Source organism: Mesorhizobium sp. LCM 4576, assembly GCF_001854815.1.
GTDB classification, from domain to species: Bacteria; Pseudomonadota; Alphaproteobacteria; order Rhizobiales; family Rhizobiaceae; genus Mesorhizobium; species Mesorhizobium plurifarium.
In genome coordinates, this window is record NZ_MDDT01000022.1 from 1 (window position 1) to 57,671 (window position 57,671).

At 65.1% G+C, this 57,671-nt stretch carries 56 protein-coding genes and 1 tRNA gene (1 of these 57 running past the window's edge); 27 read left to right on the forward strand and 30 right to left on the reverse strand.

Annotated elements, in window-relative coordinates; translation table 11 throughout:
* Positions 1-261 precede the first annotated feature (261 nt).
* Complete coding sequence (locus LCM4576_RS12280) at positions 262-1,296, reverse strand: aspartate-semialdehyde dehydrogenase (RefSeq protein WP_071032339.1); 1,035 nt, start codon at positions 1,294-1,296, stop codon at positions 262-264.
* Between the two features lie 107 nt (positions 1,297-1,403).
* On the reverse strand, positions 1,404-1,589 hold the full coding sequence (locus LCM4576_RS36285) for a hypothetical protein (RefSeq protein WP_127236894.1): 186 nt from the start codon (positions 1,587-1,589) through the stop codon (positions 1,404-1,406).
* A gap of 292 nt (positions 1,590-1,881) precedes the next feature.
* Between LCM4576_RS36285 and LCM4576_RS12285 the strand changes: the two genes are divergently transcribed.
* Positions 1,882-3,738, forward strand: a complete 1,857-nt coding sequence (locus LCM4576_RS12285; protein WP_071032340.1) for a DEAD/DEAH box helicase — start codon at positions 1,882-1,884, stop codon at positions 3,736-3,738.
* Positions 3,739-3,772: 34 nt separating this feature from the next.
* Here LCM4576_RS12285 and LCM4576_RS12290 read toward each other — a convergent pair whose 3' ends face one another.
* The 6 genes from LCM4576_RS12290 to leuD form a co-directional block, all read right to left on the reverse strand.
* Positions 3,773-5,155: a glycosyltransferase gene (locus LCM4576_RS12290; RefSeq protein WP_206744874.1), complete on the reverse strand. Its 1,383-nt coding sequence runs from the start codon at positions 5,153-5,155 to the stop codon at positions 3,773-3,775.
* A gap of 113 nt (positions 5,156-5,268) precedes the next feature.
* Positions 5,269-6,372 carry a 3-isopropylmalate dehydrogenase gene (gene leuB / locus LCM4576_RS12295; protein ID WP_071032342.1) on the reverse strand — a complete coding sequence of 368 codons (1,104 nt, stop codon included), beginning with the start codon at positions 6,370-6,372 and terminating at the stop codon, positions 5,269-5,271.
* Positions 6,373-6,602: 230 nt separating this feature from the next.
* On the reverse strand, positions 6,603-6,953 hold the full coding sequence (locus tag LCM4576_RS12300) for a VOC family protein (protein ID WP_071032409.1): 351 nt from the start codon (positions 6,951-6,953) through the stop codon (positions 6,603-6,605).
* Positions 6,954-6,966: 13 nt separating this feature from the next.
* Positions 6,967-7,350 (reverse strand): RidA family protein, encoded by a 384-nt coding sequence (locus LCM4576_RS12305; RefSeq protein WP_071032343.1) that lies wholly within the window; start codon positions 7,348-7,350, stop codon positions 6,967-6,969.
* Positions 7,351-7,690: 340 nt separating this feature from the next.
* The gene (locus LCM4576_RS12310; protein ID WP_071032344.1) at positions 7,691-8,605 is read right to left on the reverse strand and encodes a hypothetical protein; all 915 of its coding nucleotides are present in this window, start codon (positions 8,603-8,605) and stop codon (positions 7,691-7,693) included.
* 212 nt (positions 8,606-8,817) lie between these two features.
* Entirely contained in the window at positions 8,818-9,423 is a 606-nt protein-coding gene (gene leuD, locus LCM4576_RS12315) for a 3-isopropylmalate dehydratase small subunit (RefSeq protein WP_071032345.1), read from the reverse strand.
* A 185-nt stretch (positions 9,424-9,608) separates the two neighbouring features.
* Between leuD and LCM4576_RS12320 the strand changes: the two genes are divergently transcribed.
* The 4 genes from LCM4576_RS12320 to LCM4576_RS12335 all read left to right on the forward strand — a co-directional run bounded on the left by LCM4576_RS12320 (position 9,609) and on the right by LCM4576_RS12335 (position 11,464).
* A complete protein-coding gene (locus LCM4576_RS12320; protein WP_041009888.1) occupies positions 9,609-10,034 on the forward strand; it encodes a GNAT family N-acetyltransferase in 426 nt (141 codons plus the stop codon).
* Between the two features lie 76 nt (positions 10,035-10,110).
* Positions 10,111-10,431, forward strand: a complete 321-nt coding sequence (locus LCM4576_RS12325; protein ID WP_071032346.1) for a helix-turn-helix transcriptional regulator — start codon at positions 10,111-10,113, stop codon at positions 10,429-10,431.
* Entirely contained in the window at positions 10,428-10,877 is a 450-nt protein-coding gene (locus LCM4576_RS12330; protein ID WP_071032347.1) for an SRPBCC family protein, read from the forward strand. The genes LCM4576_RS12325 and LCM4576_RS12330 overlap by 4 nt, the downstream gene beginning before the upstream one ends.
* 116 nt (positions 10,878-10,993) lie before the next feature.
* Complete coding sequence (locus LCM4576_RS12335) at positions 10,994-11,464, forward strand: SRPBCC domain-containing protein (RefSeq protein ID WP_071032348.1); 471 nt, start codon at positions 10,994-10,996, stop codon at positions 11,462-11,464.
* 185 nt (positions 11,465-11,649) lie between these two features.
* Here LCM4576_RS12335 and LCM4576_RS12340 read toward each other — a convergent pair whose 3' ends face one another.
* Genes LCM4576_RS12340 through LCM4576_RS12350 form a run of 3 tightly spaced genes read right to left on the reverse strand, consistent with a single transcriptional unit; the run spans position 11,650 to position 15,133 of the window.
* Positions 11,650-12,816 (reverse strand): FAD-binding oxidoreductase, encoded by a 1,167-nt coding sequence (locus LCM4576_RS12340; protein WP_071032410.1) that lies wholly within the window; start codon positions 12,814-12,816, stop codon positions 11,650-11,652.
* A gap of 59 nt (positions 12,817-12,875) precedes the next feature.
* Entirely contained in the window at positions 12,876-14,375 is a 1,500-nt protein-coding gene (locus tag LCM4576_RS12345) for a HAMP domain-containing sensor histidine kinase (RefSeq protein WP_083361386.1), read from the reverse strand.
* Between the two features lie 59 nt (positions 14,376-14,434).
* Positions 14,435-15,133: a response regulator transcription factor gene (locus LCM4576_RS12350; RefSeq protein ID WP_071032350.1), complete on the reverse strand. Its 699-nt coding sequence runs from the start codon at positions 15,131-15,133 to the stop codon at positions 14,435-14,437.
* 638 nt (positions 15,134-15,771) lie between these two features.
* Between LCM4576_RS12350 and LCM4576_RS12355 the strand changes: the two genes are divergently transcribed.
* Together LCM4576_RS12355 and LCM4576_RS12360 are read left to right on the forward strand one after the other, a co-directional pair.
* Positions 15,772-16,647, forward strand: coding sequence for a CoA ester lyase (locus LCM4576_RS12355; protein WP_071032351.1), 876 nt, complete (start codon positions 15,772-15,774; stop codon positions 16,645-16,647).
* A 70-nt stretch (positions 16,648-16,717) separates the two neighbouring features.
* The gene (locus LCM4576_RS12360; protein WP_040987961.1) at positions 16,718-16,924 is read left to right on the forward strand and encodes a DUF1737 domain-containing protein; all 207 of its coding nucleotides are present in this window, start codon (positions 16,718-16,720) and stop codon (positions 16,922-16,924) included.
* Positions 16,925-17,091: 167 nt separating this feature from the next.
* Here the strand turns inward: LCM4576_RS12360 and LCM4576_RS12365 are convergent, their stop codons facing one another.
* The gene (locus LCM4576_RS12365) at positions 17,092-17,529 is read right to left on the reverse strand and encodes a metallopeptidase family protein (protein ID WP_071032352.1); all 438 of its coding nucleotides are present in this window, start codon (positions 17,527-17,529) and stop codon (positions 17,092-17,094) included.
* A gap of 182 nt (positions 17,530-17,711) precedes the next feature.
* Here LCM4576_RS12365 and LCM4576_RS37170 point away from each other — a divergent pair, with 182 nt between their 5' ends.
* From LCM4576_RS37170 to LCM4576_RS12380, 3 genes are read left to right on the forward strand one after another with little or no spacing between them, the layout of a single operon-like run.
* On the forward strand, positions 17,712-18,704 hold the full coding sequence (locus LCM4576_RS37170; protein WP_071032353.1) for an ImuA family protein: 993 nt from the start codon (positions 17,712-17,714) through the stop codon (positions 18,702-18,704).
* Positions 18,646-20,121, forward strand: a complete 1,476-nt coding sequence (locus tag LCM4576_RS12375; RefSeq protein ID WP_071032354.1) for a DUF6504 family protein — start codon at positions 18,646-18,648, stop codon at positions 20,119-20,121. Before LCM4576_RS37170 ends, LCM4576_RS12375 begins: the two co-directional genes overlap by 59 nt.
* Positions 20,118-23,450, forward strand: coding sequence for an error-prone DNA polymerase (locus tag LCM4576_RS12380; protein WP_071032355.1), 3,333 nt, complete (start codon positions 20,118-20,120; stop codon positions 23,448-23,450). Before LCM4576_RS12375 ends, LCM4576_RS12380 begins: the two co-directional genes overlap by 4 nt.
* Before the next feature lie 274 nt (positions 23,451-23,724).
* On the opposite strand, the gene LCM4576_RS12385 is transcribed toward LCM4576_RS12380, so the two are convergent.
* The 4 genes from LCM4576_RS12385 to LCM4576_RS12400 form a co-directional block, all read right to left on the reverse strand.
* On the reverse strand, positions 23,725-23,970 hold the full coding sequence (locus LCM4576_RS12385) for a Trm112 family protein (protein WP_040987952.1): 246 nt from the start codon (positions 23,968-23,970) through the stop codon (positions 23,725-23,727).
* A gap of 14 nt (positions 23,971-23,984) precedes the next feature.
* The gene (locus tag LCM4576_RS12390; protein ID WP_071032356.1) at positions 23,985-24,656 is read right to left on the reverse strand and encodes an LON peptidase substrate-binding domain-containing protein; all 672 of its coding nucleotides are present in this window, start codon (positions 24,654-24,656) and stop codon (positions 23,985-23,987) included.
* Positions 24,657-24,925: 269 nt separating this feature from the next.
* A complete protein-coding gene (gene trxA / locus LCM4576_RS12395; protein ID WP_071032411.1) occupies positions 24,926-25,918 on the reverse strand; it encodes a thioredoxin in 993 nt (330 codons plus the stop codon).
* A 103-nt stretch (positions 25,919-26,021) separates the two neighbouring features.
* On the reverse strand, positions 26,022-26,516 hold the full coding sequence (locus LCM4576_RS12400; RefSeq protein WP_071032357.1) for a prolyl-tRNA synthetase associated domain-containing protein: 495 nt from the start codon (positions 26,514-26,516) through the stop codon (positions 26,022-26,024).
* A gap of 278 nt (positions 26,517-26,794) precedes the next feature.
* Between LCM4576_RS12400 and LCM4576_RS12405 the strand changes: the two genes are divergently transcribed.
* Positions 26,795-26,869: transfer RNA gene (locus tag LCM4576_RS12405), tRNA-Gly, on the forward strand.
* 1,073 nt (positions 26,870-27,942) lie between these two features.
* On the forward strand, positions 27,943-28,326 hold the full coding sequence (locus LCM4576_RS12410) for a hypothetical protein (RefSeq protein ID WP_071032358.1): 384 nt from the start codon (positions 27,943-27,945) through the stop codon (positions 28,324-28,326).
* A 96-nt stretch (positions 28,327-28,422) separates the two neighbouring features.
* Here LCM4576_RS12410 and LCM4576_RS12415 read toward each other — a convergent pair whose 3' ends face one another.
* Both LCM4576_RS12415 and LCM4576_RS12420 read right to left on the reverse strand, forming a co-directional pair.
* Positions 28,423-28,719: an adenylate cyclase gene (locus LCM4576_RS12415; RefSeq protein WP_244508185.1), complete on the reverse strand. Its 297-nt coding sequence runs from the start codon at positions 28,717-28,719 to the stop codon at positions 28,423-28,425.
* Between the two features lie 166 nt (positions 28,720-28,885).
* Complete coding sequence (locus tag LCM4576_RS12420; RefSeq protein WP_071032360.1) at positions 28,886-29,326, reverse strand: Lrp/AsnC family transcriptional regulator; 441 nt, start codon at positions 29,324-29,326, stop codon at positions 28,886-28,888.
* A 131-nt stretch (positions 29,327-29,457) separates the two neighbouring features.
* Here LCM4576_RS12420 and rocF point away from each other — a divergent pair, with 131 nt between their 5' ends.
* Positions 29,458-30,390: an arginase gene (gene rocF, locus LCM4576_RS12425; RefSeq protein ID WP_071032412.1), complete on the forward strand. Its 933-nt coding sequence runs from the start codon at positions 29,458-29,460 to the stop codon at positions 30,388-30,390.
* Between the two features lie 2 nt (positions 30,391-30,392).
* On the forward strand, positions 30,393-31,451 hold the full coding sequence (locus LCM4576_RS12430; RefSeq protein ID WP_071032361.1) for an ornithine cyclodeaminase: 1,059 nt from the start codon (positions 30,393-30,395) through the stop codon (positions 31,449-31,451).
* Between the two features lie 206 nt (positions 31,452-31,657).
* Here LCM4576_RS12430 and LCM4576_RS12435 read toward each other — a convergent pair whose 3' ends face one another.
* From LCM4576_RS12435 to LCM4576_RS12455, 5 genes are all read right to left on the reverse strand, one after another.
* Entirely contained in the window at positions 31,658-32,656 is a 999-nt protein-coding gene (locus LCM4576_RS12435; RefSeq protein ID WP_071032362.1) for a LacI family DNA-binding transcriptional regulator, read from the reverse strand.
* 22 nt (positions 32,657-32,678) lie between these two features.
* Positions 32,679-33,695 (reverse strand): ABC transporter permease, encoded by a 1,017-nt coding sequence (locus tag LCM4576_RS12440; protein WP_071032363.1) that lies wholly within the window; start codon positions 33,693-33,695, stop codon positions 32,679-32,681.
* Complete coding sequence (locus LCM4576_RS12445; RefSeq protein ID WP_116397931.1) at positions 33,692-35,191, reverse strand: sugar ABC transporter ATP-binding protein; 1,500 nt, start codon at positions 35,189-35,191, stop codon at positions 33,692-33,694. Before LCM4576_RS12445 ends, LCM4576_RS12440 begins: the two co-directional genes overlap by 4 nt.
* 132 nt (positions 35,192-35,323) lie before the next feature.
* Positions 35,324-36,289: a sugar ABC transporter substrate-binding protein gene (locus LCM4576_RS12450; RefSeq protein WP_083361384.1), complete on the reverse strand. Its 966-nt coding sequence runs from the start codon at positions 36,287-36,289 to the stop codon at positions 35,324-35,326.
* 85 nt (positions 36,290-36,374) lie between these two features.
* Positions 36,375-37,235, reverse strand: a complete 861-nt coding sequence (locus tag LCM4576_RS12455; protein WP_198540240.1) for a LysR family transcriptional regulator — start codon at positions 37,233-37,235, stop codon at positions 36,375-36,377.
* A 104-nt stretch (positions 37,236-37,339) separates the two neighbouring features.
* Between LCM4576_RS12455 and LCM4576_RS12460 the strand changes: the two genes are divergently transcribed.
* Both LCM4576_RS12460 and LCM4576_RS12465 read left to right on the forward strand, forming a co-directional pair.
* Positions 37,340-37,984, forward strand: a complete 645-nt coding sequence (locus LCM4576_RS12460) for an FMN-dependent NADH-azoreductase (protein ID WP_071032366.1) — start codon at positions 37,340-37,342, stop codon at positions 37,982-37,984.
* Entirely contained in the window at positions 37,981-38,307 is a 327-nt protein-coding gene (locus LCM4576_RS12465; protein ID WP_071032367.1) for a multidrug efflux SMR transporter, read from the forward strand. The genes LCM4576_RS12460 and LCM4576_RS12465 overlap by 4 nt, the downstream gene beginning before the upstream one ends.
* A 34-nt stretch (positions 38,308-38,341) precedes the next feature.
* Here LCM4576_RS12465 and LCM4576_RS12470 read toward each other — a convergent pair whose 3' ends face one another.
* Complete coding sequence (locus tag LCM4576_RS12470) at positions 38,342-39,361, reverse strand: LLM class flavin-dependent oxidoreductase (RefSeq protein WP_071032414.1); 1,020 nt, start codon at positions 39,359-39,361, stop codon at positions 38,342-38,344.
* 244 nt (positions 39,362-39,605) lie between these two features.
* Here LCM4576_RS12470 and LCM4576_RS12475 point away from each other — a divergent pair, with 244 nt between their 5' ends.
* Positions 39,606-40,361, forward strand: coding sequence for a COG4280 domain-containing protein (locus LCM4576_RS12475; protein WP_071032368.1), 756 nt, complete (start codon positions 39,606-39,608; stop codon positions 40,359-40,361).
* Complete coding sequence (locus tag LCM4576_RS12480) at positions 40,358-40,573, forward strand: hypothetical protein (RefSeq protein ID WP_071032369.1); 216 nt, start codon at positions 40,358-40,360, stop codon at positions 40,571-40,573. The genes LCM4576_RS12475 and LCM4576_RS12480 overlap by 4 nt, the downstream gene beginning before the upstream one ends.
* A gap of 389 nt (positions 40,574-40,962) precedes the next feature.
* Here LCM4576_RS12480 and LCM4576_RS12485 read toward each other — a convergent pair whose 3' ends face one another.
* Positions 40,963-41,595 carry an isoprenylcysteine carboxylmethyltransferase family protein gene (locus tag LCM4576_RS12485; protein WP_041009961.1) on the reverse strand — a complete coding sequence of 211 codons (633 nt, stop codon included), beginning with the start codon at positions 41,593-41,595 and terminating at the stop codon, positions 40,963-40,965.
* A gap of 216 nt (positions 41,596-41,811) precedes the next feature.
* Here LCM4576_RS12485 and LCM4576_RS12490 point away from each other — a divergent pair, with 216 nt between their 5' ends.
* The 3 genes from LCM4576_RS12490 to LCM4576_RS12500 all read left to right on the forward strand — a co-directional run bounded on the left by LCM4576_RS12490 (position 41,812) and on the right by LCM4576_RS12500 (position 45,186).
* Positions 41,812-42,597 carry a hypothetical protein gene (locus LCM4576_RS12490; RefSeq protein WP_071032370.1) on the forward strand — a complete coding sequence of 262 codons (786 nt, stop codon included), beginning with the start codon at positions 41,812-41,814 and terminating at the stop codon, positions 42,595-42,597.
* A 379-nt stretch (positions 42,598-42,976) separates the two neighbouring features.
* Positions 42,977-43,654 carry a winged helix-turn-helix domain-containing protein gene (locus LCM4576_RS12495; RefSeq protein ID WP_071032371.1) on the forward strand — a complete coding sequence of 226 codons (678 nt, stop codon included), beginning with the start codon at positions 42,977-42,979 and terminating at the stop codon, positions 43,652-43,654.
* Positions 43,655-43,812: 158 nt separating this feature from the next.
* Complete coding sequence (locus LCM4576_RS12500; RefSeq protein ID WP_071032372.1) at positions 43,813-45,186, forward strand: HAMP domain-containing sensor histidine kinase; 1,374 nt, start codon at positions 43,813-43,815, stop codon at positions 45,184-45,186.
* Positions 45,187-45,193: 7 nt separating this feature from the next.
* On the opposite strand, the gene LCM4576_RS12505 is transcribed toward LCM4576_RS12500, so the two are convergent.
* A complete protein-coding gene (locus LCM4576_RS12505) occupies positions 45,194-46,063 on the reverse strand; it encodes a helix-turn-helix domain-containing protein (RefSeq protein WP_071032415.1) in 870 nt (289 codons plus the stop codon).
* Positions 46,064-46,169: 106 nt separating this feature from the next.
* Here LCM4576_RS12505 and LCM4576_RS12510 point away from each other — a divergent pair, with 106 nt between their 5' ends.
* The 5 genes from LCM4576_RS12510 (at position 46,170) to LCM4576_RS12530 (ending at position 52,489) form a co-directional block, all read left to right on the forward strand.
* On the forward strand, positions 46,170-47,438 hold the full coding sequence (locus LCM4576_RS12510; RefSeq protein WP_071032373.1) for an ABC transporter substrate-binding protein: 1,269 nt from the start codon (positions 46,170-46,172) through the stop codon (positions 47,436-47,438).
* A gap of 178 nt (positions 47,439-47,616) precedes the next feature.
* A complete protein-coding gene (locus LCM4576_RS12515; protein WP_071032374.1) occupies positions 47,617-48,477 on the forward strand; it encodes a carbohydrate ABC transporter permease in 861 nt (286 codons plus the stop codon).
* Positions 48,474-49,310, forward strand: a complete 837-nt coding sequence (locus tag LCM4576_RS12520) for a carbohydrate ABC transporter permease (protein ID WP_071032375.1) — start codon at positions 48,474-48,476, stop codon at positions 49,308-49,310. The genes LCM4576_RS12515 and LCM4576_RS12520 overlap by 4 nt, the downstream gene beginning before the upstream one ends.
* 11 nt (positions 49,311-49,321) lie before the next feature.
* Positions 49,322-50,407, forward strand: coding sequence for an ABC transporter ATP-binding protein (locus tag LCM4576_RS12525; protein ID WP_071032376.1), 1,086 nt, complete (start codon positions 49,322-49,324; stop codon positions 50,405-50,407).
* A 54-nt stretch (positions 50,408-50,461) separates the two neighbouring features.
* Positions 50,462-52,489: an aldo/keto reductase gene (locus LCM4576_RS12530; RefSeq protein WP_071032377.1), complete on the forward strand. Its 2,028-nt coding sequence runs from the start codon at positions 50,462-50,464 to the stop codon at positions 52,487-52,489.
* Positions 52,490-52,710: 221 nt separating this feature from the next.
* Here the strand turns inward: LCM4576_RS12530 and LCM4576_RS12535 are convergent, their stop codons facing one another.
* Positions 52,711-53,139 (reverse strand): Lrp/AsnC family transcriptional regulator, encoded by a 429-nt coding sequence (locus tag LCM4576_RS12535; RefSeq protein ID WP_041012382.1) that lies wholly within the window; start codon positions 53,137-53,139, stop codon positions 52,711-52,713.
* A 130-nt stretch (positions 53,140-53,269) separates the two neighbouring features.
* Here LCM4576_RS12535 and LCM4576_RS12540 point away from each other — a divergent pair, with 130 nt between their 5' ends.
* Positions 53,270-54,373 (forward strand): saccharopine dehydrogenase family protein, encoded by a 1,104-nt coding sequence (locus LCM4576_RS12540; protein ID WP_071032416.1) that lies wholly within the window; start codon positions 53,270-53,272, stop codon positions 54,371-54,373.
* Positions 54,374-54,411: 38 nt separating this feature from the next.
* On the opposite strand, the gene LCM4576_RS12545 is transcribed toward LCM4576_RS12540, so the two are convergent.
* The 3 genes from LCM4576_RS12545 to LCM4576_RS12555 form a co-directional block, all read right to left on the reverse strand.
* Positions 54,412-55,299 carry a glycosyltransferase gene (locus LCM4576_RS12545; RefSeq protein ID WP_131803245.1) on the reverse strand — a complete coding sequence of 296 codons (888 nt, stop codon included), beginning with the start codon at positions 55,297-55,299 and terminating at the stop codon, positions 54,412-54,414.
* A 21-nt stretch (positions 55,300-55,320) separates the two neighbouring features.
* Positions 55,321-56,733 carry a dihydrolipoyl dehydrogenase gene (lpdA, locus tag LCM4576_RS12550; protein WP_071032379.1) on the reverse strand — a complete coding sequence of 471 codons (1,413 nt, stop codon included), beginning with the start codon at positions 56,731-56,733 and terminating at the stop codon, positions 55,321-55,323.
* 237 nt (positions 56,734-56,970) lie between these two features.
* A protein-coding gene (locus LCM4576_RS12555; RefSeq protein WP_071032380.1) for a dihydrolipoamide acetyltransferase family protein crosses the window boundary here: on the reverse strand, positions 56,971-57,671 show its 3' portion. The gene runs 610 nt beyond the window's last position; only the last 701 of its 1,311 coding nucleotides appear in the window; the start codon falls outside the window, past its right edge; the stop codon is at positions 56,971-56,973.

Consider the following 57,671-nt stretch of genomic DNA (forward strand, 5'->3'; position numbering starts at 1 on the left):
GGATATCCGCATGGAATCACTGATCCGATTCTGTGCAAAGCCCTCACAAGGGGAGAAGGAAGAGGCGTCCCGGCCGAAGGCCGAGCCCGCGACTGCGGGCCGCCGGTCGTCCGGCGCCCCCGCGGAGGGCCCGCCGCGGCAGCGGCGGAACAGCCCGTGAGCGAAACCAAACACCCGAGCCCGCGACCGCGGGCCGCCGGTCGTCCGGCGCCCTCGCGGAGGGCCCGCCGCGGCAGCGGCGGAAACAGCCCGTGAGCGAGATTAAGCCGCCTTCTTCTTCGGCTGGATCAGGCCGCGCTCGACCAGGAGCTCGGCGATCTGCACGGCGTTGAGCGCCGCGCCCTTGCGCAGATTGTCGGAGACGACCCACATCGACAGGCCGTTGTCGACGGTCGAATCCTCGCGGATGCGCGAGATGAAGGTGGCGTCCTCGCCGGCCGATTCCAGCGGCGTGATGTAGCCGCCGTTCTCGCGCTTATCGAGCACCTGGCATCCGGGCGCCTCGCGCAGGATCTCGCGCGCCTCATCCGCCGTGATCGGCTTCTCGAACTCGATGTTGACCGCTTCCGAGTGGCCGATGAACACCGGCACGCGCACGCAGGTCGCCGTCAGCTTGATCTTGGGGTCGAGCATCTTCTTGGTCTCGGCCACCATCTTCCATTCTTCCTTGGTGAAGCCGTCGTCGAGGAAGACGTCGATATGCGGGATGACGTTGAAGGCGATGCGCTTGGTGAACTTCTTGACGTCGACCTGGTCGGYGACGAACACCGCGCGGGTCTGCGTGAACAATTCGTCCATGCCTTCCTTGCCGGCGCCCGAGACCGACTGGTAGGTGGCGACGACGACGCGCTTGATGGTGGCGGCRTCATGCAGCGGCTTCAGCGCCACGACCAGCTGCGCCGTCGARCAGTTCGGATTGGCGATGATGTTCTTGCGCGTAAACAGCGAGACCGCGTCCGGGTTCACCTCGGGCACGATCAGCGGCACGTCCGGATCGTAGCGGAAGGCCGACGAATTATCGATGACGACGCAGCCCTGCTTGCCGATCTTGGGCGACCATTCCTTGGAGACGTTGCCGCCGGCCGACATGACGCAGAGGTCGGTGTCGGAAAAGTCGTAGGTGTCGAGCGCCTTGACCTTCAGCGTGCGGTCGCCGAAGGACACTTCCGTGCCCTGGCTGCGCCGCGAGGCCAGCGCCACGACCTCGCTCACCGGGAAGCCGCGCTCGTCCAGAATGTTGAGCATTTCGCGGCCCACATTGCCCGTGGCGCCGACTACCGCAACCTTGAAACTCATCGATATCTCCTGTCCCTCTCCGCTTGGTTGTTGGAGAAAACCCGCCGGCCTGTTGCGGGTTTCGTCCCCCGGGCCGGACCCGGGAGAGGGTGGTTAGGCCAAGGGAATCACACCGTTTTGGTGGTGGTTTTGGCCGTAGTTTTGCTGGAACGGACGGACGCGCCGAAGCGCCCGGCCCGATGTTGTGCATCGCGGCCGGGGGCATCGAATGCAAGAAGAGCCATCAAAAGGCCGCGCATCGAATAACGATCCCGTTCGACGCGGGCTTTTACGCGGTTTGCGGAAAGAGTCAATCGGCGGCGCGCCTCCCCTTCCCCCCTTGTGGRGGAAGGTGTCGCCGAAGGCGACGGATGAGGGGGGCTCCAGCGGAGTGAGGCGCTGGCGTTCCCTGGAACACCCCTCATCCGTCTCGGCGCTGCGCGCCGATCCACCTTCCCCCACAAGGGGGGAAGGGAGAGGCGGTGCCGCCTGCTCTGTACAATGACGGCCGCAGGAAGTAGGAACGCCGCAAATATCCTTTGGCCGGCGCAGTGCCGGCCTTGTGCTCCGTGATGAGCACAGACCCCCGAATTCCGAAAGAAGAAAATGTCCAGTATCGAAACGATCGTTCCTGCGCTGGCAGAGGCGCTGGAAAAGCGCGGTTATTCGGCGCTGACGCCGGTGCAGAAGGCGGTGCTCGAGCCCGAGCTCGGCGAGGCCGACGCGCTGGTGTCGGCGCAGACCGGTTCCGGCAAGACCGTCGCCTTCGGCCTTGCCGTGGCGCCGACCCTGCTTGGCGGCGCCGCGCAGTTTGGCGATGCCCGCGCGCCGCTGGGACTGGTCGTGGCGCCGACGCGCGAGCTGGCGCTGCAGGTGCGGCGCGAGCTGGAATGGCTCTATGAGCTGGCCGGCGCGCATATCGCGTCCTGCGTCGGCGGCATGGACATGCGCACCGAGCGCCGCGCGCTGGAGCGCGGCGCCCACATCGTCGTCGGCACGCCCGGCCGGCTGCGCGACCACATCACGCGCGGCGCGCTCGACATGTCGGCGCTGAAGGCCGTGGTGCTGGACGAGGCCGACGAGATGCTCGATCTCGGCTTCCGCGAGGACCTCGAATTCATCCTCGACGCCGCACCCGCCGAGCGCCGCACGCTGATGTTTTCGGCCACCGTGCCGCGCTCCATCGCCACGCTGGCGCAGGGTTATCAGCGCGACGCCGTGCGCATAACCGCCGGCGGCGAGGAAAAGCAGCATCTCGATATCGAGTACCGCGCACTCTCCGTCGCGCCCGCCGATCGCGAGAACGCCATCATCAACGTGCTGCGCTATTACGAGGYGGCGAACGCCATGGTGTTCTGCAACACCCGCGCGGCGGTGAACCACCTCACGGCGCGCTTCAACAACCGCAATTTCTCCGTCGTGGCGCTGTCCGGCGAGCTCAGCCAGAACGAGCGCAGCCACGCCTTGCAGGCGATGCGCGACGGCCGCGCCAAGGTCTGCATCGCGACAGATGTCGCGGCACGCGGCATCGACCTGCCCAATCTCGATCTCGTCATCCATGCCGACCTGCCGAGCAATCCGGAGACGCTTTTGCATCGCAGCGGCCGCACCGGGCGTGCCGGACGAAAAGGGGTGAGCGCGCTGATCGTGCCCGGCAATGCCMGCCGGCGCACCGAGCGGCTGCTCGCCAATGCCGGCCTCACYGCGACCTGGGCGAGCCCGCCCTCGGCCGACGAGGTGCTGCGGYGCGACGACGAGCGCATCCTGGCCGACCCGTCCTTCGGCGAGCCGGTGAAGGACGAGGAGCGCGACTTCGCCGCCGCGCTTCTCGAACGGCATGGCGCCGAGCTGGTGGCCRCCGCCTTCGTGCGACTATGCCGGGGCAGCCGCTCGGCGCCCGAGGACCTGATCGATGTCRGCCCCTTCGCGCCGTCGAAGGAGAAGTTCGCACGCCGGGAAGACGCACCCGCCCGCCGCGACGATTTCGGCGACAGCGTCTGGTTCTCGCTGTCGGTCGGCCGCCGGCAGAATGCCGAGCCGCGCTGGCTGATCCCGATGCTGTGCCGCACCGCCGGCATGTCCAAGCGCGAGATCGGCGCCATCAAGATGCAGCCGGAAGAGACCTTCGTGCAGATCGCCGCCGACTGGGCCGACCGGTTCGTCGCCGCGATYGGCCCCGACCGCAAGCTGCAGGGCAGCATCGCGGTCCGGCGCATCGACGGCACGCCGGACCTGTCGCGCGCCGGCTACCAGCCGCCGAAGCCGGACAAGAAGCCGCATCGCGGCAAGCGGTCTTTCGACCATGGCGCGCCAGGGCGCAAGTTCGACAAGCGTGCCGACATTTCCACCGAGCAGCGTCCCGCTGCCCTTGAGGGAAAACCTTGGAGAAAGAAATCGGGCAAGCCGAAGCATGAAAATGCCGGCGGCCCGAAGTCCAAGAAGGCGAAGAAGCGCCCGGTCTGATCGATCCAGCCGCCGTCAGCGCGCCGGGTCATTGCTATCCGGCAGTTGCCTTGAGCCCGGCCTTGATCGCGGCCCAGCTGTCGGAAGGCGTTGTCGGCCGGTGTTTCTCGGCGATACGCTCGCAAAGTGCGCGGCGCCACGCAACGTCCTCGAACATTCGGCGAATGGCGGCGTACCAGCCGGCCTGGTCCGTGGAATCGATCGCCGGCATCAGGCCGCCCGTCGCTTCGATCAGCGACGACGTGGTCGAAACGATCACCGGAATGCCAARGTCGAGACACTCCGAAGCGGCATAGCCCCAGCCTTCGATATGGGAAGGAAAGACGCCGAAGCTGGCGCTGCGATAATAACGGATAAGTTCCTCGTCGCTCACCGGACCGACGAAGACGATTTGTTTCCTCAGCTGCGGATGCGCTTCGAGATAGGCGCTGAGCTCCTCCACCATCCAACCCCAGCGGCCGACGCAGACAAGCTTGGGCAATTTGACGCCCTCGTCCAGCGCCTGCTGCCAGATGCGTGCGAGCAGGATGTGATTCTTCCGGATCTCAACCGTCGAGCAATAGAGAACGAACGGCTCGGCGACATCGAGGCGCGACGTCGCGCCGAGCCGTGTTGCTTTTTCATGAAGCAAGGAAGGCATCGGGAAGCGATGCACGGCCGGCAGATGGATGCCGGCCCTGCGCATGTGGTCACCAAGCATCTCTGCCGCGGCATTGGAAGTGCAGAAAGCCGCCGCCCCGGAACGCACAAGTGCCTCCAGATTTGGCCCGAAGACCGATCGCATCCTGCCGTTGCCGACAAGGTCCGGCCGTATCGTCGGGATCATGTCGTGGCACAGGAAGGCCGTGCTGGTCCTTTGGCGGGTGAGCTCAGCCGCCGTTTTGCCGACCATGACATAGTTGCTGATCAAAATCTTCGCAGAGCCTGGTTCCTCGTCCCCGTCAGCGGTGCCTGGACGAAACAGGCCGGCAATCAGGCCACCACGCCGCCAAAGACGGTAGGCGCGCAACATCACTCTCAACATTGCGCAAATCAGGCCCGGGCGCCCTTCGCTCACTACGCTCGCGAGCTGCCGATCCGCTTCTCTTTTCGCCATCGGATAGCGCCGCACCATGTCGAAAGCGCTCCGCAAAGCCGCAAGGCGTCTGCGCCTGGGCCGCAGCCGGAACGGCGCGATCTCATGGATGCCCAGCTTCTCCATCTCGAAATTCTCGAGCGGCCGGAAGCGACGGCTGGAAAGGTCCAGCGTCACCACCTCGATAACGGGATCGAGGTCGGACAGCGCCGCCCTGATCATGAAGTCCTCGACCCGCTGGATGCCGGCCAGCGCGCCGCGCCACGCGAGCAGGCCGGTCGCGTCGATGYAGATTTGCCGTTTCTTGTCGGCGGTTTCTTCCGCACCGTCTGGCGACGGCACCGATTTCTTCTTGGACATTGCCCCAGAGACGACGAAGCGATTTGCCGCTTCTATCCAGGTTTGACAGAGGATGAAAGCCGCCTGGGGTTGCAGCTGCGGAACGGGCGCATCGATCAGCCGAAGAACTTGGCGATGATGGCGTCGCCCATCTCTGTGGTGCCGACTTCCTTCATGCCGGCCGAGAAGATGTCTTTGGTGCGCAGGCCGTCGTCGAGCACGGCGGCGATGGCCGCTTCCAGCTTGTCGGCTTCGGCGACCATGCCGAAGGAATAGCGCAGGCACATGGCGAAGGAGGCGATCATGGCGATCGGGTTGGCGATGCCCTTGCCGGCGATGTCGGGCGCCGAGCCGTGCACCGGCTCGTAGAGCGCCTTGCGCTTCTTGGTCTTGGCATCCGGCGCGCCGAGCGAGGYCGACGGCAGCATGCCGATCGAGCCGGTTAGCATCGCGGCGATGTCGGACAGCATGTCGCCGAACAGATTGTCGGTGACGATGACGTCGAACTGCTTCGGCCAGCGCACCAGCTGCATCCCGCCGGCGTCCGCGAGCATGTGGTCGAGCTTGACGTCGGAATAGCGCGCCTTGTGTGTCTGGGAGACGACTTCGTTCCACAGCACGCCCGACTTCATGACGTTGCGCTTTTCCATCGAGGTGACGTGATTACGGCGCGTGCGGGCCAATTCGAAGGCGACGCCCGAGATGCGCTCGATCTCGAATGTGTCGTAGACTTGGGTGTCGATGCCGCGCTTCTGGCCGTTGCCGAGATCAATGATCTGCTTCGGCTCGCCGAAATAGACGCCGCCGGTGAGCTCGCGCACGATCAAGATGTCGAGGCCCTCGACCACCTCCTGCTTGAGCGAGGAGGACGCGGCCAACGCCGGATAGCAGATCGCGGGCCTGAGATTGGCGAACAGCTCCATGTCCTTGCGCAGGCGCAAGAGCCCAGCCTCGGGGCGCACCTCGTAAGGCACGGCATCCCATTTCGGCCCGCCGACGGCGCCGAACAGCACCGCATCCGCCGCCATCGCCTTCRCCATGTCGGCATCCGAGATCGCCGCGCCATGCGCGTCATAGGCGCAGCCGCCGACCAGCCCCTCGTCGGTGGCGAAACCGCTGCCGAGCTTGTCGTTCATGGCCTTGATCAACTTCTTCACCTCGGCCATGGCCTCGGGGCCGATGCCGTCGCCGGCGAGCAGGAAGAGATTTTTCGAAGCCATGGAGAACCGTCCGGTGAGAGAAATTGAACCGGCGCCTTGCTAAACGGCGAACGCTTGCCGCGCAAGGGGACCTCTCGAAAGCTTGGGTTCCTCGCCCCCGCAAAGCGGGGGAGAGGTGTCCGCGAAGCGGACGGAGAGAGGGCCTTCGTAGGGTGCTCCCCTCTCCGTCTCGGTTTTGCCGAGCCACCTCTCCCCACTTCGTTCCCACTTCGTGGGGCGAGGAGCCCCACCTACCGATGCGCCAAAATATTCACCAAGCGCCCGAACGGATCGCGCACATAGAAGCGCCGCACGCCCCAAGGCTCGTCGGCCGGGCCGTATTCGACGACGAAGCCGGCCTTCTTCATGCCCGCAAGCGCCGCGTCGACATCGTCGACCTCGATCGACAGGTCCGGCACCGGCGTGCCCGACCCGCCCTCGGCCATGAAGCTCACCTGCACCGTCATGGTCTCGGCCGAGCCGCAAGTGGGGATCCAGCCTTGATCCGTCAGGACATCAAGTCCGAGCACGTCCTGGTAAARGCGCTTGGCCGCGGCAATGTCGGGTGTTTCGATATTGGCGACGATGCGCCTGACCTTCACCATGGGCCGATCCTCAGGCCGTGCGCCTGAGCGCCGTCACCTCGATCTCGATCTTCATCTCCGGCTTGTTCAGCTGGCACACGATCATCRTCGCCGCCGGGCGGATGTCGCCGAACGTCTCGCCGAGGATCGGGAACACCACGTCAACATAGGCCTGGTCGGTGATATAGTAATGCGCCCGCACCACGTCGGCCATGTCGAAGCCGCCCTCGGCGAGCGCCTTGGCGATGGTGGCGAGGCAGTTGCGCGTTTGCGCCTCGACTGTGTCGGGCATGGTCATGGTGGCATAGTCGTAGCCGGTCGTTCCGGAGACGAAACACCAGTCGCCCTGCACCACCGCGCGCGAATAGCCGGCGGTCTTCTCGAAGGGGRAACCGGTTGAGATGAGCTTGCGCATGGGGGGCCTCGCTGTTGGTTGCGGGCCTGCATCTAGCAAAAGAGGCTCGGCTGGTCGTGGGCCAAGCAATGCGAAGCATTGTCACGAGGCGAGCGCCAGCCTCGGAGATTAGCGATAGCCGCCCCTCCCGTCGTCATTCCAGGGCGGAGCAAGGAGCGAAGCGACGCGCGCAGACCCTGGAATCCATGCCGTTACGCTGAAGCGGCGCCCAGCGGTGCAGAATTCTGGACCCTCGCACTCTACGGCAGCGGTCACGGAATGGATCCTCGGGTCTGCGCTCCGCTTCGCGTCGCTCCGCCCGTGGATGACGAAGGGAGAGGGCCGTCGCCGTGYCGAACCCCTAGTTCCCCTGCGCATCCTCATACGCCTTCTTGATATCGTCCGGCCAGTCCTTCAGCGGCGGCCAGGCCTGCGGATCGCCATTGTCGCCGCGGCGGGCGAAATAGACTTTCTGCTTGGCGGGATCGACCGCCATGAAGCCGTCATTGCCGCCGCAGTCATGCGGCAYGCAGCCGGTGGCGTAGAAGGCGCCCGACTCGGTCTTTTCGGTGCCGCCGCCGACCAGAAGGCTGGTCGCCATGTCGGGCATGTCGTCGCCCAGGAGCGCCTGGCCGGCCTTGTAGACGGCCTCGTTGTGGAAGGCGTCGATGATGTTGTCGTATTTCGACGGATCGACATCCTTCCAATCGGTGCCGGGCTCGGGCGTGTAGGTCAGGTTGCCGGAGGTCGTCAGCCCTTCCGTGGGCGACCATTGCAGCGCCGGCTTGGAATCGCCCGGCAGCAGATAGGGCACGAAATAGATGGCGTCGTCGGAGACGGCGGCCGGCGGCGCGCCGCATTCGTCCTGCTCGACCGTGGTGGTCTGGATCTCGCTGTCCTTCTTCCAGACGATGACCTTGGCCGGCCCGCACTGGTTGYCGCCGTCGCCGACATCGACCAGCGCAACGTTTACGTCGCCGATCTTGACGATCTTGTCGAAGAAGACGTCGTAATTGCTGGCAAGCTGCTTGCCGTCATAGGACAGCACCTTCTCGCCGTCCTGCTCCGRCTGGGTGATGGTGAGTTGCCCGCCCTCGAATGGAATCGGCGCCTGCTTGTCGTCATCCGGCGCAGCCTGGTCGGATGCGCCCTGATCGGCGGCGGGCTGGTCGGAGGTTGCGGGTGCCGGYTGCGGGGCCGGCGCGGTGGTCTGGGCATTGGCGCCGACCGTAGCGAGAAGGACTGCCACCGAAGCAGCCAGAAGCGAACGTGTCATGACGGTCCCCTCCACTCAGTCGCGAGCCCAGCCGGCGACGGCGGGGTTATCGATTGTAGTCGTGCCGCTCAGAGACTGTTTCGAAATTCGCTCCGGCGAGTCATATGGTGGTGGTTTCGAGAACCGGAGCGGAGCGGACATTTGGGTCCGTGAGCACCGGAAGCGCAGAAACCGCCGGCAGATGGCCGCCGGAGTAGAATTTCCAAATAGTCTCAGGCCCAGGGGCGCTGCTCGGCATTCCTCTTCTCGAAGGAAGCAATGGCCCCGGCCTTCTCCATGGTGAGCCCGATGTCGTCGAGGCCGTTCAAGAGGCAATGGCGCTTGAAGTCGTCGAGGTCGAATTTGACCACGCCGCCGTCCGGACCGCGGATTTCCTTGGCTTCCAGATCGATCGACAGCGTCGCGTTGGAGYCGCGCGAGGCGTCGTCCATCAGCTTGTCGAGGTCTTCCGGGCTGACGGTGATCGGCAGGATGCCGTTCTTGAAGCAGTTGTTGTAGAAGATGTCGGCGAACGAGGTCGAGATCACGCAGCGGATGCCGAAGTCGAGCAGCGCCCAGGGCGCGTGCTCGCGGCTCGAGCCGCAGCCGAAATTGTCGCCGGCGACCAGGATCTGCGCCTTGCGGTAGGCCGGCTTGTTGAGCACGAAATCCGGGTTCTCCGAACCGTCCTCATTGTAGCGCATCTCGGCGAACAGGCCGGTGCCGAGCCCGGTGCGCTTGATCGTCTTGAGATAATCCTTCGGGATGATCATGTCGGTGTCGACATTGACGATCGGCATTGGCGCGGCGACGCCCGTGAGCTTGGTGAATTTGTCCATGGTTACCTGCCCGTCTTCTTGGCCTGCGGGGAATTTTGCGGGACGGTTTACACAAAGCCGGCGGCAAATGAAAGGCAACTGTTCGTGCACGGTCCTTGGGCCAATGGCGGGGCATGGCTTGCGGAGGGATTGGACACCTCAAAAAACGACTTCGAAATTGTGGCCGGCTGGTGCAGTCTGCGRCCATGGCTAGTCCTTCCAAAGTCTTCTACGCAAGCGAGCCCAAGCTCGATGTCGCCGAGTTCCGCCACGTGCTGGTGGAGTCGGGCCTCGGCAAGGTGCGGCCCGTCGACGACGAGGCCCGGCTGCAGACGATGCTCGACAACGCCAACCTGGTGCTGACCGCGCGGCTCGACCGGCCGGACCGGCAACTGGTCGGCGTGGCGCGCGGCATGACCGACTTCTCATGGGTCTGCTACATTTCCGACCTCGCCGTCTCGAAGGCGGCGCAAGGGCTCGGCGTCGGCAAGGGCCTGATGGACGAGGCGCAGCGCCAGCTCGGCCCTTCGGTCGCCATCAGCCTGATCTCGATGCCCGACGCCGTCGGCTTCTACGAGCGCATCGGCATGACGCGCATGACCGACGCCTTCTGGTTCTCCCGCAAGCGCTGACGCCATTCACCGGCAAGTGATCGCCTGGTCCTGTTGTGCGGCTTGACATGCAACCAAATGGTTGCATATTAAAGCCATGAGCATGGATGCCGTCTTTCGCGCTTTGGCCGACCCGACCCRCCGGCAATTGCTGGACAGTCTCCATGCCCGGAACGGGCAGACGCTGAACGCGCTCTGCGAGCACATGGATATGACGCGCCAGGCGGTGACCAAGCATTTGGCGATCCTCGAGGAGGCCAACCTCGTCACCACCATGCGCCGCGGCCGCGAGAAGGAGCACTACCTCAACCCCGTTCCGATCAACGAGATCGCCGAGCRCTGGATCGGCAAGTTCGAGCGCCATCGGCTCAGTGCATTGAGCGACCTGAAGCAACGTCTTGAAAGGGAAGAGCCGTGAGCGAGAACAGCTTCGTCTATGTCACCTACATCCGCACGACGCCTGAAAAACTCTGGCAGGCGCTGACCGATCCCGAATTCAACCGGCAGTTCTTCCTCTGCTCCTATCAGGAGAGCGACTGGAAGGTCGGCTCGAGCTGGAAGCTGATGTTCCCGGATGGCCGCATTGCCGACTCGGGCGAGATCCTCGAGATCGACCCGCCAAAACGCCTGGTCATCAAATGGCGCAACGAATGGATGCCCGAGGTGAAGGAGGACGGCTACACGCGCTGCACCTTCACCATCGAGCCCGACGGCGAATTGATGAAGCTCGCCGTCATCCACGAGGCCGACGGCCCGCACAGGCTGATTGCGAACGTCTCCAAGGGCTGGCCGCTGGTGCTGGCGAGCCTCAAGAGCCTGCTCGAGACCGGCAAGGGTTTCGAGCGCCCGCCGTCAAAGGGCTAGAGCAAGATCCAGGAAAAGTGTGAAACGGTTTGGGTTCGGCGACTTCGCCGTAACCACCCGCCCGGAATTACGTAAGAAAAGCTTCGTTTCGGACAATTTTACCGGAGGCGYATGCGATGCTGCAATTGTCCTTGCCGCAGGCCATGGCGAACGCGGACACGGTCATGGCCTCGGCCGAGCTTCCCGCCTCGCCGGACCGGGTCATTGCCGCGTTGATCACCGGGGAGGTCGAGCGCTGGTGGGGTTCGGCCGACACTTACCGGATGACCGGGTGGAACGCCGATCTTCGCGTCGACGGCGGCTGGAACGTCACGGTACAGACCGCCGACGGCAGACGCCTGCCCGCCAGCGGAAAATTCCTCGAAATCGAGATGCCGCGCCGGATCGTCCAGACAAGGCGCTACGACTGGGACCATCCGGCGCTCGGCCGCAAGGAAACGACCGTAGCCTATCTGCTTGAGGYGATCGGCGACGGCACGCGGCTCACTATCTGCCACGGCGGATTCGCCGGTTTCCCCGACGCCGCGGCGGAACATGCCGAAGGCTGGGCGCGCGTGCTTGGGTGGCTACAGGAGTATTTTGGGTGAGGGAGGACGGGTCGCTTAGCGCGGCCTTACCTTCTCCCCTTGTGGGAGAAGGTGGATCGGCGCGCTAGCGCCGAGACGGATGAGGGGTGTTCCAGCGGAGTGAGACGTCGGCTTTCCCTGGAGCACCCCTCATCCGTCGCCTTCGGCGACACCTTCCCCMACAAGGGGGGAAGGGGGCGCTGGCGCTAAATCACATTCAGCTCCCGGAACGCCCTTCCTTGCGCCACCCGCTCATAGCCGAACGCCGTGCAATCGATCGTGCGATACCCGCCATGCATGACAAGCTCCGCGATCGACTTGCCCACCGCCGGCGCCTGCTGCAGGCCGTGGCCGGAGAAGCCGTTGGCGAACAGGAAGTTCTCGACCTCCGGATGCGGCCCGATCACCCCGTTCTGGTCGAGCGTGTTGTAGTCGTAATGCCCGACCCAGGCGCGCGTCGGCTTGATCGCCTCGAAGGCCGGGATGCGGGTGGCCAAGGTCGGCCAGATCACCTCTTCGAACAGCGGCCAGTTGACGTCGAAATCCTTCGGGTCGGGCGCGACATCGCCTTCCTCCGGCTCGGCGCCGCCGGTGAGGTAGACCGAGCCCTCCGGCCGCACATAGATTCCGCTTGGATCGACCAGCAGCGGCATGTCGGCATATTTCTCGCGCGCCTCGAAGACGAAGACGTTGCGCTTGCGCGGCTCGACCGGCAGCTCGAGCCCGGCAAAAGCCGCGACCCTGCCGGCATTCGGCCCGGCGGCGTTGACGACGATACCGGCTTCGAGCGTCTCGCCATTGTCGAGGCTGACACCGGTGACGCGATTGCCGTCGCGCGAAATGCCGGTGGCGGAAGCCGTGATGAAATCGATCCTCTTGTCGCGCAGCGCCTTGCGGAACAGCGTCAGCAGCGCATGCGCGTCGAACCAGCCCTCGCCGCTGCGGCCAAAGGCTCCCGCGGAAACATCCTCGACCGACAGCCAGGGAAAGYGGCGCGCCAGCTGCCCGGCGTCCTCGAGCAGGATATCGGCGCCCTCGGCGACCTGAGTCGCGTGATTGGCCTTGAGGATCGGCAGCCCGGCCTCGCCGGCGAGGATCAGATAGCCGCCCTCGCGAAAGCCGATATCGGCATCGGGACCAAAAGTCTCCTTCAGCCGCCGGAACAGGTTCAGCGTGAACTGCGACAGGCGGATGTTTTCCGGAATCGAGAATTGYTGGCGGATCGAGGCTAGCGACAAGGTCGTCGCCGCGTGGGAGAATTGCGGATCGCGCTCGATCAGCGCGATCGAGCCGGTAAAGCCTTCCTCGCGCAGGTAATAGGCGACCGAGGACCCGACGATGGCCCCGCCGATGATGACGATGTCGTAGCGCATTTTTTCTCCGATCCAGAGCAATTCCAACGCCCGGAATTGCGTAGAAAGCCGCCGCGCGTTCACGCAGCCGGCAGATCGATCTCGAAGCGCGTGCCGCGCTCGGAGTCAACCAGCCTGATCGTGCCATCATGCGCTTTCAGGAGGGCCAGCACGATGCCGAGCCCCATGCCGGTGCCGCCGGATTCGCGCCTTGTGGTGAAGAACGGCTCGAAAATCCTGGCGCGGTTGGCGGCCRAGATGCCGTCGCCATCGTCGCCGATCTGGACCGACGCGCGCTCGCCATCGGCCGAGGCACGGATCGCCACCTGCCGGGCGCCATGCCTTGCCGAATTGTCGATGAGATTGGCAAGCACGATGCCGAGATTCTCGGCCGAGATGCCGAGCCTGATATCGCCGCCGCCCTCGAGCCGCGCTTCCAGCCTCGTGTCGATCGGCAACGACGCCAGCGCCGCATGAAGCGTCGTGCTTTCGCCGCTCGGTTCCAGGTTTTCGGCGCGCGCCAGGTCGAGCAGCCGCCGCACCAGCAGATTGAGCCGTCCGGCATCGGTGAYGATGTTGTTGGAGAAACGCTTGCGCTCGGCCTCGTCCATCGCGCCGCCGGAATCCCTGAGCAGCTCCGCCGCGCCCTGGATCGCCGTCAGCGGCGATTTCAGCTCATGCGAGACATGGGTGGCGAAGGTCTGGATCGAGTCGGAGCGCGCCTGCAGTTTTTGCGCCATGTCGAGGAAGGCGGCCGACAGCGCCGCCATCTCGCGCGTGCCGTGATGGGCGAGCGGCCTGATCGCGTCGCGGTCGCCGGCGGCGATGCGCTTCGTGCGATCGATCAGCGCGTAGATCGGCCGGCTGACGGTGCGGATGAACACCAGTGCGATCAGAAGCGTGCCGCCGACGATGGTGATCGCCGCCAACGTCACCTTGCCGCGCTCGCCATAGAGGTGCTTGACGATGTTGTTCGGCGTCCGCGACAGATAGACGACGCCCGCGACCCGGCCATCGAGCTCGACCGGCATGGCGACGAAGACGCGCACCCTGGTGCCGCGGCTGACCGAATAGAGCGGCGGTGCCGGCTGGTCGGGGATACGCAGGCGCAGTTCGCTGGCATAGGCGCCGGAAAGCGCGGTCCGCACCTCCTCGACATCGCCGAGCGACCGGCCGACCTCGTCGCCGCCGGCAATCACCACGCCGTGCGGATCGAGCAGGCGGAAGCCGGCAAGCGTCGTTTTCTGCGTTTCGTCGAGGATACCGTCGAGCCGGGCGCCGATGGCCGCGAAGGCCGGATCGGGGGTGGCGGGAAGCGCCGCGGGGCGCATCGGCATGACATCGTCGGAGGCGAGGTCGAGCCGCGGCTCGATCGGATCATAGGGATAGTTGTTGTCCCGCGCCGGATCGGCCGAGATCGGCGAACCCAGCCTGTCCTGGGGAATACCGGCCGCGCGCACCTCCTGAGCATAAAGGGCCGCGACCACCGCGCCCTGCGCGATCAGCTCTCCCTCGGTCTGGCGGATCAGCTGGTTCTCATAGAGCCGGAAGAAGAAGAGCCCGACCAGCGGCAGCGCCATGACCACGATCAGGATGGCGATGACGACGGTGGCGAGCCGCGGCCGCCACCTTTCCTTGCTCAACCACCGCATCGGCCGAGCCGGAAGCCGACGCCATGCACCGTCGCGATCGCGTCGAGGCAGCCGACCGCCGCCAGCTTGGCCCGCACGTTGCGGATGTGGCTGTCGACCGTGCGTTCCGAGACATGGATGTTGGAGGCATAGGCATTGGCCATCACCGCGTCGCGGCCGAGCACGTGCTGCGGCCGGGCGAGGAAGCCCTTCAGGATCGCGAATTCGATCGCCGTCAAGGTGAGCGGCTTGCCGTCGAAGCTCGCCGCATGGCTTGCCGGGACAAGCATGAGCTTGCCATGCGCGAACGCATGGTCATCGGCTTCCTCTTCGACCGGCGCGGGCCGCGCCCGCCGCAGGATGACGTTGACCCGGGCGACCAGCTCGCGCGGGCTGAACGGCTTGGTCACATAATCGTCGCCGCCCATTTCCAGTCCGAGGATGCGGTCGATCTCTTCGTCGCGCGCGGACAAGAACAACACCGGCACGTCGGATTTTTGCCTCAGCCTCCGGCACACCTCCAGTCCGTCCATCTCCGGCATGCCGATGTCGAGCACGATGAGGTCGGGCGCGCCGCGCTCGACCGCCTGGAGCGCCGCCGCGCCATTGGCGACGGCGGCCGTCTTCATGCCGGCCTTTTCCAGCGCGAAGCAGATGATCTCGCGGATATGYGGGTCGTCGTCGGCGACGAGGATGTGGTGCGGCATCGATCAATAGCCCGGYGGGTAAGCTTGGGTGACGGCAGGATTAGAGCAATTCCAAGGAAAAGTGCGAAATTGTTTTCGGCCGGGAGCTGTGTCGGGACAAGGGGCAACGAGCCTCATCGCCGGACCGTCCTCGGCGTGCCCRCCACGTGGCGCGACCTTGGGGCGAAAAGTAGGACATCCGCCGCGACGCGCAGTCTTTGCGGCTCGACGAGCCACCAGCCTTCATTGCGGAGCCGGCGCGGCAGCGACCAGCGGGATGTATGTGGCGTTTGCATGGCGGCCTTGTCACCGACGGGCGCGGTAAGGGCGCGGCGGATTGGAGGAGGTTTTCCGCAAGGGTTTGCAGTTTTCGTGCAGGCCAGCCCCTTGAGAGACAGGCCAATCGCACAGGGAGCTCCCCCTCTCCGTCTCGGCTTCGCCGAGCCACCTCTCCCCCGCCATAAAGGCGGGGGCGAGGAACCCAAGCTGCGAAGGGCGCTACCTTGGCGATTGGCGTTTCCTCGCCCCCACAAAGTGGGGGAGAGGTGGCTCGGCGCGCAGCGCTGAGACGGAGAGGGGGCTGGCGCTGCCCTATGCGATTGTCCTGCCCTCGAGGGACTCACCTTGCCTCGCCCGCCATCACCCGGCATAGATCGGCCATGGCCCAAGAACCCTACAGCYCGCGCCGCTCGGTGCTTTACATTCCCGCCTCGAACGACAAGGCGCTCGCCAAGCTCGCCTCRCTTGCCTGCGACGCCATAATCATCGACCTCGAGGACGCCGTCCTGCCCGCCGACAAGAAGGCCGCGCGCGACAAGGTCGCCGGCATCCTGGCTGCGCGCCCCGAACGGCGCTGCGAGATGGTGGTGCGCATCAATCCTTTGGCCAGCGAATGGGGCACCCACGACCTGTTGGCCGTGGCCAAGGCCGAGCCCGACGGCATTCTACTGCCCAAGATCGGCACGCCGCGCGACATCCTGGAAGCGGGCGACCTGCTCGACGACAATTTCGCGCCGGACAGCGTGAAACTATGGGCGATGGTCGAGACGCCCAGAGCGCTGCTCAACATCGGCGCCATCGCCGAGCTTGGCCGCGATCCGGCGGCACGCCTCAATTGTTTCGTTACCGGAACGAATGACCTGGTGAAGGCGACCGGCATCCTGGCGGACCGGCGCTATCTGATGCCCTGGCTGATGCAGCTGGTGCTCGCCGCTCGCGCCGGCGGCCTCGACGTCATCGACGGCGTCGCTAATGATTTTCGCGACCTCGACGCCTTTGCCCGCGAATGCGCCGAGGCCGCCGCCATGGGCTTTGACGGCAAGTCGCTGATCCACCCTGCCCAGATCGAGCCGGCGAACCGCGCCTTTTCGCCGTCGGCGGAGGCGCTGGCCGGGGCCCGCGCCATCCGGGATGCGTTCGCGCAGCCCGAAAATGCCGGCAAGGGGGTGATTGCGCTGGATGGCAAGATGGTCGAGCGGCTGCATCTGGCGGAAGCCGAGAAACTTCTGGCGAAGGCCGCGATCATCGGCGCATGATGCGCCGGGCGCGTTTTCAGGCCCGGCTTTCCGCCCGGTCATAACAGCTTAGGCACGACAGGACAGATCCATGAAACTCTACCGCTTCCTCACCGGCCCGGACGACGCCACCTTCTGCCACAAGGTGACGGCGGCGCTGAACAAGGGCTGGCACCTGTTCGGCTCGCCGACCTACGCCTATGACAAGAAGACCAAGTCGATGCGCTGCGGCCAGGCCGTGGTGAAGGATGTCGAAGGCCAGGAATACACGGCCGACACCAAGCTCAGCGACTGGTAGGCGACGCCCCCTCACCCAGCCTCCGCTTCGCTCGGCTGACCTCTCCCCGAGGGGAGAGGAGGCGGTCGGCGCCGGCGCCAACCTCTTCTCCCCACCGGGGAAGGTGGYCGCGAAGCGGCCGGATGAGGGGGAGTCGCCGCGAAGAACGATGCGGATGACGAGGTGCTTTAGCCCGCTGCCGCCTGCTCGGCCGCCTCCTCGATCCGCTCCATGTCATCGTCCGACAGGCCGAAATGGTGGCCGATCTCGTGGATCAGCACATGGGTGACGATGTCGCCCAGCGTCTCCTCGTTCTCGGCCCAGTAGTCGAGGATGGCGCGGCGGTAGAGCGTGATGCGGTTCGGCCCCTCGCCGGTCTGCGGGTTCCAGCGCTCGGCGATGCCGCGCCCCTCGAACAGGCCGAGCAGGTCGAAGGGCGTCTCCAGCGACAGGTCGTCCATGATCTCGTCGGTCRGAAAATCGGCGATCTGGATGACGATCTCGCCGGTGAGCTGGCGGAACTCTTCCGGCAGATGGGCATAGGTCTCCAGCGCCAGAAGCTCCATCTCGTCCATCGACGGCGAGAGCTGGTCGTGCCAGGTGCGGGTCTTGTAGATGCGGGCCATGAAATGTCCTTTGATCCAGGCATATAGGCTTTCGCGCCGATAGAGGCAAATGAGCCGGCTGGCGGGCTTTCCCGAGGGTAAAGAGTGAAGGAATAAATTCCTTGTGACTCCGCTTGACTCTTCCGGGGCCCTCTGGAATCTATAAGAACATAACAGGAACAATTGCTGCGGAAGTGAACGTCATGGCGATGAGCGCCGTGGCGCGGGACACTGTTTTTGCCCTGCGCCGCCAGATCGCGAAGATCGAAGGAACGCTGCCCGAGCGCCTGCAGGCGCCGGCGCCTGGCGCGCCTCTCGATGCTGCCAGGTTGGACATGACGCTTGTCCGGCGTGGYCTCGCCGTGGCTGCGGCGGACGCCTTCCTGCGCACCGGCATCGAACGCCTCGACACCGCCCTTGGCGGCGGCCTGCCCAGGGCGGCGCTCAGCGAGATCCATGGCCTGGAGACCCGCGATGCCGGCACCGTCGCCGGCTTCGCGCTGTCGCTCGTGAGCCTGATCCTCAAGGAAAGGCAGGGCCTGCCGATTCTCTGGGTCGGCACGGCGGAAATCTTCCACGAGGCAGGCCTTCCCTATGCCAGAGGCCTTCACGCTTTGTTCGGCATCGAGCCGGAGCAATTGCTGTTTTCCGAGGCGCCGAAGCTGCTCGACGCGCTGTGGATCGCCGAGGAGGCCGCCCGCATGACCGCCTTCGCCGCGGTCATCCTCGAGATCCGCGGCAGTCCGCAACGGCTCGACCTCACCGCCACGCGGCGGTTGCACGCGCGGGCGCAAAATGCCGGCAGGCCGGTGCTTTTGCTGCGCCAGGCCGGCGCGGCCGACCCCACCGCCGCCCCTGTGCGCCTCATCGTTTCGGCAGCGCCGGCGGCCAGCCGCGAGACGGTCGCCGGGCCGCTCGCCGGCTCGATCGGCCGCCCCGCCTTCAAAGTCGATATCGGCAAGAGCCGCACGGCCCTGCCCGGACAATTCACACTGGAGTGGAACCCAAATGAGCACGCTTTTGCAGAAAGAACAGAGAATTCTGTCGCTGTGGTTCCCGCATCTCAGCGCGGAGCGGATCCTGCGTCAGCGTCTGGGGCGGTCCTGGCGTTCCCGGCCCTCGCATCATCTGCCTCTGGTGATCAGCCATCGCGACAACAACACCCAGCGCATCGCAGCCCTCGACGAGCGGGCTGAGGCGCTCAAATTGAAGCGTGGCATGGGCATTGCCGATGCCCGCGCCATGCATCCTTCGATCGATGTGGTCGAGGCCGACCCGGAAGCCGACCGCCGCCTGCTCGAAGGCCTTGCCGACTGGTGCGACCGCTACACGCCGCTGGTGGCGATCGACGCCGAGGACGGGCTGTTCCTCGACGTCACCGGCTGCACGCATCTGTTCGGCGGCGAGCGCGCCATGCAGGACGAGATTCTCACCCGCTTCTTCCAGCAGGGTTTCGATGTCCGCGCAGGCCTCGCCTCCACGCCGGGCGCCGCCTGGGCGGCAGCGCGCTTCCATGGCGACCGCATCGTGGCCGGCGGCGAGGAGGAGGCGCTGCTTTCGCCGCTGCCGCTGTCGGCGCTGCGCATCGCGCCGGAGACCCGTACCGGCCTGGAAAGTGTGGGCCTGCGCACCGCCGGCGCGGTGATGGCAGCACCCCGCGCGCCGCTCGCCCGCCGCTTCGGCGCCTCTCTTCTTCTGCGCCTCGACCAGGCGCTCGGCCGTCTCGATGAGGCCGTGTCGCCGCGCCTTCCCGTCGCGCCGCTCTCGGTCGAGCGCCATCTTGCCGAGCCGGTCATGCTCACCGACGACATCGAGCGGCTGGTGAGCCGGCTGGCGATCGCCTTGAAGACCGATCTCGAGCGCCGCGGCGAAGGCGCAAGGACGCTGGCGCTGCTTCTCTTCCGCGTCGACGGCGCCGTCAGCCRCATCGCCGTCGGCACCTCGCGTCCGATGCGCGAGCCGCGACTGATCCAAAGACTGTTCCACGAGCGGCTGACCGCGCTGGAGCAGAGCATCGACGCCGGCTTCGGCTTCGACCTCGTGCGGCTGTCCGTGCTGTCGGTCGCCGCCTTCGACTTGACCCAGGGCGACCTGACCGGCGAGGCCGACGATGATGACGCCGACATCGCGCTGTTCGCCGACCGCGTTCGCGCCCGCCTCGGCGAGGCCGCCGTTTTGAAACCCGTTGTCGTCGAAAGCCATCTGCCGGAACGCGCCGTCAAGACAGTGCCTTTCGCCGAAGCGCCGCAACGGCGCGCGCCGGCGGCCGGCCGGGCGGCGCCCCCGATGACCGTCTATCCGCCGGAGCGGCCGGTGCGCCTGTTCCGCTCGCCCGAGCCGATCGAGGTGCCGGCGACCGAGATCCCCGAGGGACCGCCGATGAATTTCCGCTGGCGGCGCGCGCTCTACCGCGTCGCCCGCGCCGAAGGCCCTGAACGCATCGCCGCCGAATGGTGGCGGCAACTGCCCGGCGAGGAGGAAACGCCGACCCGCGACTATTACCGCATCGAGGACAGCGAAGGGCGCCGCTACTGGCTCTACCGCCAGGGTCTTTACAGCAGCGCGCCCCAGGCCGCACCGCCGCGCTGGTACATGCATGGGGTGTTCGCATGAACGCGCTGACCGCCATCCCCTATGCCGAGTTCGGCATAAGCTCGAATTTCTCCTTCCTGCGCGGCGCCTCCAAGCCGGAGGAGCTGGTGGTCACGGCGAAATTCTACGGTTTTTCGTCGATCGGCCTTGCCGACAGGAACACGGTCGCCGGCGTCGTGCGCGCCTGGCAGCAGGCCAAGGTGGAGAAGATGGCCTATCATCCCGGCTGCCGCCTGGTGTTCGGCGACGGCACGCCGGACATCCTCGCCTATCCCCGCGACCGCCAGGGCTGGGGGCATCTCTGCCGCATGCTCACCCAGGCCAATTTGCGCGACGAGACCGAGAAGGGCGCAACGCTGCTCAAGCTTGACGACCTGCTCGAATGGGGCGATCGAATGTCGCTGGCGATCCTGCCCGATCTGTCCGGTGGCGCGGAAGGCAATCTGGAATTTATTAGCCGGCTTAAGGATCGCTTCGGCATGGCGCTCCGCCTTGCCGTAGCGCCGGATTATGGCGGCAACGACCGCTTCCGTATCGAGCAGGCGGCGGCGATGGCCGACCATGCGCGTGTCCCGCTGATGGCGACCAACGACGTGCTCTACCATGYCGCYGATCGCCGCCCRCTGCAGGACGTGCTCACCGCGATCCGCCTCAACACGCCGGTTTCCGAGGTCGGGCTGGAGCTGGCCGCCAATGCCGAGCGCCACCTGAAGCCGCCGTTGGAGATGGCGCGCCTGTTCCGCCGTCACCCGCAAGCGCTGGCCGAGACGCTGCGCTTCGCCGACGAGTTGACCTTCTCGCTCAGCGACCTCCAATACAATTATCCGGACGAGCCGACCGAATCCGGACTGGAACCGCAGGCCGAGCTCGAAAGGCTGGCGCGCGAAGGCGCGGCTAGGCGCTATCCGGCCGGTGTTCCCGAGGATGTGCTGAAACGCATCGACAGCGAGCTCGCGCTGATCGAGCGGCTGAACTATGCGCGCTATTTCCTGACCGTCTACGACATCGTCAAATATGCCCGCAGCCAGAATATCCTCTGCCAGGGCCGCGGCTCGGCCRCCAATTCAATCATCTGCTTCTGCATCGGCATTACCGAAGTCGGTCCTGACCGCATCGACACGCTCTTTGAACGTTTCATCTCCGAAAAGCGAAACGAGCCGCCCGATATCGACGTCGACTTCGAGCATGAGAAACGCGATATCGTCATCGCCTACATCTATGAGAAATACAGCGCCAAGCGCACCGCCTTGGCCGCCGCCGTGATCAGCTATCGCGGCCGCTCGGCGCTGCGCGAGGTGGCCAAGGCCATGGGCCTGTCGGAGGACGTCCGCAGCGCGCTGTCCAGCACCATCTGGGGCTGGTCGACCTCCGAGCTCGGCGAAAGGGAAGCCAATGCCGGCGGCCTCGACCGCGCCGATCCGCTGTCGCGTCAGGTTCTGGAGCGCGCCAATGAGATCATGGGCTTCCCCCGCCACCTTTCCCAGCATGTCGGCGGCTTCGTCATCACCCGCGACCGGCTCGACGAGGTCGTGCCCATCGTCAAGACGGCGATGGACGAGCGCAAGATGGTCGAGTGGGACAAGGACGACCTCGATGCGGTGAAGATCCTCAAGGTCGACGTGCTGGCGCTCGGCATGCTGACCTGCCTGAAGCGCGCCCTGACCCTGCTCACCGATCATTACCCGGAAGCGCGGGATCCGTTTGGACGGCCTTATGTGCTCGCAACCCTTCCCGAAGAGGACAGGCGCGTCTACGCCATGATCCAGAGAGCCGACACGCTCGGCGTCTTTCAGATCGAGTCGCGCGCGCAGATGTCGATGCTGCCTCGTCTCAGGCCGGAGAATTTCTACGACCTCGTCATCGAGGTCGCCATCGTGCGGCCCGGTCCGATCCAGGGCGACATGGTGCATCCCTATCTGCGTCGTCGGCAGAAGAAGGAAAAGCCTGAATATCCCAAGCCGGAGCTGAAGGAGATTCTCGGCAAGACGYTGGGCGTGCCGCTGTTCCAGGAACAGGCGATGAAGATCGCCATTGTCGCCGGCGGCTTCCAGCCGGGCGAGGCCGACGAGTTGCGCCGCGCCATGGCGACCTTCAAGCGCACCGGCACGATCGGCAATTACCGCCAACGCATGATCGRCGGCATGGTCGGCAGGGGCTACGAAAAGGAATTCGCCGAGCGCTGCTTCAAGCAGATCGAGGGTTTTGGCGAATATGGCTTTCCCGAAAGCCATGCCGCGTCCTTCGCGCTCTTGGTCTATGCTTCCTGCTGGTTCAAGACCTTCTACCCGGATGTCTTCTGCGCCGCGATCCTGAACGCCCAGCCGATGGGTTTCTACCAGCCGGCGCAGCTCGTGCGCGATGCGCGCGACCATGGCGTCGAGGTGCGCGCGGTCGACGTCAACCATTCCGTCTGGGATTGCACGCTGGAAGAGTCGGCCTTCGATCCGTCCCGCATCCTCGAGCGCCACGCCTCGATGCGCGGCGTGATCCGGACGGCGCATGCGGTGCGGCTCGGCTTCCGCCAGATCAAGGGCCTGTCCGAAGAGCGCATGGACGCCGTGGTCGCGCAGCGCGGCGACGGCTATCGGTCGGTCAGGGATGTCTGGCTGCGCTCCGGCCTCGATGTTGGCGAGATCGAAAGATTGGCTGAGGCGGACGCGTTCCGCTCGATCGGCCTCGACCGCCGCTCGGCGCTCTGGGAAGTGCGGGCGCTTGACGGCAAGAGTGCTGCCGAGAGATTGCCGCTGTTCGACCGGCCCTCGCTCGGCCTGCGCGAGCTGGAGCCGGAAACGAAACTGCCGAAAATGCCGCTCGGCGAGCATGTCGTGCACGACTACCGCTCGCTCGGCCTGTCGCTGAAGGCGCATCCCGTCGCCTTCCTGYGCGAAAAGCTGGATCGCGCCGGCGTCACACCCAATGCCCGCCTGCCATCGGTACGCGACGGCCGCCGCGTCTCCGTCGCCGGACTCGTGCTGGTGCGCCAGCGTCCCGGCAAGGGCAATGCCATCTTCCTCACGCTGGAGGACGAAAAATCGATCGCCAACGTCATCATCTGGCCGCGCGTCTTCGACCGTTTCCGCTCGGTGGTGATGGGCGCGCGCTTCATCCGCGTCACCGGCAAGCTGCAGCATGAATCGGACGTCATCCACATCGTCGCCGACAGGATCGAGGACTTGACCTCCTGGCTGAGCGTGCTGCTGGAGTCCGCCAATCGCCCGGTCATCGAGCACAATCCCGCCGAACGGCCGGTTGGATCCGCCGCAAGCCGTGGCCTGCCGGTCCATCAGGACGTCGCGACCCTATCGAGCGCCGCGCGACAGGTCATGCCCAAGGGGCGGAATTTTCAGTAGGACGGCACGGGGGAGGCAGACGCCCGATTGCGTGTGCCGTTACGACGCACAACTTTGATGTCGGCGGGACAGCGCCCCCCTCTGTCCTGCCGGACATCTCCCCCACGAGGGGGGAGATCAGATGTCACGCCGGCTTTCGCCAATCGCCAACGTTGCAGGATACGCAAGGCGCCGAAGCTGCCAATCTCCGCCCTTGTGGGGGAGATGGCCGGCAGGCCAGAGGGGGGCGCGAAGGATCGCCAACTTACGTCGCGCTGCACCTATAAGCCGCTCTCTACGAAGGCCCGCCGAGCCGTGGCGACGGTGGGGCCAGCATGTCCTCGGCCGAGATCGTGCGCGCCTCCGAAGGCAGCATGATGGGGATGCCGTCGCGCACCGGATAGGCGAGCTTCGCGACGCGCGAGACCAGCTCGCTGCGCTCGGGATCCCAGGTCAGCGGCCCCTTGGTCAGCGGGCAGGCGAGCAATTCAAGAAGCTTCGGATCGACCTCGGCTTTTCGTCCGTCACGTCCGTCCGCCATGAGATCACCCCAACCTACTGTAGACTGGACCCAAACTCATCATCCTCGCGCGCCAGCGTCATTTCGGTGATGGCGATCAGCGTCTCGGCGCGCGTCTTCAGGTCCGGCGCTTCCAGCAGTGCCTGCTTCTCGGCCGGTCCATAGGGCGCCATCATCGACAGCGCGTTGACCAGCATGCCGTTTTCGGCGCGGCTGACGCTTTCCCAATCGGCCTCGAGGTCGTTGGCCTGCAGATAGGCGCGAAACGCCTTGAGCAACGCCGGCCGGTCGACCTCGGCGGCGGCCTGGTCTTCCTCGAGGTCGGCGAGAAACGGCATGATCTTGCACTGCCGGAACGGCGTCTTTGCCGCAAGCTCCTGCACGATGCGGAACCGGCACACGCCCTGCAGCGAGATCAGGTAGCGGCCGTCGCCCGTCTCGGCGAGCGAGATGATGCGCCCGGCGCAACCGACGCTGCACAGCTCCGGCTCGCCGTCATCGCGCAACGCGCCGTCGAGGCTCGGCTGGATCATGCCGATCAGCCGCGAGCCGGCCATCGCCTGATCGATCATCTGCAGGTAGCGCGGCTCGAAGATGTTGAGCGGCATGCGGCCGCCGGGCAGAAGCAGCGCCCCGGCGAGCGGGAACACCGGGATTGCCGTCGGCAGATCCCTGGCCAGCCGATAGAGTGCGTTACCGACGCGCACCGCGACCCTCCCAAAGCAATGCCGGCAAGCGCATCACCCAGCAATCTCCTCTCGCACCGGCAACCCGTCTTCCATTGGAGCGTTTCATCGTTTCATGGAAACGGCGAACCGCCGGCCTGCCCTTATCTGGCGCTGACGCTCCGCCGCTCAAGCCCGCCGGCCGCGCCAGCCGGCAAAAAACTTTGAGGGCAACTCCGGAAACCTTCGGCTTCCACCCGGAAAACAAGCCTAGGCAATTCCAGGAAAAGTGTGAAAGGGTTTTCCTGGAATTACGAGAACAGCAGCGACGAGAGCTTGCGGCGTGCCGCGAGCGTCGCCTCGTCTGTCATTCCCCACGCCTCGAACAGCTTCAACAGCTGCGCCCTGGCGCCGTCGTCGTTCCAGGTCCGGTCGGCCTTGACGATCGCCAGCAGATTGTCGGCGGCGGCATTGCGCTCGCCGCGCGCGTTCTGGATCATCGCCAGGTCGAAGCGCGCCTGGTGGTCAGCCGGGTCGGCGGCAAGCCGGCGCTCGAACTCGGCCGGATTGCCGAGCGACGCCGCTTCCGCCGCCAGCGTCATCTTGGCGCGCAGCGCGGCGAGCGCCGGCGCGTCCTTCTTGTCCTCGGGCGCCCGGGCGAGCACGGTTTCGGCGCCTTCCGTGTCGCCGGCGTCGAACAGGATCTCGCCCAGCCCCGCGATCGCCTCGAGCGTCTCGGGCGCCTGCTCGAGGATCGCTTCATAGATGTCGGCCGCGGTCTGCACGTCGCCGGCCGTGCGCGCCTCGGCAGCTGCCGCAAGCGCGTCCGCGATCTGCGGCGCGCCGCCGCCCTTGCCGCCGACCTTCTGGATGAACTGATTGATCTGGCTTTCGGGGATGGCGCCCATGAAGCCGTCGACGGGCTGTCCATCTTTGAAGGCGATGACGGCCGGGATCGACTGGATGCCGAGCTGGCCGGCGATCGAGGGATGGTCGTCGATGTTCATCTTGACCAGCTTGACCTTGCCGCCGGCCGCCTGCACCGCCTTTTCGAGCTGCGGCGTCAGCTGCTTGCAGGGCCCGCACCATGGCGCCCAGAAGTCGACCAGCACCGGCTGGCGGCGCGATTCCTGGATGACGTCCGCAGCGAAAGTCGCGGTGGTCGTGTCCTTGATCAGGTCGGCCGCCGCCGGCGCGTCGCCCAGCGAAACCTTAGGGCGGTCGCCGCCGCCATATTGCACCGTCTGGGCGTACTGRCCGCCATTGCCGCCGAACGCGCCGCTATACGGATTGTTGTCGCTCATCGTGTCGCCCTTTCGGTCGCGCTCTCGGGCGTCGGCGCCCGGCGCGTCATTGTCGGATTTCGGAACCGCCTTCCATGTGGCGATCAAGCCCTGACTTTCAAGATTATGAGACTTTCAAGATAACAGGATCGTGGCCGGTTGCCTTGACGAATCTGATCAGGTCGGCGGCGGCGATCGAGGTCGTCGCCTCATTGGTCAGCGGGTGGCCGTTGATGATGTCATGGCCCATCAACGCCTCGTCGAGAACAACCTTCACCTTGCCCTCCGTGTCGTTGATCAGCCCGAAAACGGTGACCGCGCCGGGGATGACGCCGAGCAGCTCCATCAGCATCTCCGGCTTGCCGAACGACACCCGGCTGGCGGCGCCGATCAGATGGTGGATCTGCTTCAGGTCGACCACGGCGTCCTCGCCGACGGTGACGAGGAAATAATTGTCCTTCTTGTCCTTGAGGAACAGGTTCTTGGTGTGGCCGCCGGGAATCTCGCCACGTAAGGACTGCGAATCGGCGACCRTGAACAGCGGCGGGTGCCTGACCGTCGAGACGGAAATGCCGAGATCGGCGAGAAATTCGTTGAGCTCGGCTTCGGTCTTCGGCATCGGTCCTCGCGCGGTCGAACAAGATCATGCCGTTTACGGCCAACAATGCCGTCGGGGCAAGGCCGCCGAAGCAATTCCGGGAAAGGAGCAATTCGGGAAAGGCGGGGGGCGGCTTTGCGCGCGGATTCGTGATCCGCCCGGTTGCGCGCCACTTCGATGCTTTCGAGGCGGCCGTCGCCGGGGGGAGAAATTCACTGCAAAAAAGACCGTCATTTCCCTGTTGCAATCGCCGCGCTCTTCGGCCATATAGGCGCGGCTTGCGGCCCGAGGCCGCGTGAGCGGGTGTAGCTCAGGGGTAGAGCACAACCTTGCCAAGGTTGGGGTCGGGCGTTCGAATCGCCTCACCCGCTCCAGTTTCCTCATAGAGGATCAAGCAAACGAAAAGCCGCGGACCTCCGCGGCTTTTTCGCGTTTAGGACCGCAAACAGCCCCAGGCCCAAAGCGCTCCGGAGTTGCGCGGAACCGTCGGCGAGGACCGGCAGAGCAAGTTCAGGAAAGTGTGAGCGATCAGGCTCGGCGCCTTTGCCGTAGCTTCCACCCACGGATCTCCCGCAAAGGGATCAAGCACATGGTTCACGCGATATTTTCCTTCAACAGGCACGTCGGCCATCCGCAAAGTATCCGCGGCCCTTCAGACTTGAGTCGCAAGCCGAAGGGACTGTAGAGCCTCTTTTGCCAGGCGCCGGACAACTATATGTTGCGTGAAGTGTCGGACTTGATCCGGCTGGGCAGTCTCGCGGGGCACATTCCCGCAAGTCGTTATATTGGGGCTTAGACCAATTCCAGGRAAGGCGTGAGCGCGGTTTTCCGTTTCGGAATTGCGTCAAAACGAAGAGCTGGCAAAACAGCCATGAGGTTCACAGCCTTACAGGATCCGTGCGGCCAATGGATGGTTTATGACCTGTGGTCCGATTGCCCGGCGCAGATACCGGACAGGGCGCTGCTTGGCCTGACGCGCGAGGAAGCGGAAGAACTCGCCGGCAAGGCCAATGAGTTCCTCTCGACACCACGATCGGTTACGTTTTCTCGCTATTTAAAGCTTTTATCGATATGTCAGTGGCCCAACCCGGAAACGTCGGACTCTGTTCCGTCTTCTATGCGTGTGGCGGAAGCGCGCTCCAGTTCCAAGGCGAGCTCATGGTCTAAGCCGAGGCTTAGAGTGGTCCAGCGGTCTCCGTGAAACGGTGAAACGCTCCGGGCTTGCGGAATTGCCGCGCCGGTCGTGCATCCAAGATTCAACCCCCGATCACATCGGATAACGTTTGYGTTCCACCTCCGTTTGAACGCCCGGGGTGGCCTCTATATGTCGTTTCAGGGCCGAGAACCGCCGGCGGTGAATGGCCTAACACCGCGACACGACGCGACCGGACGGCCCGTTTCGGAAAAAGCGGATTTACCGCTTCCTCCATCACGAGGAGATGTCATCATGCGTTCTTTCATCCCAAAGATCATCGCGGCCGCCTCGATCTTCGCGGCCATACCGCTTTCGAGCGCCTATGCCGTGCACCGCCACCATAGGGCACAGGTCGACACCATGACCACGGCGTCGGTGCCGGCGACCCCGGAAACGAGAGCCGCCACGCAGCAGCTGCTTGGCGTGAAGCAAGGTATCCGCGACGCCAGACAGGCCGGCAAGATCTCCGAGGACAAGGCCCGCGACCTGATGYGGCAGGCGGATGCCATCCAGCCCACCGGGGGCCGTTCGGCGATCGGAGAGATCAACGACCTGGATCAGCGGCTTCAGAATGCCACCGGCCAAGGGACCTATATGGGCGACGGCTCGGACGGCGGCTATTATCCGAACGGCTGACGAACCTGCATTCCTGGTAAGGCGGCTGCCGGTGTGATGAGCCTTTCCCGGCCTCACACCGGTGCTGCGGCGTGCCCACAATGCTGATGCGGTCGCCTAATGATTATGGGATTGCTGGAACCCTGCCACGTCATATTGCGACACGCTCTTCGGGTTCTTCGAATTCTGCGGCTGCTCGCCTGCGTAATGCGTTCCCGCGTTGCCGTCCGGGTTGAAGGCCGAACCCGGAGCGGGGGCGGCGTGGCCCGGAGTGGCATCGCCCGTCTCGGGGGTGCCGATGGTTTGGTTCGGCTGGCCCGTCGTTCCGGTCACGGTGTGGACGTTGGCGGCCAAGGCCATGCCGGTTGAGGCTATGAACAAGCTGGTTGCTATCGGCGTGAGGAGATGTCTCATCATGGTCTCCCAAAAGCATTGGATTTCAGGAGGGCGCTCGGGTCTTTGGAGCACCCGGCGGACATTCATGCGCCGTTAACGCTCTTGGAACGTCATTCGTCCCGGCTCTCACGAAACGGTGATGGGCTAGCGGAGCCCGCCGGCAAGCCGCGACGGGCCGCGGCAACTACGCCAGCCTTGCCCGCGTCGTCCGCGGCGTCGCCAGCAGCAGGCTGGTCTCGCTGCCCGTTATGCCGGGAATCAGCCGGATGCGGCGCAGCACCGCGTCGAAATCCGTCAGCGTGGCGGTGCCGAGCTCCACCACAAGGTCCCAGCGGCCGTTGGTGGTGTGGATGGTCGAGACCTCGGCGAGRCCGCCCAGCGCCTTGACGACACGGTCGGCGGCGTGGCCCTCGATCTCGATCATCATCACGCCGCGTATTCTCTGATCGACCGCGTCGGCGCKCAGCACCACCGTGTAGCCGATGATCTCGCCGGATTTTTCCAGCCGCTCCATGCGCGCCCGCACCGTGGCGCGCGAGACGCCGAGATCGACGGCGAGGTCGGAGACGCTGCGCCGCGCATCGTGCCTGAGCAGCGTCACCAGTCTTTCGTCGAGCGCATCCATGATTGCCCACTTCGATCAAATTGCTTGTCCAGGATGATAAATCATTCTTCTCGAAATGCCAATTTCRCCTATTCAAACCGCCAGCGGTCGGTGATCCAATCAAGCCAATCAATCACGAGGCTACGAAAATCATGCGCTGCAGGATCGTCGGCGCGCCGGTGYAGGACGGCGCGGGCAGAATGGGATGCGAAATGGGGCCGAGCGCGCTGCGCACGGCGGGGCTGGTTTCGGTGCTGGCCGGGCTCGGCCATGAGGTCGAGGACTGGGGCGCGGTCGAGAAGGCGGTGGCGCGCCCGGTGGCGCACGGCAACCTCGCGCTGAAGGCGCTGCCGGAGATCTCCGCCTGGACGGCGGCGATCGCCGAAACCGCCTACGCCGCTTCGCGGGACGCCATGCCGATTTTCCTCGGCGGCGACCATTCGATCTCCGCCGGCACGGTATCGGGCGTGGCGCGTCGCGCCGCCAAACGCGGCCGGCCGCTCTTCGTGCTGTGGCTCGACGCGCATCCCGATTTCCACACGCTGGACACCACCACCAGCGGCAACCTGCACGGCGTGCCGCTCGCCTATGCCAGCGGCCAGGCCGGCTTCAAGGGCTATTTCCCGGATCTGCCGCAAGCGGTCGACCCGACCCGCATCTGCGCCCTCGGCCTGCGCAGCGTCGACCCGGCCGAGCGCCGCGCGCTCGCAGAGGCAGGCGTGACCGTGCACGACATGCGCGCCATCGACGAGCACGGCATTGCGCCCTTGCTGCGCGCCTTCCTCGCCCGCGTCGAGCAGGAGGACGGGCTGCTGCATGTCAGCCTCGACGTCGATTTCCTCGACCCCTCGATCGCGCCGGCCGTCGGCACCACCGTTCCCGGCGGCGCCACCTTCCGCGAGGCGCATCTGGTGATGGAGATGCTGTCCGACAGCTGCCTCGTTTCCAGCCTCGACCTGGTCGAATTGAACCCGTTCCTCGACGAGCGCGGCCGCACCGCCACCCTGATGGTCGACCTCACCGCCAGCCTGATGGGCCGCCGCATCATGGACCGCCCGACCCGCAGCCATTCCGGAAGCCTCTGATCATGACCCAGCCTTCGCGCCTCGCCATCGTCCCCTTCGTCAGCGTCGACCGCATGATGAAGCTCGTGCTCGCCATCGGCGTCGAGCGCTTCCTCACCGAGCTCGCCGCCTATATCGAGGAGGATTTCCGCCGCTGGGAGCTGTTCGACAAGACGCCGCGCATCGCCTCGCACAGCCATGACGGCGTCATCGAATTGATGCCGACCAGCGACGGCAAGATGTACGGCTTCAAATATGTCAACGGCCACCCGAAGAACATGCGCGAAGGCCGCCAGACCGTCACCGCCTTCGGCGTGCTCGCCGATGTCGGCTCCGGCTATCCGATGCTCTTGACCGAAATGACCATCCTGACGGCGCTGCGCACCGCCGCCACCTCGGCGGTTGCGGCAAAATACCTGGCGCCCAAGGGTTCGCGCGCCATGGCCATCATCGGCAACGGCGCCCAGTCCGAGTTCCAGGCCGTCGCCTTCAAGGCCCTGCTCGGCATCGACAGGCTGCGGCTCTACGACATCGACCGCTCGGCCTCGGAAAAATGYGCCCGCAACCTCGCCGGCAAGGGCTTCGACATCACCATCTGCGCGGCCGGCCAGGACGCGGTCGAAGGCGTCGACATCATCACCACGGTGACGGCCGACAAGCAGTACGCCACCATCCTCACCGACAACATGGTCGGCTCCGGCGTCCACATCAACGCCGTCGGCGGCGACTGCCCCGGCAAGACGGAGCTGCACCGCGACATCCTCTTGCGCTCCGACATCTTCGTCGAGTTCCCGCCGCAGACGCGCATCGAGGGCGAGATCCAGCAGCTCGACGCCGACCATCCGGTGACCGAGCTGTGGCAGGTGATGACCGGGAAGGTTAAAGGGCGCAAGGCGCCCGAGCAGATCACGCTGTTCGATAGCGTCGGCTTCGCCACGGAAGACTTTTCCGCGCTGCGCTACGTCCGCGACCAGCTCCAGGCCACCGGCCTCTATGAGGAGCTCGACCTGCTCGCCGACCCCGACGAGCCGCGCGACCTGTTCGGCATGCTGGAGAGGGCGGCCTTGGAGCCAGCGGCGTGAGGCCAATCGCATAGGGCCTCCCCCTCTCCGTCCGCTTCGCGGACACCTCTCCCCCMCCTTCGGCGGGGGCGAGGAACCCAAGCTTGCGAAGGTCGCACCCTCGGCGATTGGCGTTTTCCTCGCCCCCGCAGAGCGGGGGAGAGGTGGATCGGCGCGCAGCGCCGAGACGGAGAGGGGGCCAGCGCCGGCGTCGACAATTGCCGCCACTACCCCACCGCCGCGCAGCTCTCCCTCTCCACCAGCACCGGCGCCAGCACCTCGCGCCTTGACGGCGCCGCCGGCTCGCCCAACCTCTCGAGCAGAAGGCTCACCGCGCGCGTGCCGATCTTCTCCACCGGCTGCGCGATCGTCGTCAGCGGCGGCCAGGTGGTGACGGCATAGGGAATGTCGTCGAAGCCGACCATCGAGATGTCGTCGGGAACCCGCAATCCGCGTGAGCGCAGCACGGTCAGCGCGCCCATCGCCATCAGGTCGTTGCAGGCAAACAGCGCCGTGATGTCCGGCGCCTGCGCCATCAATTGTTCCATCGCCAAGCGCCCGCCTGCGAAATGATAGTCGGAATCGACGATCGACGAGGCCGGCAGGTCGAGACCCGCTTCCTTGAGCGCCCGCACGAAGCCGCGCAGGCGGGCGGGGCTGGAGCTGGAATCGCGCGGCCCGCCGATGACGCCGATCTTTTGGTGACCAAGCCCGGCCAGGTGTTTGCCGGCGAGGTAGCCGCCATGCTCATGGTCGACCAGCACCGAATCGACATTGACCGACTGGATCTCGCGGTCGAGCAGCACCRCTGGCACGCTGGGCAGCAGGCGGGCGAACACCCGCGCGTGGTCGGACGAGCCGGCGAAGATCAGCCCGTCGATCTTCTTGGCCATCAGCACCGAGAGATAGCGCTCCTCCTTCTCGGCATTGCCGTCGGAGTTGCACAGGATCACCGTGTAGCCGGAGACGAATCCGGCATCCTCGATCTGGCGCGCCACGCTGGCGAAGAACGGGTTGGAATTGTCGGGCAGCAAGAGGCCGATGGTCTTGGTCTCGCCGCGCCTGAGGCTTCGCGCCACCGAGTTCGGGCTGTAGCGCAGCGCGCTGATCGCGGCGCRCACGCGCTCGGCCGTTTCCGGCTCGACATGGCGCGTATGGTTCATCACGTGCGAGACGGTGGCGACGGACACCCCCGCGTGGCGTGCGACATCAGCAATCGTCGTCATGGCCTTCAGCCCCTGGTGCCCCTTAGCGGATCCTCCGCAGCAGCCTCTCCCGGTACGCGTCTAGGATGACCGCGAGCACGATGACAAGGCCGATCACGATGGGTTTGAAATTGTCGCCGACGCCGAGCAGCTGCAATCCGGTGGAAAGCACCTGCAGGATGCAGGCGCCGACCAGCGTGCCGATGATCGAGCCCTTGCCGCCGCTGAGGCTGGTGCCGCCGATGATGACGGCAGCGATGGCGTTGAGCTCGTAGCCGATGCCGGCGATCGGRCTGCCGATGTTGAGGCGCAGGAGATAGACCATGGCTGCGATGCCGGCGGTGAGCCCGCTGATTGTGAAGGCGGCGACCTTGTAGAAATCCGGATTGTGGCCCGACAGCCTCACGGCCTCGTCATTGGTGCCGACGGCGAAGATCATGCGGCCGAAGACGGTGAAGCGCAGCACGAACCAGCCGGCCGCGATCACCAGCACCGCGACCAGGAAGATCGACGGCAGGAAGCCGCCGATGATCAGGTTGCCGAAATCGACGAAACTCTGCGGCAGGCCRGTGATGGTGGAATTGTCGCTGACGACGCGCGCCGCGCCAGCCGCCATGTTGAGCATGCCCAGCGTGACGATGAAGGACGGTATCTTCCAGCGCGTCGAGATCCAGCCATTGAGGAAGCCGCAGACGGCGCCCGTCGCCATGCAGGCGAGCAGCGCCAGCGTGATCGCGATCGTCGGCGACAGGCTCTCGTTTATCATCACGGTGGCGCCGACCACCGTGCAGAGCGCCAGCACCGAGCCCACCGAAAGGTCGATGCCGCCGGTGAGGATGACAAAGGTCATGCCGGCGGCCAGCACCGTGTTGATGGCGATCTGCACGAAGATCTTCAGCGCGTTGCCGGAGGBGGCGAAATAAGGCGCGGTGGCCGAGAAGAACAGCGTGATCAGCACCAGCGCCAAAAGCACGCCGGCATCGCGCACCAGGAAGCGCAGGAATTTTGCCCGGCCGGGGGAAACAGGCGCCGAAACGACTATCTCGGACGTCTCGCTCATGGTCGCACATACTCCTGATAGGCGAGCGACAGGATGCGCTCCTGGTCGAATTCGGCGCGCGGCACCTCGCCGACGATCTTGTTCCTGGAAAAGACGATGATGCGGTGGCACATGCCCATCAACTCGGGCAGGTCGGACGACACCATGATGATGCCCTTCTGCTGCGCCGCCAGCATCCACAGAAGCTGGTAGATCTCGCGCCGCGCGCCGATGTCGACGCCGCGCGTCGGCTCGTCGAGGATCAGCGTCGAGGTACCGCGGAACAGCCACTTGGCCAGAACCACCTTCTGCTGGTTGCCGCCGGAGAGATTGCGCACCGCCTGCTCGATCGAGCTTGCCTTGACGCGGAGCTGGCCGACGAGATCGTTGGCGGCCGCGGCCTCCGCCCTGCGGTTGAGCAGACCGTTGTGCGAGACTTTGCCGAGATCGGTGATGGTGATGTTTTTGTCGACGGCCATGTCGAGCAGCAGGCCCTGGCCCTTGCGGTCCTCGGTGAGCAGGCTGAGYCCATGCCGCACCGCATCCTTGGGCGCGGCGACCGCCACCGGCTTGCCGTCGATCTCGACGACGCCGTCGAGCTTGGGATCGGCGCCGAACAAAGCGCGCATCGCTTCGGTGCGGCCGCTGCCGACCAGTCCGGCGACGCCGAGGATTTCGCCATGGCGCACGGCGAAGGAGATGTCCGGGGTGGAAGCATCGCGTTTCAGATTGGCGACGCTGAGCGCGATCTTGCCCGGCACGATCGAAGCATCGAAACCATATTCGTCGGCGATGTCGCGGCCGATCATCATGCGGACCAAATCGGGCACGCTAAGGCCCTCGAGATCGCGCGTCGCGACCAGTCGGCCATTGCGCAAGACGGTCACCCGGTCGCCGATCTCGAACACCTCGTGCAGCCGGTGCGAGATGTAGATGATGGTGACACCCCGGGCCTTCAGCCGCTTGATGATGGAAAACAGCCGCTCGATCTCTGGCGGCGTCAGCGTCGCCGTCGGCTCGTCGAGCACGAGCAGCTTGGAGTCGTAGCTCAACGCCTTGGCGATCTCGACCAGCTGCATCTGCGCCACGCCCAGCGCCTCGACCCGTATGCGCGGATCGATGTCGAGGCCGACTTCCTTCAGCAACGCCACGGCGCGGCTGTTGAGCGCCTTGCGGTTGACGATGCCGAAGGCGTGGCGCGGCAGGCTTTCCAGCATCAGGTTCTCGGCGATGCTGAGATAGGRCAAAAGGTTCAGCTCCTGGTGCACGATGCGGATGCCGCTCTGCTGCGCGTCATGYGGCGTCTTCGGCTGGTAGGGCTGGCCGTTGAAGGCGATCCTGCCCGAATCCGGCTGGTAGATGCCGGCGAGCAGCTTGATCAGCGTCGACTTGCCGGCGCCGTTCTCGCCCAGGATGATATGGGTCTCGCCACGCGCGATCGACAGCGACACGTCGCTCAGCGCGACGGCGYCGGGAAAGATCTTTCCGACCCCTTCAAGGCAGAGAATCGCATCCATGGGCAGGCAGAATCCTAAATCGCGCATGTCAGCGGCGATAGCGGCGCTCCGTCACCGCCGCCGGAACTGTCGGCGGCGGTGACGAGAGAGACGAAGCGGATYGCCGGAAGGGAGCGCCGGCGCCCAACTCGCCTATGCGGTGATCAGCTTGATATCGGTCTTGACCCAGCCGGAGAATTTCTCGCCGGYAAGCTCGCGCAGGCCGTAGTCGATGCCCATGGCCGCCATCTGCGCGCCATACTGCTCGACCGTGGCCAGCATCTTGCCGCTCTTCAAGAGCGGGCCGACGGCCRGGATATTGTCGAAGCCGACGACCTTGATCTGGCCCGACTTGCCGGCCGCGTCGATCGCCTTGACGACGCCGAGCGCCATCGAATCGTTCGCCGCCATCACGCCCTGGATGTCGGGATGCTGGGTGAGGAAGTTGGTCATCAGCGTGTTGGCTTCCTCGGTCTCCCAATGCGCGGTCTTGGAATCGAGCAGGTCGAGGCCGTACTCCTTCACCGAATCGTCGAAGCCAAGCTTGCGCTCCTTGGCGTTGTCGGCTTCCGGGTTGCCTTCGAGGATGACGACCTTGCCGCCCTTGCCCAGCGCCTTGCCGAGCGCATCGCCGGCGAGCTTGGYGCCGGCGCGGTTGTCCGGGCCGAAGAAGGCAAGGTCGATGCCGGCCTTCTTCTTGGCCYCGGTGTCGAGCGCCACGTCGATGTTGATGACCTTGATGCCGGCCTTCAGCGCCTTGGCGATCGGCGTGACCATGGCCTTTGAATCGGCCGGCGCCACGACGATGATGTTGTAGTTCTGGGTGATGAAGTTCTCGATCGCGTCGACCTKGGCGGCGAAGTCGCGCTCGTCCTTCATGCCGACGGCGGCGAAATCGAACTTGTCCTTGTTCTTCGCCGCATACTCCTCCGCCCCGGCCTGCATCTGCTTGAAGAACTCGTTGGCCAGCGACTTCATCACCAGCCCGACCTTCGGCTTGTCGGCGGCAAAGGCCGGACCGAGCGGCAGAGCCAGCGCGCCGGCAGCCAAGGCGCTGGTCTTCAGGAACTCGCGCCGCGAGAGCGGGCCAAGCCCGTGCGTGTTCGAAATCTTGCTCATTAGTCTCCTCCACTTGATTGAGCCGTAATCGGTTACGTAACCGATTACGCGCCAAGGTAGAGCCGGAATTTGCCAAGTGTCAATATCAGCGAGGGCCGCCGGTTGGAGGGTCGGCCGCGTTCAGCCGCATCTTCAGCCACTTGGCCGAAAAGTCACTGAACGCCCGCACTCTTGGATTGCCTTTCAGGTCCGGGTGATAGAGCACCCACAGCTCCGAGGCGAGTTCTTCGACCGTTTCGCTGACGCGCGACAACCGCCGCGCCGCGCCGAGATAATCCGGCAGCAGCGCTTTGCCCCAGCCGGCCTCGGCGGCGGCCGCAGCCGCCGTGAGGCTGTTGACCCTCAGCCGGATCTCGTCCTCCCGCACATTCGCCTTCAGCCACCGCGCCGCCGGCAGGGCGGACAGGGGCGCGTCGAAGCCGATCCATCCTTCCGACGATTTATTCCCCGTATAGACGGCGTAGGAAAACCGCGCCACGCGCCGGCCGACCAGCATCTCGGGCGGCGTCAGCGTCGGACGAATGGCGACGTCGGCCTCGCGCCGGCCGAGATCGGCGAAGCTGTTGTTCACCTCCAGCGACAGAGCGATGCCGCGATGGGCCTCGCCGAAGGCTTTCAGGCAGGCGCAGGCGATGTCGAGCAGCGTATCGGCGGTCGTCACATTGAGCGGCCCGACCAACCGGTCGTCCTGCGCCGCCACGCGCCGCTCGACCTCGGCAAGTCGGTCGCGCAGCTCCTCCGCCGCATCGAGGAAGGGCTCCGCCCTGCCGGTCGGCACGAGCGCGTCGCCGAGACGCTCGAACAGCGTGCCGYCGGTGCGCTTCTCCAGCTCCCTCAGTTGCCGGTAGATCGTCGCGATATGAGTGCCGAGCCTCACCTGCGCACCGCGCACCCCGCCCGCCGCCGCGATCGCCGCCACCAGCCGCACATCGTCATAGTCGATCATTTTCGCATCCATGCGAATGAGAATAACAGAATTGCTCAATGCGCTCGCATTGCCGCGAATATATATCGCGCTCCGGAGACGAACCAGCCTGCTCGGGAGAACACATGAGCTGCATCCTGCATATCGAGGCCTCGCCACGCGCCGACCGTTCCTGGTCGAGCAAAGCCGCCGACAATTTCCTCGGGCAGCTGAAAGAGCGGCTGCCGAAGGTGGAAGTCGACCACTTCAACATCTGGACCGCCATCCTGCCGAGCTTCGACGGCGCTGCGATTGACGCCAAATACGCCAGGCTTTCCGGCATGCCGCAGACAGACGCGCAGAGCCGCGCCTGGACGCTGATCGGCCACTATGTGGCAAGGCTCGACGCGGCAGACGCTGTCCTGATCTCGACGCCGATGTGGAATCTCGGCGTCCCTTACCGACTGAAGCATCTGTTCGACCTGGTCACGCAGCCGGGCCTGAGCTTCTCCTTTAACCCGGCGACCGGCTACGCGCCGCTGCTCAGCGCGCGGCCGACCGCCGTGCTGATGGCGACCTCCGGCGACTTCACCGAAGGTCCCAGCTACGGACGCCCGGATCTGGCGACACCCTATCTGCGCACCGCGCTTGCCTTTATCGGCCTGAAAGATGCGTCGATCGTCCATGTCTCGCCGACCATCGGCCAGCCCGAAGCGGTGGAAGCCGGTGTCAGGCGAGCCGAGGCCGAGTTGCGGCGCCTGGCCGCCGATTTCGCCGCGAGGCTCGCATGAGCCCGTCGCTGGCCTGGCTGTTTCTCGTCATCTCCGGCATCACCGACGTCGCCTGGGCGCTCGCGACCAAGAAATCGGCCGGGTTCACCGAGCCGCTCTGGGCGGTGGTCTCGCTGGTGCTCCTGGTCGTCTTCATCGCGCTTTTGACCAAGGCGCTGACCGTCCTGCCGCTAGGCACCGCCTATGCCGTATGGACCGGCATCGGCGCCGTCGGCTCCTTGGTCGCCGGCATCGTGTTCTTCGGCGAAAGCACCGACGCCGTGYGGCTCACCTTCGCGGCGGTGACGATCCTGGGCGTGGTGGGGCTGAAGGTAAGCTCGTAGGGAAGGCACGCGGCGCCTTCCCTAACTTTGCTCGTCACCGCCAGCCCAACGCCGGTGCGACATGCTTCAGGATCGACTCGATGACATGGGCGTTGTAGTCGACGCCGAGCTGATTGGGCACGGTGAGCAGCAGCGTGTCGGCCTCGGCGATCGCCTCGTCCTCTCTCAGCTGCTCGACCAGCTTGTCCGGCTCGGCGGCATAGGTGCGGCCGAACACGGCGCGCTTCTCCGGCTCGATATAGCCGAAATGGTCCTCGCCCTCGCTGCCGCCGAAATATGCGCGGTCCATGTCGTTGACGATGGCGAAGATGCTGCGGCTGACCGAGACGCGCGGCTCCCGCGTGTGGCCGGCTTCCTTCCAGGCGGCGCGGTAAGCCCTTATCTGCTTGGCCTGCTGGACATGCAGCGGCTCGCCGCTCTCGTCGAATTTCAGCGTCGAGCTCTGCAGGTTCATGCCGAGCTTGGCCGCCCACACCGCGGTGGCGTCGGTCGCTGCGCCCCACCAGATGCGCTCGCGCAAGCCGTCCGAGAAGGGTTCCAGCCTGAGCAGGCCGGGYGGGTTGGGGAACATCGGCCGCGGATTGGGCTGGGCGAAACMTTCGCCGCGCAACAGGTCGAGGAAGATCTCGGCGTGYCGGCGCGCCATGTCGGCGTCGGTCTTGCCCTCTTCCGGCACGTAGCCGAAATAGCGCCAGCCATCGATCACCTGCTCGGGCGAGCCGCGGCTGATGCCGAGCTGCAAACGCCCGCCGGCGATGAGGTCGGCAGCACCCGCGTCCTCGGCCATGTAGAGCGGGTTCTCGTAGCGCATGTCGATGACGGCGGTGCCGAGCTCGATACGCCGGGTCTTGGCGCCCGCCRCGGCAAGCAGCGGGAAGGGCGAGGCGAGCTGCCGGGCGAAATGGTGGACGCGATAATAGGCGCCGTCGGCGCCGAGTTCCTCGGCCGCGACCGCAAGGTCGATCGACTGYAGCAGCGCGTCGGCGCCCGAGCGCGTKCCCGATTGCGGCGAGGGCGACCAATGCCCGAACGACAGAAATCCGATCTTCTTCATGGCTCCATTCCTGCTGGAGCGGCCCATCGGCCGCTTAAACTTCTTGTTGCTCCAGCAGATAGCCAGGCCAGCGCCGCGATACAACGGACACCGAATGGATACAGACCGTCAATGAGTTCCTCGAAATGTTCGGTCCGCCCTTCGCTTCCCGCGGAACGGATGGGCTCATACTTGGCGTTCTCGCTGCCACCCRAGCGCTGTATCGTTCTCGCCAACTGATGATTCCGAACTATAGGATGCTTTGATGCATGGCCTGACACCCATATTGTCCACCGTGACGGCTTCTTTCCTGGCGTCCTTCGTCGAGGTCGTCGAAGCCTTCACCATCGTGCTTGCCGTCGGCGTGACGCGCAGCTGGCGCCCGGCGCTGACGGGCGCGGCGCTGGCGCTTGCCTTGCTGGCGGCCCTGGTGCTGGTTTTTGGGCCGCTGCTGGCGCTCGTCCYGATCACCGTCCTGCAATTCGTGGTCGGCGTGCTTTTGATCCTGTTCGGCATGCGCTGGCTGCGCAAGGCGATCCTGCGCAGCGTCGGCGTGATTGCGCTGCATGACGAGGAGCAGGCCTTCTCCAAGGAGACTGCGGAGCTTCGTCAACAAGCCGCCGACCGTCGCGCCGACTATCTGGCGGCCGTCGCGTCGTTCAAGGCGGTGCTGCTCGAGGGCGTCGAAGTGGTGTTCATCGTCATTGCCGTCGGCGCCRCGCATGGCCAGACGCTCTATGCCGGCTTCGGCGCGCTGGCGGCCTTCGTGCTGGTGATGCTGATCGGTCTCGCCGTGCACCGGCCCTTGGCGCGCGTGCCCGAGAATGCGCTGAAATTCGTGGTCGGGTTGATGCTGACCAGTTTCGGCGTGTTCTGGACCGGCGAGGGCCTCGGCGCCGAATGGCCGGGAGCCGACCTCGCTCTGCTCGCCATCTTCGCCGTCATTGCCGCCGCGTCCTTCGCCATCGTTCGCTGGCTGCGCGGCGCTTACCCGGCGCCTGCCGAAGGAGTTGCTCGATGAGCGTGATTCGTCTCGTCTTCAAGGGGCTGATCGGCATGTTCGTCGACGACGGCAGCCTGGCGTTGCTGGCGCTGATCCTGATCGCGCTGATCGCCGCCGCGGTGAAGCTATTGGCGCTRCCGCCGCTCGTCGGCGGCGTCCTGCTTCTCGCCGGCTGCCTGGCAATTCTTCTGGAAAGCACCCGTCGCGCGGCGCGCGACAAGGCGCGCTGACYGGGGTTGAACCTCGTCATCCACGGGCGGAGCGACGCGAAGCGGAGCGCACGACAGGGCGCGCTGGACCAAGGCAACTTCTGGAAATCAGCGCAAGCGCCGGGGATTGGCTGGAGCCTCCCAACCTCGTCATTCAAGGGCGAAGCAGGAGCGCAGCTCCGTCGCGAAGACCCTGGAATCCATGCCGTTACCTTGATCGACGGGCGCAACGGCGCAGAATTCTGCACCGCGGCAACGCTTCCAAGTCACGGAATGGATTCTATGGTCGGCGCGCGTCGCTCCGCTCCTTGCTCCGCCATAGAATGACGACCGGACAAGCGCCTCAGCCAATCTCCAACGCATGCCGCTTGCCGGCAAACATAGCCGCCGGTCAAATCCGCGCCGCGCAACTAATAGACCGTGAAAAGCGTCGGCAGGTCCCCGCTGAGGCGGAAATATTCCACCGCCTCGATGATCGGGAACAAAGCCAGGAAATAGAGCCCGTCGCGGAACGTGTTCCGCAGCGCGCTCGTCGAAAACAGCCACTGCGCCTCGTCGCGGTAAAGCAGCGGATTCGGCCAGAAGGACGGCGTGCGTTCGGCATAGGCCGCGTAGACCGCGCCGAATTTGCCGGCGAGGTACTCGGCCTCCTTGCGCGCGGTGAAGCGGAAGACAAGGAAGCTCGCCAGGCCGAGCATTGCGGCCGCYAGCACCGAGCCGAACATCAGCCCGATGCCGGCCGCGCCGACGGTCGAGAAGAAGTAGAGCGGGTTCCGGGTCATCGAGAACGGACCGGAGACGATCAGCTCGTCATTCTTCCTGCCGCCGACGAAGAGGATGCTCCACAGCCGGCCGAGGAAACAGATCAGCACCATCGCGAAGCCGATCGTCTCGACGATCTCGTGCCCGTCCGAGCCTTCGGCCAGCGCCGGCTTGCTGAACAGAAGCAGGATCAGGGCGAGCACGGCGGCCACCTGAACGACGATCAGGCGCTTGTGCTGGTCGAACGCTTTCGGCGCCGATTTGAGGGACGTGTAGGCCATTCTTTCTCACCGCTCCGGTGCCGACGGGGACACCGAGGCTTCTCTAGCCCTTCCGCTCCGCGCTGACGAGGCCCGTCCAGTGTTTTTGGCCGACCTTACGAATTTGTAAGCGCGCGGACAGGCTGCGGTGAATTCCCATCCCTAGGCTGATTGCCACCGGTTGTCGGCTTGAACAGAGCGCCGACGACCGGCCCTTACAGGACAACAGCCATCGCCATGATCACGGCAATCGACGAATACAACTCCGAGCTGAACCGGGTCCCGGACGTCACTCTCGATTTCTGGCTGATCAAGGTCATGGCGGTGACCATGGGCGAGACGGCGGCCGATTATCTCGCCGTCAATCTCGGCCTCGGCCTCACGGTCACGTCGCTCATCATGACCGGCATTCTGATTGTCGCGCTCGCYCTGCAATTCGCGCAGAAGCGCTACGTGCCCTGGGCCTATTGGCTGGCGGTCGCGCTGATCAGCATCGTCGGCACCCTGGTCACCGACAATCTCGTCGACAATTTCGGGGTGCGGCTGGAGACGACGACCATCGTCTTCTCGGTCGTCTTGGCGCTGACTTTCATCGCCTGGTACGCCAGCRAAAGGACCCTGTCGATCCACACCATCTTCACCACCAGGCGCGAGATCTTCTACTGGCTGGCGATCCTCTTCACCTTCTCGCTCGGCACAGCGGCCGGCGATCTGATGGCCGAGCGCTTCGACCTCGGCTATCTCACCACCGGCCTCATCTTCGGCGGCGTGATCGCGGCGATCGCGCTTGCGTGGTTCTTCCTTGGCCTCAACGGCATCCTCGCCTTCTGGCTCGCCTATATCCTCACCCRGCCGTTCGGCGCCTCCTTCGGCGACCTGCTTTCGCAGCCGGCGGAATATGGCGGCATGGGCTTCGGCACCACCTTCACCAGCCTGGCCTTCCTCGGCTGCATCGTGGTCATCGTTCTCTATATGACGCTGAAGAGGCTGATCGACGAGGACGAACAGGCCCTGCTCGATTGAAAGCGCTGCACAGGGATTTTGACCGTCGGCTCTGTTTGCGTTGGCTGGCGGCATGCGTTGGAGATTGGCCGGAATGYCCATCGCGATCGTTGGGGGCGGCAACCGCGTCGTGCTTGTCGCTAAAACGGCTCTCGCAAAAATGTGTAGCGGTCTTCGCTCCGGCAACGCGTAAAAACAGATGGTTAGAGCATGATCCCGAAAAGTGGGAACCGGTTTTCGGAGAAAGATCATGCTCCAACAAAGAGTTAGATCGTGAGGGCGATTCAACGAAACGCCATCACGATCTAGAGCAAACGAGGACACAGAGGCCGGCCTGGAAAAAGCCGCAGCCGGCGCTACCATGCCGGTCAGGTTGAGGCGGCAAGGACAGCACGGGGCGATGCGACTTCTGCTTGTTGAGGACGATCCGAGAACCGCCGACTATATCGTCAGGGGACTGACCGAGGCCGGCCATGTCTGCGATTTGCTGCGCGACGGCCATGACGGCCTCTTCGCCGCGACCCGCAACGCCTATGACGTGATCGTCGCCGACCRCATGGTGCCCGGCCTCGACGGCCTGTCGATGATCAAGGCGGTGCGTGCCGCCGGCATCCGCACGCCTGCCATTTTCCTGACTTCGATCGGCGGCGTCGACGACCGCGTCGAGGGCCTGGAAGCCGGCGGCGACGACTATCTGGTCAAGCCCTTCGCCTTTTCCGAACTGCTTGCCCGCATAAACGCGCTCGGCCGCCGGCCGGCGGCGCAGGAGCAGAAGACGGCGCTGYGCGTCGCCGATCTCGAGATGGACCTGATCCAGCGCCGCGWGACCCGGCGGGGCCAGCCGATCGACCTGCAGCCGCGCGAGTTCAGCCTGCTCGAAGTGCTTATGCGCGGCGAAGGCCGCGTCATCACCCGCACCATGTTGTTGGAGCGCGTCTGGGATTTTCATTTCGACCCCAAGACCAGCGTCGTCGAGACGCATATCAGCCGGCTCAGGGCCAAGGTCGACAGGCCCTTCGACGTGCCGCTGATCCACACCGTGCGCAACACCGGCTACAGCCTCCATGTTCCGGCTTGAAGCGGTTCGGCATTTGATAGATTCGCCGACCTGCTCTAACTCTCTGTTTTCCCGCAATTCCGGAGGAAAACCGCTATGCGCTTCTCCTGGAATTGCCGCAGGAGGTTTGAACGCATGCGCGGCTCCGGGATCGGCGCGTCGCCGGTCATGAGTTTGGGATGAGCGAGGCCCGCTCCCGCCTGTTGCGCAGCACGCCGTTCAGGCTGGCGCTGACCTTCGCCTTCCTGTTCCTGCTTGCCTTCATCCTGTCCGGCGCGGTCGTCTATCAACTGATGAGCGCCTCRCTTGCCAAGCAGCTCGACCAGTCGATCAAGGAGACCTACTCCCTCATCGCCGCGACCCATGCCGAGAGCGACGAGGAGGATCTCGTCTCCACCGTCAGGGACCATGCCCAGTTCAGCCAGGACAAGGACGAGATCTTTTCCCTCACCGATCGGAACGGCAACGGCCTCGCCGGGGATTTCGCCGCCGCCGGCCTGCCGGACGGCTTTTCGATGTTCGCTGCCAACTTGCCGGGTGTGCCGCCAGGCACCGAATACCGYGCCTACTCAGGCACGGTCGGCGACAACAATCTGACGGTCGCCTTCTCGCTTTCGGAAACCGAGGATCTCGAAAGGATTGTGTTGATGAGCTTCGGCTGGGCGACGCTCTTCATCACCGTCCTGGCGATCGGCGGCGGCGCGGTGCTTGCCTCGCGGGTCCAGCGGCGCCTCGACGGCATCGCCAGCACCATGGTCGACGTCTCGCATGGCCGGCTCGGCGCGCGCATCCCGCTGATCGGCAATGGCGACGACATCGACGCCGTCTCCGCCCAAGTGAATGCGGCGCTCGAGCGCCTGTCGGCCCTGGTCGACGGCATGCGCGAAGTGAGCGCCAACATCGCCCATGATCTCAAGACGCCGCTCAACCGGCTGCAGATGATCCTGGAATCCGCCGCCGACAAGACGGTGTCGGGTGAGGACGTCTCGACCGAGCTGACCGACGCCCGCGCCGAAAGCCAGCAGATCAACACCACGTTCGACGCGCTTCTTCGCATCGCCCAGATCGAGGCCGGCGCCCGCAAGGCGCGCTTCGTCGATCTCGATGTCGGGCCGGTCGTCGAGACCATCGGCGAAGTCTATGCCGATGTCGCCGAGGATGACGGCAAGTCCCTGTCCACGATGATCGTTCCGGATGCGAAATGGTATGTGCACGGCGACCGCGACCTGCTCATGCAGATGCTGGCCAATCTGGTCGAGAACGCGCTCAGGCATTGCCCGCCGGGCACCGCGATCGAGCTGTCGGTGACCGGCGGAGGCGGCCACGTCCTCATTCACGTCCGCGACAATGGCCCGGGCATCCCCGCCGAGGAGCGCGAAAAGGTGTTCCGCCGGCTCTACCGGCTCGATGCCAGCCGCACGACGCCGGGCAGCGGCCTGGGCCTGAGCCTTGTCAAGGCGGTGGCCGACCTGCATGGCGCCGAGATAGTGCTCGAGGACCGCAATCCGGGTCTCGGCGTCACCGTCAGCTTTCCGGCCGTCGCGTCCGCCTGATGATCCGCTACCGCGCGGCGGCCGCCCGGCGGAAATCGGAGGGCGACATGCCGGCGAGCTTGCGGAACGATTTGTTGAAGGCGCTGAGCGAACCGAAGCCCGATTCCATGGCGACCCTCAGCACATTGGCGTCCTCATGCATCAACAGCGCCTGCGCGTAGCTCAGGCGCAAAAGGTTGACATATTCGTTGAGCGTCATGCCGGTCGATTTCTTGAACAGGCTCATCGCGTATTTGGGATGGATGTCGGCGGCCGCGGCGATCGTCACGCAGTCGATGTCGTAGAGGAAATTCTCGGCGATGAAATCGCACATGCGCCCGACATTGCGCGAGGACTGCTGGTCGAAGGCATTGCCGGCGCCTTGCCCGGCCAGCCTTTCCGGCACCAGCCGGTAAGGCTCGAAACGCACCCGCTCGAGCCGCAGCAGCAGCTCGTTGACGGCGTGCTCGGCCCTGGCCGGATCGCCCGAGCGCGCATATTCGTTCCAGCGCTTGAAATTGTCGTTGTCCGACTGGTCGGTGGCGTCGGTCACCAGCGTCGCGCCGGTCATCAGCCGGTGGCGTATGTCGGCCGGCAGATGCAGGCGGAAGAAATGCACCAGAGGCAGATGCGCGCCGGCATAGATCGCGTCGTCGGAGAGGTCGTCCATCTGGTGCGGCAGGCCGCCCCAGAACAGGCACATCTCGCCGGCCGAGAGCGCGATCTCGTGCTCGGYCATGCGGTAATGCACCGATCCCCGGACGATGAAGTTCACTTCCACCTGGGCGTGCCAATGCGRCTTCAGCATCACCAGCGGGTGGTTGTGGAACATCTGCAGCATGAGCGGCAGTCCTTCGACGCTGCTCGCGCCGGGCTGGTAGAACGGACGCTCCGGCATCTTACTTTCCGCCAACTTCTTATTCCCTTCGACGGGGACAAGCCTTCCGCGCCGCATAGTCTAGCCACGCTCACAGTGAGAGAGCAAATGAAATGGGAGGATTTCAATGCGCACTACACTGACCTGCGCCGCGCTTATGCTTGCCCTGGGTTCCGGCCCGGCCCTGGCGCAGTCCGGCGAGATCACCATCTGGAGCTGGAACATCGCCGCCTCGTCGCTGAAGGCGACGATCGAGGGCTTCAACAAGAAATACCCCGACATCAAGGTCACCGTTCAGGACCTCGGCAACCAGCCGACCTACGACAAGTCGATCGCCGGCTGCGCCGCCGGCGGCGTCGGCCTGCCCGACATCGTCTCGATCGAGAACGGCGAGGCGGAGAACTACTGGAGCCAGTTCCCCGACTGCTTCGTCGACCTGCACACGCTGGGCTACACGGCGGAAGACCAGAAGAAATTCCCCGACTTCAAGCGCACCGAGCTCGAAGTCGGCGACAAGGCCTATGCCATGCCCTGGGATTCCGGCCCGGTCGCCGTCTTCTATCGCCGCGACTTCTACGAGAAGGCCGGCGTCGACCCGGCTTCGATCAAGACCTGGGACGATTTCATCGCCGCCGGCAAGAAGATCCAGGCCGCCAATCCGGGCGTCTCGATGACCAATGCCGATTTCAACGGCGACACCGAATTCTTCCGCATGATCTCCAACGAGCAGGGCTGCGGCTATTTCGCCGAGGACGGCCAGTCGATCACCGTGGCCGAGCCGAAATGCGTCGACGCCATGACCAAGGTCAAGGAGATGAAGGACGCCGGCATCGTCTCGTCGGCCGACTGGTCGACCAAGATCACCAACAACACCGCCGGCACCGTCGCCAGCCAGGTCTATGGCGGCTGGTATGAGGGCACGATCCGCACCGAATCGCCGAAGGAAAGCGGCAAATGGGGCGTCTACCTGATGCCGAGCCTGACCGCCGACGGCCCACGCGCCGCCAATCTCGGCGGCTCGTCCTTGGYCATCACCTCGGCCTCGAAGAACAAGGAGGCGGCTTACGCCTATCTGAAATACACGCTGGAGACCAATGAGGGCCAGATCACCATGCTGAAGGATTTCGGCCTGGTGCCGTCGCTGATCTCGGCGCTCGAGGATCCTTACGTCGCGCAGCCGCAGCCCTATTGGGGCGACCAGCCTGTCTGGAAGGATATCCTGGCGACGCTCCCCAAGGTGGTGCCGAGCCGGGGCACGCAATTCCAGAGCGACGCCGAGATCATCCTGCGCGCCGTGCAGACCAAATACCTGGCCAACGGCTACCCCGACGCCAAGGCCGCGCTCGACGACGCCGCCAAGCAGATCGCCGCCGCGACAGGTTTGCCGGTTAAGTAAGCACCGCCTCCCCTTCTCCCCTTGTGGGAGAAGGTGGATTGGCGCGCAGCGCCAAGACGGATGAGGGGTGTTGGACGGATTGCCGTCGTTGCCAAGCTGGAACACCCCTCATCCGGCCGCTTCGCGGCCACCTTCTCCGGCAAGGGGAGAAGGGAAAGATAGGGAAAGGAGGAAGCCAATGCGCACAYAGAACGCCACCGCGTACCGCTTCCTCACGCCCTATCTCCTGATCTTCGCCATCTTCTGGATCTGGCCGATCATCTCGTCCTTCCTGATCTCCTTCMAGGCGACGCGCACCGTGCCCTGGCGCTTCGCGCCGACGTTCAACTGGGGCCGCCTGGTCGGCGACCCCGCCTTCTACAACGCGCTGAAGAACACGCTGCTGATCCTGGTCATCCAGGTGCCGGTGATGATTGCGCTGGCGATCGTCAYGGCGGTGCTTCTGAACTCGCCATTGCTCAAGGYGCGCGGCCTCTATCGCTTCGCCTTCTTCGCTCCGGTGGTGGTCGGCGAGGTCGCCTATTCGGCCGTGTTCCGGCTGATGTTCAGCCTCGATTTCGGCATCGTCAACAAGCTCCTGGAGAGCGTCGGCCTGGCCAAGATCGACTGGTTCTCCAACGTCACGCCGGCCATGGCGCTGATCATGATCGCGGTCACCTGGCGCTGGGCCGGCTACAACGCCATCATCATCCTGGCCGGCCTGCAGTCGATCCCGGAGGACGTCTACGAGGCGGCGACGCTCGACCGTGTCAGCAAACTAAGGCAGTTCTTCTACATCACGCTTCCGTTGCTCAAGCCCGTCATCGTCTTCTGCGCCGTGCTGTCGATCATCGGCACCATGCAGCTCTTCACCGAGCCCTTCCTGATCACCGAGCGCGGCGGGCCGGGCGGCGGCACCGAGACGCTGGGGCTGCTGCTCTACCGCCAGGGTTTCCGGTCGCTCAATTTCGGCTACGCCTCGGCCGTCGCCTACACCATGGCGGGCCTGGCGATCGCCATCACTTTGGTGCAGCTCTGGCTGACGAGAGAGCCGAAATGACCTCGCGTTCGCAAAGACGGCTCGGGCGCAGCGTCCTGCTCCATCTTTTCCTGACGCCGCTGGCGCTGGTCTGGCTGTTCCCGCTGTGGATGATGGTGGTGTTCTCCACCATGCCCGACAACGGCATCTTCAGCCCCGGCATCGAGCTTCTGCCGCACGACAATTTCCTCGACAATGTCGCCAATCTGCAGCGCGACACCAATTTCATCGGCGCCATCGGCATCTCGGTCTCGGTGGCGGTGACCTACACGGTGCTTTCGGTGCTGCTCACCTCGATGGCCGGCTGGGCGCTGGCGCGCTACGAGTTCCACGGCAAAGGCGCGGTGGTCGCCATCATCTTCGGCACCATCACGCTTCCCTATGCGGTGGTGCTCATCCCGCAATTCATCATGGTGGCGCGCGACTTCGCGCTCGCCAACACCTGGATCGCGCTGATCGTGCCGCCGCTGTTCAATTCGCTGGGCGTGCTCTTCATGCGCCAGGCTTTCTCGATGATGCCAGCCGAATTGTTCGACGCGGCGCGCGTCGAGGGCGTCAAGGAATGGCGGATCTTCCTGTTCGTGGCGCTGCCGCTGGCCCGCCCAATGCTGGCGGCGCTTGCGATCATCCTCTTCCTCGCCTCGTGGAACAACTATCTCTGGCCGCTTTTGATCAACAGCCAGCCGGGCGCGATGACGGCGCCGGTGGCGCTGGGCACCCTGATCGGCCTGACCAAAGTGTCCTGGGGCGGCATCATGGCCGGAGCGGTGATGCTGACCGTGYCGATGCTCATCGTCTTCGTGCTGTTGCAGCGCCATTTCATCGCCGGCATCGCCGCCGGCGCGGTCAAGTAGGAAGGAGCGCAATGGCGGCCGTCACCCTCACCAATGTCATAAAACGCTTCGGCAACTTCGAGGTCGTGCACGGCGCGAACATCGACGTCGCCGACGGCGAGTTCGTCGTCTTCGTCGGCCCCTCCGGCTGCGGCAAGTCCACGCTTCTCAGAATGATCGCCGGGCTGGAGGACATCAGCGGCGGCGACATCGCCATCGGCGGCAAGGTGATGAACGATGTTGAGGCGGCCGACCGCGGCATCGCCATGGTGTTCCAGTCCTACGCGCTCTACCCGCATATGACGGTGGAACAGAACCTCTCCTTCGGACTCCGCATGAACGGCAATCCGAAGGCCGACACCGAGCGCCGTGTGAAGCGCRCGGCCGAGATCCTGCGCATCGACGAATTGATGCAGCGGCGGCCGAAGCAATTGTCCGGCGGCCAGCGCCAGCGCGTCRCCATCGGCCGCGCCATCGTGCGCGAGCCGCAGGTTTTTCTCTTCGACGAACCGCTCTCGAACTTGGACGCCGAGCTGAGAGTCCAGATGCGGGTCGAGATCTCTCRCCTGCACAAGGAGCTCGGCGTCACCATGATCTATGTGACGCACGACCAGACCGAGGCGATGACATTGGCCGACCGCATCGTCGTGYTGAAGGCCGGCAATGTCGAACAGATCGGCGCGCCGCTCGACCTTTATGACGACCCGGCCAACCGATTCGTAGCCGGCTTCATCGGCTCGCCGAAGATGAATTTTCTCAGCGCCAAGGTCGTCGACACGTCGAACAGCGCCGCGATCATCGAGCTTGTCAATCACGGCGGCGCCAGGCTGCGCAAACCGCTTTGCGAAGCCTTTCCAGCCGTCGGCGCCGAGGTGGTGCTCGGCGTCAGGCCGGAGCATTTCTTCGAGGCCGGCGAAGGCGATTGCRACATTCCGGTCAAGGCCGACGTCGCCGAGCATCTGGGATCCGTGAGCTATGTCTACGCCAATGCCGGGCCCGAGGAGCTGATCGTCGAGCGCGAGGCCTCGCGGCAGCGCGCCAGCGGCGATCATTTCACCGTTTCGATCAAGGCGGAACGCGCGCTGCTTTTCGACAAGGCGGGCGCGAGGATCCGCTGACTTTCATTTCCGCCCGATCCCCAAGGCGTGGCGGCGACCCATGGAGAATTCGACATGACAACTGGAAAAATCCGCTGGGGCATTCTCGGCCCCGGCAGCATCGCAAAATCCTTTGCCGGCGGCGTGGCGGGGTCGCGCACCGGCGAGCTGGTGGCGCTCGGCGCCCGCAATCCCGCCAAGCCGGGCCTCGCCGAAACCTTTCCGGGCGCGCGCATCCTCGACGGCTATGAGGCGCTGCTCGCCGATCCCAACGTTGACGCCGTCTACATTTCGATCCCGCATCCCGGCCATGCCGAATGGGCGATCAAGGCGGCCGAGGCCGGCAAGCATGTCCTATGCGAGAAGCCGTTGGCGCTCACCGCCTTCGAAGCCGACGCCATGATGCACGCCGCGCGCAAGGCCGGCACGTTCCTTGGCGAGGCCTTCATGTACCGGCTGCACCCGCAGACGCTGCAACTGGTCGAGCTGATCCGCTCCGGCGCCATCGGCGAGGTCCGCATGATCAAGTCGAGCTTCGGTTTCRCCATGCCGGGCTTCATGCCCGAGCACCGGCTCTACGCCAACGACCTTGCCGGCGGCGGGATCCTTGATGTCGGCGGCTATCCGGTGTCGATGGCGCGGTTGCTCGCGGGCGCCGCGATCGGCCAGCCTTTCGCTGAGCCCGACAAGGTCGTGGGCGCCGCCCATCTCGGCCAGTCCGGTGTCGACGAATGGTCCTCGGCGCTGCTGCATTTCCCTGGCGGCATCGTCGCCGAAGTCTCCTGCAGCATCTCGCTCGACCAGGACAATGTGCTGCGCATTTTCGGCACCAAGGGCCGGATCGAGGTGCCCGACTTCTGGTTCGCCGGTGGCAACCGCGATGTCGGACCGGGCCGGATCGAGGTGATCCGGTCCGGGGCGGCTCACGAGGTGATCGGCCTCGACGAAACCCGCCACCTCTATTCCTTCGAGGTCGATGCCGCCGGCGAGGCGATCCTGGCCGGGCGGCAGGAATTCGCCTGGCCGGGCATGTCCTGGGCCGACAGCCTCGGAACGCTGCGCGTACTCGATAGATGGCGCGCCGCCGTCGGCCTCGAATACGAGATCGAAAAGCCGGCTAAGCGGGTCACCACGCTCTCCGGYCGGCCGCTGCGCACCGATGGYAAGGCTATCGCCAAGCGCGCCATTCCCGGCCTGCCGAAACCCGTTTCGCTTTTGGCGCTCGGCTTCGAGGATTTCCGCAGCTTCTCCTCCGGCTCGATCCTGCTCGACGCCTATTTCGAGGCCKGCGGCAATCTGTTCGACACCGGCTTTGTCTATGGCGCCGGCTACACCGAGACGCTGCTTGGCCAGTGGCTCGCCAATCGCGGCGTGCGCGAAAAATCGGTGATCATCGCCAAGGGCGCGCATTCGCCGCTCTGCTATCCCGACGTTATCGCTAAGCAACTGGCACAGTCGCTCGACCGGCTGCGGACCGATCATGTCGACATCTATTTCATGCACCGCGACAATCCGGACGTGCCGGTCGGCGAATTCGTCGACGCGATGGACGCAGAGGCCAAGGCCGGCCGCATCCGCGGCCTGTTCGGCGGCTCCAACTGGACGATGGAGCGCATGGACGAGGCTATTGCCTATGCCGAGAAGAACGGCAGGCAGAAGCCCGGCGCGCTCTCCAACAATTTCTCGCTGGCCGAGATGCTGGAGCCGATCTGGGCCGGCTGCGTGACTTCCTCGACGGATGCGTGGAAGGCCTGGCTGGCGGCCATGCAGATGCCGAACTTCGCCTGGTCGAGCCAGGGCCGCGGCTTCTTCACCGAGCGCGCCGGCCGCGACCGAACCGACAATGAAGAGCTGGTGCGGGTCTGGTATTCGGAAAAGAATTTTGCCCGCCGCGACCGCGCCATCGAGTTGGYGCGCAAGCTCGGCAAGAGCCCGATCCACGTCGCGCTGGCCTATGTCTTGGCCCAGCCCTTCCCCTCGGTCCCGCTGATCGGCCCGCGCACGCTGGACGAGCTGGAGGACAGCCTCAAGGCGCTTGATATCAAGTTGACGCCGGAGGATGTGGCCTGGCTGGACGAGGGGCCGGAGAGGAGGAGGGCTTAGGGGAAAACCAGAGGCGTCGTGTTCCTTCGCCCCCTCTCTGCCCTGCCGGGCATCTCCCCCTCAAGGGGGAGATTAGATGTCACGCCGGCTTTCGCTAATCGCCACCGTTGCAAGGGGAGCGCCGGCGCGGAAACTGCCAATCTCCCCCCTTGAGGGGGAGATGTCCGGCAGGACAGAGAGGGGGGCCTCGCGCCAGCGCTTGGAAATGAGCGGCTGCCCCCTCACCGATCCACCCGCGTCGACAGAATGATCGACGATGACGTCCGCTCCACCCCATCCATCGCTCCGATCCTGTCGAGCAGCGCGTCGAGATCACGGATCGACGGCGCGTCGACGATGACGATCATGTCGAAATTGCCGCTCACCGAATGCACGGTACGCACCGGCGGCATCGCCTCCAGGGCGCGCACCACCTTGTCGGCGAGCTTCGGCGTGACCGTGAGCAGCACATGCGCCTTGACCAGCCCTTGCTCGTAGTCGGGCGACAGCCGAACGCCATAGCCCGTGATGATGCCGCGCTGCTCCAGCCGCTCGATGCGGCTCTGCACCGTGGTGCGCGACACGCCGAGCTGTCTGGCGAGCTCGGCGGTGGAGGCCCGCGCATTGGCGCGCAGCAAGGTGAGCAGGGCCTGTTCGGCTTCAGTGATCATTCCAACGAAACCTTTCGGCAAATCGCTCAAACTTCAGCTTCATATTGCCAGATTTCACGCTTTCTTTCGACAGGCAAGCTGCGATGATTCCCGCCGAATTGGCCCAAATCGAAATTGCGGGGAATTGATCATGAAGAACATCGTTGTCGTCGGCGCCGGCAAGATCGGCTCGACCATTGCCGAAATGCTGAGCGCCACGGGCGACTATTGCGTCACGCTCGTCGACCGCTCGGCCGCCCAGCTCGTCGCCGCCGAATTGCCGGCTGGCGTCGCGACGCAGGRACTCGATATCGCCGCCGCCGGCGAACTGGAAAGGATCCTTGCCGGCAAGTTCGCCGTGCTGAGCGCCGCGCCCTTCCACCTCACCACGCGCATTGCCGAGGCTGCCGCTGCCACCGGCGTGCACTATCTCGACCTCACTGAGGACGTGGTCTCGACCCGCCGCGTCAAGGAACTGGCGCGCGACGCCAACAGCGCTTTCATTCCGCAATGCGGCCTGGCGCCGGGCTTCATCTCGATCGTCGCCAACGATCTCGCCAGCCGTTTCGACACGCTGGAAAGCGTGCGCATGCGCGTCGGCGCGCTGCCGCAATATCCGTCCAACGCGCTGAACTACAACCTGACCTGGAGCACCGACGGCGTCATCAACGAATATTGCGAGCCCTGCGAGGCGATCGTCGAGGGCGAGCTTATCGAAGTGCCGCCGCTGGAAGAGCGCGAGGAGTTCTCGCTCGACGGCGTTACCTACGAGGCCTTCAACACCTCGGGCGGCCTCGGCACCTTGGCCGAGACGCTGAAGGGCAAGGTGYGCACGCTGAACTACCGCACCATCCGCTACCCCGGCCACGCCGCGATCATGAAGGCGCTGCTCAACGACCTCGGGCTCCGCCACCGCCGCGACGTGCTGAAGGATATCTTTGAAAGCGCCCTGCCGTCGACGCTCCAGGACGTGGTCATCGTCTTCGTCACCGTCTCGGGCCRCCGCAACGGTCGCCTGCTGCAGGAGACCTACGCCAACAAGATCTATTCGCAGCGCGTCGGCAACCTCGTGCGCAGCGCCATCCAGATCACCACCGCCTCCGGCATCTGYGCCGTGCTCGACATGCTGRCCGACGGCTCGCTGCCGTCCAAGGGCTTCGTGCGCCAGGAAGACATCGCCCTCGACGCCTTCCTCGCCAACCGCTTCGGCCGCGCCTACGCCCAGCACGAGATGGTGAGCCGGYTGGCGAGCTGAGCTGCGCCCTTCCTCGGGCAATGGACGCCCGCGGCTGGCTACTGTTTGCGCAGGATCAGCGGCTGACCTGAGATAAACCGCATGAGGTTTCCCAAGGTCCGCGGGGCTTTCGCGGTTCTTCCAACCAACGTAGCCGCTTCGCGCTGCGCGACGGTGACCGCCGGCAGCCTGGGAGAAAGGCCGTGCCGGCCCACCACGAAGGAAGGCATATCTATCGRCTTGCCCCTGAGGACATTGGCGACGTTGTTGTCATGCACGACGATGCACCATTGGGCGCCATGGGCGCTCGCCACGACGGTGTTGTAGCGGGCCGACATCTTTTGATGATGGTCGCTGTAGACGCCTTTCATCGCTGGTGATCTCGTTTCGACCAGGGCACCGAATGCCGACGTGACGTAATCGTGCTGGGTGTAGCGACCCGTCGCCACGTCGAAATTCTGTCCCTGCGGGAAGGCGATGTAGAGTGGCTGTTCGCCGACCGTGYCCCTGGCGATCTCTCTGCGCGCATAGTGGTCAACCCGCTCCATGAAGTCGRGCGCCAGCGCATCGTCACTGTCCAGCCGCGCGACGCAGACGAACGCGGCGTCCGTGTCGGCTTGGACGAACGCATTGAACCGCTCATTATGTCCTTCGCCCGGCTTTACAAGGACCGRCCGGACGTCGACCTCGGCGACGCAGTCGCAGACCATGCGCATGTAATTCTCATGCGTATCGGCGTCGAACGCGACCAGCACGGTAAAGTCTCRCATCGTCTGGCTTTCCAATGACGGCGCGCAATAAGTGTCGAACAGCGCCAGACGCTCGACCAACCAGACGGGATCGAGATTGGCCCGGCCGGTCCCATTCCATTGGCTTGGCTTGAAGCCGGTCGGCGCATTGTATCGGATCGCAATGTACTTTTTCAGGTCCATGTCGCGCAAAGACACCAGCGCGATCCGATATGCAACCTAAACATGCAGCGCATGTCCGAGCGCCTTCAGCGCCGCTTCCTGGAATCCCTCGCCMTGCGTCGGATGCGCATGGATGGTGCCGGCGATATCCTCCAGCCGCGCGCCCATCTCCAGCGCCAGGCCGAACGCCGCCGACAGTTCCGATACGCCTTGCCCGACCGCCTGAATGCCCAGCACCAGATGATTGTCCGCGCGAGCAACCACGCGGACAAACCCGTCCTCGCCCTRCTTCGTCATCGCCCGGCCGTTGGCGGCGAAGGGGAACTGGCCGATCTTGATCTCGCCGGCGAGCGCCTTCGCTTCGTCCGGTGACAGGCCCGCGGTGACCAGCTCGGGATCGGTGAAGCAGATCGCCGGAATGGCGCGCTTGTCCCAGCTTCTTTTATGGCCGGCGACGATCTCGGCCACCATCTCGCCCTGCGCCATGGCGCGGTGCGCCAGCATCGGCTCGCCGGTGACGTCGCCGATGGCATAAATGCCGCGCATCGAGGTGYGGCACTGGTCGTCGATGCGGATGAATTTTCCCGCTTTGTCGAGGTCGATCTGCTCCAAACCCCAGCCTTCGGTCAGCGGTTTGCGGCCGACCGTGACCAGAATCTTGTCAGCGGCGACCTTGGYGCTCTTGCCGTCCGATGTCTCGACCAGCAGCGCATCGCCCTTGCCCGCCTGTCCCTGGGTCGACAACCCCTTGGCCTTGGCCCCGGTCATCACCTCGACGCCGAGCTCGCCAAGACGTTTGAGCACCGGCCTCGTCAGCTCCGCGTCATATTGCGAAAGCACGCGCGGCAGCGCTTCGACCACGGTGACCTTGGCGCCCATTTTGGCAAAGGCCATGCCCAGCTCGAGCCCGATATAGCCGCCGCCGACGACCGCGAGCTTCTTCGGCACTTCGCCGAGCGCCAGCGCCTCGGTCGACGAGATCACCGGGCCGCCGAAAGGCAGGAACGGCAGCTCGACTGGCGCCGAGCCGGTGGCGATCACCACCGTTTCGGCACGGATCACTTGCGTGCCGGTCTCGGTTTCGACCTCGACCGTCTTGCCGTCCCGGAAGGTTGCCCAGCCCTGCACGGTCTTGACCTTGGCTTTTTTCAGCAGCCCGGCAACACCGCTGTTGAGCCGGCTAACGATACTGTCCTTCCAGGCGACGGTTTTCGCGAGTTCCAGGGTCGGCGCGGCGACCTTGATGCCGAGCGGATCCTTGCCACCGGCGATATGCGCGATCTTCTCGAATTCCTCCGCCGCATGGATCAGCGCCTTGGACGGAATGCAGCCGACATTGAGGCACGTGCCGCCCGGCTTTCCGGCCTCGACGATCACCGTGTCGACGCCGAGCTGTCCGGCACGGATGGCGCAGACATAACCACCCGGCCCGGCGCCGATGACGAGCAGCTTGCAGGAGATTTCTTTCATGACGTGACCCTTCGATCCGAGGAAACGTTCCGTCGAGATCCTTCGCGCCCCCCTCTGTCCTGCCGGACATCTCCCCCACGAGGGGGGAGATTAGAAGCTTCGGCGCCTCGCTCATTCCGGGAGCGCTGGTGATTGGCGAAAGCCGGCGTGACGGCCAATCTCCCCCCTTGTGGGGGAGATGCCTGGCAAGGCAGAGGGGGGCGCTGTCCCGCCGACATCTCCATCGTCACGCCCCCTCTAATCCACAAAGATCAGCGCCGGCGTCTCCAGCAGCGCCTTGATCCGCTGCACGAACACCGCCGCATCCCAGCCGTCGATGACGCGGTGGTYGAAGCTGGACGACAGGTTCATCATCTTGCGCGGGATGAACTGCGTGCCGTCCCACRCCGGCCGCACCATGATCTTGTTGACGCCGACGATCRCCACTTCCGGATAGTTGATGACCGGCGTGGTCGCCACGCCGCCCATGGCGCCGAGCGAGGTGATGGTGATGGTCGAGCCGGAAAGCTCCTCGCGGCTCGCCGTGCCGGCCTTGGCGGCGTCGGCCAGCCGGTTGACTTCCACAGCACTATCCCACAGGTCGCGCGCCTCGGCATGTTTAACCACCGGCACCACCAGCCCGTTGGGCGTCTGCGCGGCGATACCGATATGGATGCCCTCATGCTGGTGGATGATGCCGGCCTCGTCATCGAACAGCGCGTTGAGGTTGGGCTGCTCGGCGATCGCCTTGACCATCGCCCGCATCAGGAAGGGCAGCAGCGTCAGCTTCGGGCGATCTCCACGCTTGTCCTTGTTCAGCGTCGCGCGCAATTCCTCCAATGAAGTGACGTCGATCTCCTCGACATAGGTGATGTGCGGAATGCGCGCCTTCGCCAACGACATCTTTTCGGCGATCTTGCGCCTGAGCCCCACGACCTTGATGTCCTCGACACCGTCCT

Bases quoted from the DNA above. Each gene is read 5' to 3' on its own strand.
- LCM4576_RS12320 (WP_041009888.1), top strand. From the start codon at position 9,609: ATGGCTAGTCCTTCCAAAGTCTTCTACGCAAGCGAGCCCAAGCTCGAT.
- LCM4576_RS12360 (WP_040987961.1), top strand. From the start codon at position 16,718: ATGAAACTCTACCGCTTCCTCACCGGCCCGGACGACGCCACCTTCTGC.
- LCM4576_RS12385 (WP_040987952.1), bottom strand. From the start codon at position 23,970: ATGGCGGACGGACGTGACGGACGAAAAGCCGAGGTCGATCCGAAGCTT.
- LCM4576_RS12415 (WP_244508185.1), bottom strand. From the start codon at position 28,719: ATGAGACATCTCCTCACGCCGATAGCAACCAGCTTGTTCATAGCCTCA.
- LCM4576_RS12460 (WP_071032366.1), top strand. From the start codon at position 37,340: ATGAGCTGCATCCTGCATATCGAGGCCTCGCCACGCGCCGACCGTTCC.
- LCM4576_RS12535 (WP_041012382.1), bottom strand. From the start codon at position 53,139: ATGATCACTGAAGCCGAACAGGCCCTGCTCACCTTGCTGCGCGCCAAT.